Genomic DNA, 57,265 nt, shown 5'->3' with positions numbered 1-57,265 from the left:
TTCTTTTAACCATTCCTCGTTTTTTATTGGAAATCTCACAAAAACATAATCATGGGTTTCGAAGACGGATGAATTAAGTGGTGCAGAATTTGGCTGTTGATTTGTTCCGGGTGCTGCGGCATTAAAGCCTTTCATAAAATCCGGTGCTCCAGTCATTCCCTGCATATTCTGAGGAAACATTTGACCCATGATATTTTTAATATATTTATCAATTTCCTCCGGTTTCATTTGGCTGGGAGGATTCTTCATATCTTTATTAAATGGAAAAAGATTCCACGGAAACATCCTTCTCATCCTTTCCTTGCTAAACTGCCGCAACGGCTGATGATTCAATACTATGCCATATATTCTATGCAGATAAATGCCTATCTGTTAATAAAGGATTCTTTTGCTAGTACTGCTGCATCATGGGCGAAAGCTTCTTATTATTTGCATTAATACACTGTAATTACTACTATATTGGTATCGATGTATACAAAATAATTAAATACTAAGGGGTAATTTTGTGAGAAATAAAGCAGCTTTAATCACGGGAGGGGCAACAGGGATCGGGAAAAGAACAGCGAATATGCTTGCCGCTAAAGGCATCGATCTGGTGATCAATTACCGTAGCAGTCAAGAGGAAGCTGTCTCATTGTGCAGGGAACTGACCGAAAAATTCGGCACTAAAAATATTGCTTTGCAGGGAGATATTTCTTTACCGGCGGACTGTGTAAAGATGTCCGAAAAAGCTCTTAATGAATTTCAAATCATCGATATAGTCATACATAATGCCGGTCCTTATGTGCACGAAAGAAAAGAGATGCTGGATTATTCTTTTGAACAATGGAATTACCTTATTAATGGCAACTTAAATGCGGTCTTTTATTTATCCAAGTTGTTTATACCGAAAATGAGGGAAAATGGATGGGGAAGAATTATCACGATAGGCTTTGATCGTGTAGAATCAGCATCTGGGTGGATATACCGTTCTGCATTCGCGGCTGCAAAAACGGGGGCAGCGTCTTTAACGAAATCCATTGCAATTGAAGAGGCCGGTAACGGAATTACCGCAAATATGGTTTGTCCGGGAGATATTATCGGTGAATGGAAGGAAAGAAATATTGAAGAAGCTGCGAAGGTTCATGATCATGCATCACCAGTCGGAAGGCCGGGTACAGGTGAGGATATTGCCCGTGTAATCAGTTTTTTGACCGATGAAAAATCCGATTTTATTACAGGAAGCATAATCCCGGTTACTGGCGGAAAAGACGTCCTGGGGAAAATTTATCAGGAATGAAAGCAAAAGGCAGAAGAACCGTATTCTTCTGCCTTTTTATCGCAGTCTAACGGGCAGTAAGACCCCCACTTCAAGACTCAGAGGAATCAAAGGAGGATAAGTGGGGGTCAAACTGCCCAATTTAGCTGCGGCTCCTAGGGGCTCGAGGTCATAAGCCAATCAGCTGGTGGGAAGAAAGGCACTTCCCTCCAGCTGCTCGTCTTATGCTTGTCACCCCTGGGCAAGTCGCCTCGCTTTATAATGTAAAGGCCCGATTGGTGAGATACAGTGAAACTTGCCGACGCGCAGGCAGAGGCTTAGTTGAACCAATCGGGTTCGTAGTGTCGATTGATCGAAGCGCTAGCGGAGATCTTAGCGACACTAGAACGCGACTAACAATCAGTGGGGGATAAGGAAAACCCCCACTGATTGAAGTTTCACTTTATAAAAGGAGGAACAATAATGACGGCACCTGTAAAAGCACTATCCGAACTGAAAGAAGTAATCAGGAAGAATGTTGATGATAACAAGGAACTTTACCTTTCCGCAAGCCACCAGATCCATGCAAACCCGGAAATAGGGAATGAGGAGTTTTTTGCCTCGGGCTTGCTTTCAGGCATTCTTGAGCAGGAAGGATTTGATGTAGAGCGGGCAGTGGCCGGTCATGAAACAGCTTTCCTGGCCCGGAAAAAATCCGCTAAACCGGGGCCGTCCATTGCTTTTCTTGCAGAATACGATGCCCTTCCCGGGCTGGGCCATGGATGCGGCCATAATATTATCGGCACGACAAGTGTGGCAGCAGCCATTGCATTGAGCAAGGTTATTGATGAGACCGGAGGAGAAGCAGTAGTATTGGGGACCCCGGCGGAAGAAGGCGGGCCAAATGGAAGTGCAAAAGGAAGCTTTGTGAAGCATGGATTGCTTGAAGGCATTGATGCCGCCCTTATGGTTCATCCATCAAACCATACCCGCCTGACCAGTTCATCACTGGCAGTTGATCCGCTTGACTTCGAATTTATCGGAAAGCCTGCCCATGCAGCAGCTTCACCGGAGGAAGGAATCAATGCTCTGGATGCAGTCATTCAGCTGTTCAACGGAATAAATGCTCTCCGTCAGCAATTGAAGGATGATGTGCGAATCCATGGAATTATTACACATGGCGGGGATGCACCAAATATTATCCCTGAGTATGCAAAAGCCAGATTCTTCATCCGTGCTTCAACCAGAACAGGTTTAAATGAGGTAACAAGGAAGGTTAAAGCTGTCGCAGAAGGCGCAGCACTGGCAACAGGAGCCAAGCTGAATGTGATTGCTTTTCAAAACGAAGTAGATAACCTGCTGTTAAACAAGACATATGACCAGGTGTTTAAAGAAGTGATTGAAGACTTGGGAGAAATCGTAGTGGAAGGGGACCGGGATGGAATCGGTTCGACGGATGCCGGCAACATCAGCCAGGTGGTGCCAGCCATTCACCCTTATATTAAAATTGGTGCGGATGATCTTGTTGCCCATACAGTTCCGTTCCGGGAAGCCGCCGCATCTGAAAAAGGTGATGAAGCGCTGATAACAGGAGCAAAGGGGCTGGCTCTCACAGCATTCAAGCTGGTAACGGACCCGGAACTGCTTAAATCCATTCAACAGGAATTTTTAGAGCGAAAAGCTGCTGAATAAGAACAAAAGCTATCTTTTGCGGATAGCTTTTCCTCTTTTTTGTGAGTGTTTTCCTCATATTTGAGGGGTGTTTCCCTAGTTTGCTGAGTCTTTTCCTCAAATCAAGTGTTCGTTTCCCGAATTTCAACATCCTTTTCCCGAATTTCACATTAGCCTACTTTTCCTTCATCCGTTCCTGTGCCATCCGGATAAGTTCCTTCACCATGCTGCCGCCAATCTTTCCGCCAACAGTTCCTGCCTGTTTGGATGTAAGCCGGCCATTGTAACCTTGCTTCAAAGGCACACCTGCCTCCTCAGCAATTTCATATTTCACTGCGTCAGGATTTTCTCTGTCAACATGATATCCCTGGTTTGCCATTACCTGATTTTTCAGCTGGTCCAATCCACCTCTTGATTCCGGTACTAGCGGGCGTCTTTTTCTTCTGGCCATGATGCATTCCTCCATAATAAGTTCTTTTTCTTATTATGTGAAAGAACGTTTGGATTAACACTGAAAAAACTTGTACATCCTCCGGTGAAAAGCTATTCTAATGGTAGAAACCTTGAATTTTTGTGAAAAATCAAAAGAAGGTGTTTTAAATGGCATTAAAATACTTGTCAGCTCTTCTGCTTCCTGGACTGCTGGTATTGTTTCTTACGAGAGTCAGCTATAATCGTGTGATCGGGCTGGTGCTGACGGTGGGGCTTATTGCTGCTTCTGTATATAAAGGCTACACCAATTCATTTGCCTTAATCGTTTTAGACGCACTTTCACTGACTGTCGGGTTTTGGTATGCCCAAAAATTGAAGCCGAAAATCAAGCCAAGTGCGGAATGAATTTTGCAGAGCCTGTCGAACAAACCTATCGACAGGTTTTTTATTTAATGAGTTAAAACTGTAATTAGGCATACGTCATATAAGCTTATAATGAAGTTCAATCAAACGTTTGATTAAACTCAAGGCAATCAATCAAACGTTTGATTAACCTTTCTTCGACAACCCTCTCAATAATTCGGCATATTTCCCAAGCAATATTTTCTTAGTAAAAACAAAAAAACGAATATCCGTTCGCATATTATTGGTTTGTTTTAGGCTCTTTGTGGTAGAATGATGATATGAGTTTTGAGTAAAAAACTGACAAATCAGCGGTGCATCCCGGATCTTAAATTATTTCAAGGCTGGTTTGTGATTAATAAATAGATAAAAGTAATTAGAACGGGAGGCTTTTAGGTGAAGGATCAATTTGAATTAGTCTCAAAATATTCCCCACAGGGCGACCAGCCGGGGGCAATAAAAGAAATAGTGAAGGGAATCAATTCCGGCAAGAAACACCAGACACTTCTGGGTGCGACAGGAACGGGTAAGACCTTCACGATTTCGAATGTAATAAAAGAAGTAAATAAGCCAACGCTTGTTATTGCCCATAATAAAACACTCGCAGGACAGCTATACAGTGAATTTAAGGACTTTTTTCCAAACAATGCGGTTGAGTATTTTGTCAGCTATTATGACTACTATCAGCCTGAGGCGTATGTGCCTTCTACAGATACTTTTATTGAAAAAGATGCGAGCATCAATGATGAAATAGATAAGCTTCGCCACTCAGCGACTTCCTCCCTGTTTGAGCGGAATGATGTCATTATTATTGCCAGTGTCTCCTGCATATATGGTTTGGGTTCACCTGAAGAATACCGTGAAATGGTGCTGTCCCTCAGAACCGGAATGGAAATTGAGAGGAACCAGCTTCTTCACAGGCTCGTTGACATCCAGTACGAGCGCAATGATATCGACTTCCAGCGCGGTACCTTCCGTGTACGCGGAGATGTAGTCGAGATTTTCCCGGCATCACGGGATGAGCATTGTATCCGTGTGGAATTTTTCGGAGACGAGATAGACCGGATCCGTGAAGTGGATGCCCTTACAGGTGAAATAATGGGTGAACGTGAACATGTTGCGATTTTCCCGGCATCCCACTTCGTAACGCGTGAAGAAAAAATGCGGATTGCCATCCAGAACATTGAAAAAGAGCTGGAAGTGCGCCTTGCTGAATTAAGAGAAAACGATAAGCTTCTTGAAGCACAGCGCCTCGAGCAGCGGACCCGCTATGACCTTGAAATGATGAGGGAGATGGGTTTTTGTTCCGGAATCGAAAACTACTCACGTCATCTTACGTTAAGACCCCCTGGTTCAACACCTTATACCCTTCTTGATTACTTTCCGGAAGACTTTTTGATTGTGATTGATGAATCGCACGTAACTCTGCCGCAAATCCGGGGTATGTTTAATGGTGACCAAGCAAGAAAATCTGTGCTTGTGGACCATGGTTTCCGTTTGCCTTCAGCGATGGATAACAGGCCGCTCACGTTTACCGAATTCGAAAAGCATGTGAAGCAGGCTGTTTTTGTTTCGGCAACACCCGGCCCTTATGAGCTTGAGCATACACCTGAAATGATTGAGCAAATTATCCGTCCAACCGGTCTGCTTGATCCTACAATTGATGTCCGTCCAATCGAAGGTCAAATTGATGATCTCATTGGCGAAATCCAGGATCGTGTTGAGAAAAACGAACGTGTTCTTGTTACCACTTTAACGAAGAAAATGTCTGAGGATTTAACAGACTATTTAAAGGAAATCGGCATTAAAGTCCAGTACCTGCACTCAGAGGTAAAAACGCTTGAGCGGATTGAGATTATCCGGGAGCTTCGCCTTGGCAAGTACGATGTGCTGGTCGGGATCAACCTTCTGCGGGAGGGACTGGATATTCCTGAAGTATCCCTTGTTACCATACTGGACGCTGATAAAGAAGGCTTCCTCCGTTCAGAACGTTCACTCATCCAGACGATTGGGCGTGCAGCGCGTAATGCAAACGGCCATGTCATCATGTATGCAGACCGGATTACGGACAGCATGGAAAAAGCCATCAGTGAAACAAAGCGCCGCCGTTCCATTCAGGAGGAGTACAATGAGAAGCATGGCATCACGCCAATGACTATCCAGAAGGATATTCGCGATTCGATCCGTGCAACCCATGCGGCAGAAGAGCAGGAAGAATACCAGCCGTCAGCAAAGCTCGGCAAGCTGAACAAGAAAGAGCGCGAGAAGCTGATAGGCGATATGGAAAAAGAAATGAAGGAAGCGGCAAAATCCCTCAATTTCGAAAGGGCTGCCGAGCTTCGTGATTTAATATTAGAGCTGAAAGCGGAAGGATGACGAAAAAATGGCGATGGATAAACTGATTGTAAAGGGTGCCAGAGCCCATAATCTGAAAAATATAGATGTCACCATTCCAAGAGATAAGCTTGTCGTCCTGACCGGACTTTCAGGTTCAGGAAAGTCCTCTCTGGCCTTTGATACAATTTACGCAGAAGGTCAGCGCCGCTATGTGGAATCATTATCTGCTTACGCACGGCAATTCCTCGGTCAGATGGATAAGCCTGATGTGGACGCGATCGAAGGACTGTCTCCGGCAATCTCGATTGACCAAAAGACAACAAGCCGAAATCCTCGTTCCACAGTGGGAACAGTGACAGAAATTTATGATTATCTGCGATTATTATTTGCACGGGTGGGGCGTCCCACCTGTCCGATTCACAATATCGAAATCTCTTCACAGACCATTGAACAAATGGTTGACCGGATTATGGAATACCCCGAGAGAACAAAGCTCCAGGTTATGGCTCCCCTTGTTTCCGGCCGAAAAGGGACACATGTAAAAGTGTTCGAGGATGTGAAAAAGCAGGGATTCGTCCGTGTCCGTGTCGACGGAGAAATGATGGATCTCGGTGAAGAGATTGAGCTGGAAAAAAACAAAAAGCATTCAATAGAAGTAGTAATCGACCGCATTGTCGTAAAAGAAGGCGTAGCGCCAAGGCTTGCAGATTCATTGGAAACTGCTTTGAATCTGGGCAATGGCAAGGTGCTTGTGGACGTAATTGGGGAAGAAGAACTGCTGTTCAGCGAGAACCATGCCTGCCCCCAATGCGGGTTTTCAATCGGTGAGCTTGAACCAAGAATGTTCTCATTTAATAGTCCATTTGGTGCCTGTTCGGAATGTGATGGATTGGGCTCTAAGCTTGAGGTTGATGTTGATCTGGTAATACCTAATAAAGATCTTTCATTAAAGCAGAATGCCATTGCGCCATGGGAACCGACAAGCTCTCAATATTATCCTCAGCTGCTTGAGGCCGTCTGCAATCATTATGGGATTGATATGGATGTGCCGGTTAAGGATATCCCTGAACACTTGCTTGAGAAAGTTTTATATGGATCCGCCAAGGACAGTGTCTATTTCCGATATGAAAACGACTTTGGCCAGGTAAGGGAGAATTATATTCGTTTTGAAGGTGTCATCCGCAATGTGGAGCGCCGCTATAAAGAAACAAGCTCTGATTATATCCGGGAGCAAATGGAGAAATACATGGCCCAGCATCCATGTCCTACCTGCAAAGGCTACCGCCTGAAGCCGGAAACACTTGCTGTCCTTGTATCCGGAAAGCATATTGGCCATGTAACAGAATATTCGATTGAGGAAGCATTCAGCTTCTTTGAGAATCTGACATTGTCTGAAAAAGAAATGAAGATTGCCAATCTTATTTTCCGTGAGATTAAGGAAAGGCTTGGGTTCCTCATCAATGTCGGGCTTGATTACCTGACATTAAGCAGGGCAGCGGGAACTTTATCAGGTGGTGAAGCCCAGCGTATTCGCCTGGCTACACAAATTGGCTCGCGCCTGACGGGTGTACTCTACATTCTGGACGAGCCTTCCATTGGTCTCCATCAGCGTGATAATGACCGGTTGATTGATACGCTCAAAAATATGCGTGATATCGGCAACACCCTGATCGTGGTGGAACACGATGAAGATACAATGGTGGCAGCCGACTATTTAATTGATGTGGGCCCGGGAGCGGGAGTTCATGGAGGACAAATCGTCTCAGCGGGTACGCCTCAGGAGGTAATGGACGATCCAAACTCCCTGACAGGGCAATATCTGTCAGGCAAGAAGTTCATTCCGCTTCCAATTGAGCGCCGCAAGAACGACGGACGCTTTATCGAAATTAAAGGGGCTAAAGAAAACAATCTTAAAAATGTGAATGTTAAGTTCCCGCTCGGCACCTTTATTTCTGTTACGGGTGTTTCCGGTTCAGGAAAAAGTACGTTAATCAATGAAATTCTTCATAAAGGGCTTGCCCAGAAGCTTCATAGAGCCAAAGCTAAGCCGGGTGAGCATAAGGAGATAAAAGGTATTGATCACCTGGATAAAGTCATTGATATTGACCAGTCTCCAATCGGGCGGACACCCCGTTCCAACCCGGCAACCTATACAGGAGTGTTTGATGATATTCGCGATGTATTTGCTTCAACCAATGAAGCAAAAGTTCGGGGCTATAAAAAGGGGCGCTTCAGCTTCAATGTAAAAGGCGGACGATGTGAAGCATGCCGCGGAGACGGAATCATTAAGATTGAAATGCACTTCCTCCCTGATGTGTATGTGCCATGTGAAGTCTGTCATGGCAAGCGCTATAACAGGGAAACACTTGAAGTTAAATATAAAGGGAAAAATATATCGGAGATTCTCGATATGACGGTGGAAGATGCACTGGAGTTTTTCGAAAATATTCCTAAGATCCGCCGCAAGCTGCAGACGATTTATGATGTTGGCCTGGGCTACATCACATTAGGGCAGCCTGCGACAACATTGTCAGGCGGTGAAGCGCAGCGTGTGAAGCTCGCTTCCGAATTGCACCGCCGTTCAACGGGCCGCTCCTTATATATTCTTGATGAACCGACAACAGGTCTTCATGTGGATGATATCTCAAGACTGCTAGTGGTCCTTCAGCGTCTGGTTGAAAATGGAGATACCGTACTGGTTATCGAGCATAATCTCGATGTCATCAAGGCCGCTGATTATATCGTCGACCTTGGGCCTGAGGGTGGAGATAAGGGCGGCACCATTTTAGCCGCAGGTACGCCGGAAAAAATTGCGGAAGTTCCGGAATCCTATACAGGCAAATATCTTAAGCCGATTTTGGAAAGAGACCGTCAGAGAATGAAACAGCAAATAAAAGAAAAAGAGGGCGTGACAAACGCTTAATTACAGGAGCAGTACCGTTTTGGTACTGCTTCTTTTAATAATAAGGAAGTATAATTTTAACTTTGAGTATTGTCTAGCTCCAGCGCCTACCCCCTCGAGTTGTCGGGGGTGGGCAAGGCGCTTGCGCTTTTCTTTTGGAAATGAGATTAAACAACTGGGATGCGGGGTAAAGAACATGCGTCTGCAGCAGCCATCACTTATCTCAACCAAGAAAGGAACATACACTATGAAAAATAAAATTTACCTTTTAGCAGGCATTATCCTGTTAGGGATCGGCATCTATCTTTCCATCACATTCCTTGGAGATGAGAAAAAAGCGGAAAGCAGCCAAATGATTGTTGCTTTTGGGGATTCCCTTACCTATGGATATGGAGATGAAACAGAAGAGGGCTATATTGGGAGGCTGCAGAGCAAGCTGGATAAGGAATATCAGGATAAGAATTACCGAATAACAAATCATGGAGTGTATGGCTATAAATCGTCTGATGTTCTCCAGCAAATGCTCAAACCGAAAGTGGCAGATGATATCAAAAATGCAGATATGTTCATTGTATATATTGGCACAAACGATTTGCTGAAAAGCAACGGCGGGGATCTGTATCCGCTCCATCACGAAAATCTTGTTGAAGCTAAGGACATATATGAAGATAAACTGAATGGGATCCTGGAAACACTCGAAACCGCCAACAGTGATGCACCTGTTATCCTGATTGGACTATACAATCCTTATCCTGACGGCGACCGGATTGAAAAGTATATTGACCATTGGAACAAATCCATCAGAAAAAAAGCGGCAGAAGATAAACATATCACCTACATTTCCACCAATGAACTGTTCAAGGGAAAAAACAAAAAACAATACTTCGCTGATTCCCTTCATCCAAACGGAAAGGGTTATGAGCTGATTGCTGAAAAAATTATAGATAATTACTCATTTTAAGTTCTTGGTTATGTCTTATAAAAATTGCTTCTGCGTAGACTCTGTTTTCTTATATGCTGTGAAAACGCTAATATGATATTTTTGTGTGTTGATTGGAGCGGAAGGTGCGAGATCCTCGAAAATGCTGCCGCATTTTCTTCGTGCGGTGATTATTCGTGGATGCTTATTCAAAGTCCTGCGGGAGTAGCGGGACAGGTGAGGCCCCGCAGACGCAGAGCGTCGAGGAGGCTCACCACCTGCCCCGCGGGTTTGCTGAGTGCAGGCAGCGGAAATCAACACTCCCACATTAACAGACAATATTTCCTCCTTTTAATTGATAACACAATGTAATGTTCCAGCAAAATCTGTGTAACCAAGCAGCGTTATACTCCTATATAAGGGAAACTATTGTCTGGAAACAGAAGGGGAGGTCATTATGGAGGATTATTTAGCGAAGTCACTGGAAGAATGGAAAGAAGATATTTCTGAAGTTTTGGACCAGATTAATAATGAATACGAGGATGTTAAAAAAGAGCTGAAAGTATATTCCTACAAATACGGAATTACAAAGCAGGTTATCCAATCTACTGTGAACGAAGAGATCATTGATAATATCCGTGAAATGTATCATAAGCCTTTTGAAGAGAAGTATAACGAATTGAAAGAGTACATACGTGATTTGGATGAAAAACGAAAGGTTTTCCAGATGTTTGTCAATAAGATCGACGAAGTGAAAAAGAAGGAAGCGCCGCGCACCGACCTGGCAGCTGCCTATAAATAGCCAATAAACCGTCTTTGAATAAAAGGCGGTTTTTTTATCGCAGTCTAACGGGCAGTAAGACCCCCACTTCAAGACTTAAAGGAATCAAAGGAGGATAAGTGGGGGTCAAACTGCCCGTAAAGGCCCGATTGGTTCAACTAACAATCAGTGGGGGATAAGGAACCCCCCCACTGATTAAGTTTCACTTTATAGAAAAGGCTATGAGACTTGAGGCCATGGAGCCCATCAGCCTGCAGATGTATTTTTAAGAATATGGAGGAAAATGCTCCGTTGATTTTCTATAATGAAGAGGAAGCTGAAACTTTTACCGCGCCAGTTCCGTATTACACAGATAAAGGAGCTGAGAACATTGGAAACAAGAAAGGTTCTATCTGCTTTAAGTTATTTTAGCATTATGTTCGCAGGATTTATTTTTCCGCTTATTGTATTTTTTGCTTCAGAAGACAGGGAAGTGAAGCGGCATGCAAAGAGTGCATTCTTATCACATTTGATCCCGCTGGTTCCTGTTCCATTCATTGTTTTTGCAGCGGTAACTCAGTTTACAGTATATGATCAGGAAATTCCGGTATTTTTTCTTGCAGCTGTCGGCATCACAATCATTCTGCTATTAATTGTATTTATATGGAATATCATTAAAGGGGTAAAAGTCCTGATACAGGAATAGAACTAATAGAGGAGGGCCAGAAAATGAAAGAGGAACGTAAACGTATTTTGAAAATGGTCGAGGATGGAAAGCTTACAGTTGATGAAGCTTTAACTCTGCTGGAACAGCTTGAGCAAACAAATCAGACGATGGAACAGAAGCAGGAAGACTTAATTAAGGAGCTATCTGCTGAGGTTAAGTTTGAAGAAGCTAAAAAAGGTGAGCCATATAGCTCAAAGCATCAAAGTGCCAAGGAGAAAATCATTGATTTTGTAGATTCAGCATTTAAGAAAGTGAAGGATCTGGATCTTGATTTTAATTTTGGGAAAAGTGTTGAAATCTCTCATATATTTCAGCATGCAGACGCATACTTAAAAGATCTGGACATTGATGTTGCCAATGGAACAGTTAAGGTAATTCCGTGGGAGCAAAGTGATGTGCGTGTTGAATGCAAGGCCAAGGTCTATCGTGTGGATAATCAGGATGAAGCCCGCAGGAATTTTCTGAAGGATGTTATTTTTGCCATTGAAGGGCAGAGGCTGAGATTTTCGACTCAGCAAAAATGGATGAAGCTTGAAGCAGTCATCTATATTCCAAAGTCTGAATATGAAAATGTGAAAATCCGCATGTTTAATGGGCCGATTGAAAGCCAAAACTTATCAGTGGAAAACTTTAAAGCGAAAACGGCTAATGGAAAAATAACGGTTAGTGATTTGAACAGCCGTAATGTGGAGGCTGAGACAGCCAACGGGCAGATTACCATTCAAAAAAGCCGGATCGATCATGTGGAAGCCGAAACATTAAATGGCGCCATTCTGGCTGATGGAGACTTCAAAAAAGCTGAACTGCAATCCTTTAATGGAAATGTAACGTGCAGGGCAGAAAATGAGCGCTGCGAATGGATCGAAGCGAAGGCAGCGACGGGCAGCATCGATCTGTTTGTTCCGGATTTCGCTGCTGTCAGCGGAGAGCTTCGCACCAATCTGGGCAGTTTCCATCCTGACATTGAGGGTATTGAAGTAATAGAAGAAAAGAGCGAAGTGATTCAGAAAATGATGCGTTTTAAATCTGTAAAAGAAAGCGGCAGCGGACTTAAGCTGCGGGCTGACTCAAAGACAGGTGCCATCACAATCAAGCGGTCAACTGCCTGGTAAAATGTAGTGGAAAGGGCGCCTTCCGCTTTTCTTGATAGAATGTATCATTTCGGAAGTTAGATTACTGTCTAGCTCCAGGCACCATCGGCTCGAGGTCATAAGCTTGTCTTGTTTCAGCTCCTAGGGACTCGAGGTCATAAGACGTTCCCTTCCAGAAGGAAAAAACACCTTCTTACAGGGACCGTCTTATGCTGGTCGTCCCTGGGCAGTCGCCTCAACATTTCTTTCAATCCGGCCAAAATGTTAAAGAACAACCTTTCAGCCGGCTTATCTTATGCTTGAGGCCCGCAGGACAAGGAAGGCCTCGTCAGCGTAAACATCGCACGACCAAAAGCGACAGCTTTTGGGAGGATGCGGGTCATGCAGACGTTGCCACAGGACGTGGCGGTTTTAGTCTGCGTTCCTTTATAAGCGGGCGCCTTCCGCTTTTCTTGATAGGAGGGATTTTTAATGAATAAATTAATTCGCTCACGCAGCAACCGGAAATTAGCGGGAGTATTGGGCGGCTTATCAAAATCGATCGGAATAGACGCTACCATACTCAGGGTGATTTTCATTGTTTTATTATTTACAACTGGCGTTTTTCCAATGACACTCGTTTATGCTCTGCTTGTGTTTGTGCTTCCGAATGAAGAGGTGCTGTAGGAAATGAGATGGATCCTGGGAATATTGATAAATGCGGTCCTGTTTGTAGCGATCGCAGGTTTTTTCAAGGATTCGTTTTATTTGTCGGGATTTGGGGCTGCCGTTGGTGCCAGCTTCATGCTTTCTATCCTGAACATTCTTGTGAAGCCAATCCTTATTATTTTAACTCTTCCCGTAACTGTTTTAACGCTCGGTTTGTTCCTGTTCGTCATCAATGCTGTCACGCTTATGATAACGGATGGATTTATGGGTGATTCTTTTGAAATTGCCGGGTTTGGCACAGCGATTCTGGTATCGGTGATTATGTCTATCGTTAACCTGATCATTCAAAAAGCAATCCTGGAACCGGCGAGGGAAAAATAAATGCGTTAAAAAGCCAGCATCCATAATGCTGGCTTTTTCCTATTCAATAATCGTCGCATTAAAGCCATCCTTCTGCAGATTTCCGGCAAGCTTCTCGGCGAGCTGCTTTTCGGAAAAGGCAACTTGAACTTTGTATTGTTTGATTCTATCATGCTTTCTTAAGCAGTATTGTTCGGCAATTGCTTTTGCAATAGCCTGTGCACAGCGTTTTCGGTAAATGGGGGTCCGGAGAAGGGAGGCTTCCTCTTTATTGGTCATAAACCCGCATTCCACAAGAACTGCAGTCATTTTTGTCTCACGCAGCACATGGAAATCAGCTGTTTTAACTCCCCGGTCCCGCAAGCCTGTAGAACTGATTAAGTTTCGCTGGATCTTTTGGGCTAATGCCAATGCTTCTCTAGGCTTGGAAGGGTAGACATATGTTTCAATACCGCCTGCGCTGTTCCATTCGCCTGTTCCGTACGCATTGGCATGGATGGACACATAGCAGTCAGCGTTTTGAGTATTTGCCAGAGAGGTTCTTTCGACAAGCGGCACGTCCTGTTCATCGGAGTGGGCAAAGAAAACTTCTGTATTCTGATACTTTCCCAGCATCTCCTTTGCAAGGCTGGCGACTGCACGGTTGAATTCATATTCTCTTATTCCATCAGGGCCACGTTTGCCTGGGGTGCTATATCCATGTCCGGCATCCAATATGATCTTCATCTGATCGCTCCTTTCTGATAAAAATATCTTCATCTATATAATATGGACAAACCTTCCAAAAGGACATGGTAAAATGAAAATAGGAGAAACCCTAAGGGCTTTCTCCTATTTTGCAGCGCGCTGCATCGTATGAACAAATTTGTAGCGGTCTGCACGGTATGCTGATTTTACAAGCTCAAAAGGCGTGCCGTCCTCTAAAAAGGAAGTGCGGGCGATAAGCAGTACAGGAGATCCAGGGTCTACCTGCAGGTGGTTTACCTCCGTTTCCTTAGCGATTGAGGCTTCAATCTGCTGGGTGGCTTCCCTGATGGTAAGGGATAATTTTTCTTCGATATACTGATAAAGTGACTTGTTGATGATTTCTTCCGTAAGCCCTTTAACGAGATTGGCAGGCAAGTAGGTGGTTTCCAGCGCCATGGGCAGGCTGTCTGCCATCCGCACCCGTTTGATTTCATATACCGGTGTGTTTTCTTTTATATCAAGCTTTCTCGCCAGCTGAGGCTCGGCCGGAATGATTTCAAATGATATTAGGCGGCTGCTCGGCACCATGCCGCGCTCTTTCATATCTTCCGTAAAGCTGGTTAATCCCTGAAGCTTTTGTTCGACCTTCTGCTTGTTGACAAAAGTTCCGCGCCCTTTTTGCCTGTATAAATAGCCATCGTTGACAAGGTTATTTAATGCCTGTCTGACTGTCATTCGGCTAATCTGATATTGCTCCGAATACTCGCGCTCAGAAGGAATGGCTTCATCAGGCTTTAACTTGCCGTTTTCTATTAATTGTTTAATATACTCTTCCAATTGGTGATATATCGGGATGGGTGATTGCTTATCGATCATGGAAATTCTCCTATCACTATTAGTACTGATCATCAATCCTGACTGACGAGGCTAAGTGCTTCTTCATCAGCGATGATGGTTACATTCGGATGATGCTTCAAGGCTGACGCGGGAAACTGTTCATCAGGCTCTCCGTTAACCAATTGTCTGATGGCTTCTGCCTTGGCTGAACCTGATGCGAGCAGGATGATTTCCCGGCTATCAAGAATCGAAGCGATTCCCATTGTAATGGCTTGGGCTGGAACGTCTTCTATAGAACTGAAAAATCTTGCGTTAGCCTTACGCGTGCTTTCCGCAAGGTCCACGACATGCGTACGGCTGTTAAAGGCAGTGCCCGGTTCATTGAATCCGATATGTCCGTTGCGTCCGATTCCCAGCACCTGGAGATCAATGTCCACCAGATCCTTGATCAGCTGTTCATACCGTTCGCATTCCCTGGACATATCTTCTGCGGCTCCATTGGGAAGATGCGTGTTTTCGAGCTTGATGTCCAGATGATCAAATAGTTCGCTATTCATGAAATGCCTGTAGCTATTAGGATCAGTTGGGGGCAGGCCGATATATTCGTCCAAATTAATCGTCGTGGCTTTTGCATAAGAAGTGCCATTTTCCTGATGATCTTTAATCAGTTCGGCATAAACTCCTTTTGGTGTACTGCCGGTTGCAAGCCCTAATGTCATATCAGGCTGCCGGCGGACTTTATCAATCACCAGCCTGGCAGCTTTTCGGCTCATATCGTGATAATCGGCTGTTCGAATGATTTTCAATTCCCTTTCACCTCACGTTCGAAGGCTTTGACGCCTCGGCAGAAGGTCATGGCAACTTCAAGGTTCTCATCGAGTACAACCAGGTCCGCATCCTTGCCTTCTGAAATGCTGCCTTTCCGGTCGAAAATATTGAGCTGTCTGGCCGGGTTGCTGCTCGCAAGCCGGACAGCTTCATGCAGCTGTATATCTGTAAAGTCAATCATATTTTTTATGGAGTCTTTCATTTTTAAGATGCTTCCAGCCAATGTGCCGTCAGCAAGCAGTGCCTGGCCATTTTCGACCTTTACATCCTGTCCGCCAAGATCATAATGGCCATTTTTCAGGCATTTGGCTCTCATCGAATCGGTTATCAGGATCATACCATCAGCGCCTTTGGCGTTTAGTGCAAGCTTGATCATCTCTGGCCGGACATGGATGCCGTCAGCGATCATTTCAACGATCAATTCCTTAAATAAAAGCGAAGCGCCGGCAACACCAGGTTCACGGTGATGCATGCCTCTCATTCCGTTAAACAGGTGGGTCACCTGTTTAGCTCCAGCCTGAACAGCCTTTTCCATTTCGGTAAAAATGGCATCACTATGGCCGATTGAAGGGACAACGCCATTTTCACTTAAATAGCGGATAAATTCATAGCCATTAGCTTTTTCTGGTGCCAGTGTGATCAGTTTGATCGTTCCGTCCGCTGCTTCCTGCCAGCGCTTAAAGAGTTCAATATCAGGCTCCAGGATATGATCCTTCGGCTGGGCTCCTCCTCTTGCTTCGTTAATAAACGGTCCCTCCAGGTGAATTCCGATTACTTCCGCCTTGCCGGGAGTATTTTGTTCTTTTTGAAAGTGAGCCGCATTGATCAGTGCAGCTTCTATTTTCTCTTTTTCCTGTGTGATGGTTGTGGCCAGGAAGCTTGTAGTCCCTTCTTCAGGCAAAACGCCGGCCACTGTGTTCAGCGCTTCAAATGTAGCATCCATCGTATCGGCACCGCCAGCGCCATGTATGTGGACATCAATAAACCCCGGACTGATTGTGTGCTCAGGGGAAAGTTCTATAATTTCTGTATCCTGGCCGATGGCAGGAAGCTCCTCCAAGGTTCCAGTCTTCAGGATATGCTCATTTTCTATTAAAATAAAACCTTTATCAATCGTGCTGTTTTCCAGAAGGATTCTGGCATTTTTCAGTAATATACGGCTCATTTCAGTTCATCTCCGTTTGAATGATACTTTTATTATAAAAGGTTTGTGCTGAGATGTCTATACCAGTTCAAGGATTTAACTTTCTAACACTTTTTGGTCTATACAACTAAAAATAGGATAGAAGGCGATCGGACGCTTCCTATCCTATTTATTTGAGATTTAGGAGAAATACATACCAAAAAATGATTAATTTGTATCCGCAGCTGCTTCCCGTAAGTAGCCATTATGCTTTTTCAGAAGCTCGGCGGCTGCTTCACCTTTTAATCCTGTTAAAATCTGAAGAATGGCGGCCTTCGTATGATAGTTCTGTTCTTTAAGTGCAGCCCGGGCTTCTTCATCAGATGCACCTGTAGCCATTTTAACGATATTCTCAGCACGCTTAAACAGCTTTTCATTTGTCATCTGCACATCTACCATTAAATTGCCGTACACTTTTCCCAGCTTGATCATGGATGCTGTCGTTAGCATGTTCAGGACGAGCTTTTGTGCAGTGCCTGCTTTCATTCTTGTAGAGCCTGTAACCACTTCCGGACCTGTGATAGGTGCAATCGTATATTTAGAGATTTTCCCCATTTCGGAATCTTTGGTGCAGGCAACTGAAACAGTAATAGCACCGACTTCGTTTCCGTATTGAAGAGCTCCGATCGTGTATGGCGTACGGCCGCTCGCCGCAATGCCGACAAGCACGTCCTTGTCTGATAATTGAATATCGGCGACATCCTGGCGTCCCTGTTCACTGTCATCCTCAGCACCTTCAACCGCCTCGGTCATGGCTTCCTTGCCCCCGGCGATAATGCCGACAACCATTTCAGGGTCTGTTCCATATGTCGGCGGACATTCTGAAGCATCGATAATGCCAAGACGTCCTGAGGTGCCGGCTCCAACGTAAATCAAGCGGCCTCCTTTTTTAAAGCTCTCCGTAATTTCATCCACCACTTTTACAATGTGAGGGATTTCTCTTGCGATGGCATTAGGAACAATTGTATCCTCCTGATTTATGATTGTAATAATTTCTTCTGTTGTCATTAAATCTATTTCCATTGTTTTTGGGTTTCGCTGCTCTGTATTCAGCTTTGTAATATTCATTATTTATCCCTCACTATTAATTGAAATTTAGTTCCTGCCTTAATCTGATTCAGCAGGGGCATATCTTCTTCTATTACTCTGGCGATTACATTCACGCGTTCATCATGAGGGAGATCTGCTAATATAATTTGCATCTCTCCTGCGTAGCGGCCGTATAGAATATTATCAACTGTGACACTGCCTTTTTTACGTTCCAGCTGGTTTACAGGTTCCCATTTATTTGATCCCTGCCCGGCATAGGATCTTGATTCAACCGACCTGACAACATCCCGGGCAGGATCCATCCGATTTGTATGAGGTTTGTTAAGAAGATCCTCATAGATTTGTTCGCCGATCAGCTCGATCCGGAGAGGCACGGCACCTTCCGCAATTTTCGCCAGCTGTGCAAGAGTCCTATCTTTTACAGAATGATCACCTATCAATACCTTGTCTGTCCAGCAGCTGTTCAGCAGTTCAGCCGCAGCAGCAGCAGGTGACGAGCCCCGGTGTTTTTCAAGAGTAGGCAAACCGGCAAAAAGGGGCCCGCGAAACTCCCCGTCTCCAGGTACAAATGCCATGGTAGTTATCCCCATGCCTTTTAGGAGCTTATTTCGCTCTATTAAAAAGTCTTTATTCAAACCGGTTTCCGGCCGCGGGTAAAAGTTATGCCAGGCTTCTATATTATTGGTTTTTAATCCCAGTTCCATCCACTCATGCAATTCTTCAGCAGAGATCGTACTGGCATTGATACCAAGTTTCATTTTTTTTGAGAGTTCAACAATCTGTTCAGAAGTGAAGCCATAATCAGCCCGGATTCCGGTAAGGCCCCATTCGAGAAGTGTATCAATCGAATCCCAGTCCAATCCTAAATGGTCCAATGATTGGGGAGAAACATCTGCGAGGAGTTCCATATGATGCTGCTTTGCCAAAGCCCCAAGATTCTGAAGTAAATGTTTATAAGTGCTGTGGTCATCTTCGGGAATATGGAGGGATGTGAAAATGGAAGTGAGGCCGTGAGAAGCCGCCCTTTCTATCCATTCCGCATTTTGATACTGACGCTCTTCTGATAAGTAAACTGATATTCCAAGCATCCTGGTCACCTCTTTAAATCTGAATTTTGTAAAAACGGGGACTCATAAGTAAAGAAGGAGGAATGGCTCCTCCTTCTCCTAAATTAGAAAATATAAAATCTTGAGTATGGATAACTGTCTAGCTCCACAAGGAACGCTTCGACAGCATCATCATCCACGACTAAAAGCGTTAGCTTTTAGGAGGAGCGCCTAGCCCCTCGAGGTGTCGGGGTGGACAAGGCGCTTCCGCTTTTATATATTTTTAGCCATTTCCTCTTTGAATCCGAACAGCCATGTGAACAGGAAGCCAAAAGCATAGGCAATTAATAGGCCAATCAGATACAGTATGATTTGATTGGTGTGAACGAGGAAGGCAAGCGGTATGCCGGAAACCCCGATGGCTACTGTAGCAATTTTGAAGAACGCCTGGAAAGCACCGCCGACAGCAGCTCCAAGACATGCTGTCAGGAATGGGCGTCCCAGCGGCAAGGTAACCCCGAAAATAAGCGGTTCGCCGATTCCAAGCATTCCAACCGGAAGTCCGCCTTTAATGACTCTCTTCAGACGGGCATTTTTTGTCTTGAAATAAATGGCGAATGCCGCACCTACCTGGCCTGCACCGCCCATTGCAAGAATCGGCAGCAGCGGGTCATCGCCGATTGAGTTAATCAATTCCATGTGAACTGGTGTTAAACCTTGATGCAAACCAGTTACAACTAAAGGAAGGAATGTTCCGGCAAGTACTAATCCAGCCAGAATGCCGCCGACATCAAGTATGCCAAGCAGGCCTTTAGTAATGATATCTGACAGGAATCCGCCAACAGGCTGCAGGATGAAGAAGGTTGCAAAGCCTGTAATTAATAATGCAAGTGTCGGTGTTACGATTATATCAACAGCTGAAGGAACGACTCTGCGGATTCTTTTTTCCAAAAAGGCCACCAATGCAGCAGCGAGCATGACTCCGATAAGCCCTCCGCGGCCCGGCACCAGCGCTTCACCGAACAAAGTGATATTGGCAAGGCCTGGATTAATTAATAGAATACCGGCCGCACCGCCCAGAGCAGGAGATCCTCCAAACTCCTTTGCTGTGTTAATACCAACAAATACCCCCAGGTAACCGAATAAACCCCAGCCAATCAGATCAAGCATTTGCACAAGAGTAGATTCCGGATCTCCGCCTGATTTGATAATTACATTATTGATCCCTGCTATCAAACCGGAAGCAACGATAGCCGGGATCAGCGGGATGAAGATACTTGCAATTTTTCGTAAAAACAGCTTGAACGGTGTAGCGTTTTTCTCATTGAGTCCGGCTTTCGTCCGGGCTGCCAGTCCCTCCAATGAAGTGTCAATCTCTTCTTCATCATCAACGGAAGAAACATTTTTGCCTGTCATTCTGGAAACTTCGTCAGCTACTTTGGTGACGATTCCTGGTCCCAGTATGATTTGGAGTGTTTCTGCTTCCACAACACCCATAACGCCGTCAATATCCTTGATGCCATTCAGATTGACTTTGCTTTCATCGACCGGCTTCACGCGAAGACGGGTCATGCAGGAGGCCAGTTCCGCAATATTGCCTGTGCCGCCCAACTGCTCCGTAATCTCTTTCGCCAAACGTTCTTCTTTCCGCATGAGCTTTTCCCCCTCTTTTTTTAAAATGAATAAACGTAATAAGAGCTAAAAAAATAAATGAATTCGCTTACATCCCCATCTTAACAAGGTTCAGTATAGTTGTCTATACCATTTATATATTTTTATATGGGCATGTCATCATATTTATACGCATAACAATCCTGAAAATTGTCCTTTTTAAAGAGGATTAAGCAAATGGGCCTAGTGTTAATTTTAAAAAATTCGATTTCAGAAATTTGGTTCTGGGTTAAAAAGTGCTAAAATAGAGTGAAACTTCATGAACTTAAAGAATTAAAGAGTTACATATAAAGAGATCATCCGGCAGTGCCAGCATTAAAGGAGGAACTTATTTTGGTAAAAGTGCGCACGAAAGATATTATAGAAAAATTTGGGCTTGAATTGATTGCCGGAGAGGAGGGCATAAACCGGCCGATTACAACGAGTGATATTTCACGTCCGGGCTTGGAGATGGCAGGTTATTTTGATTATTATCCGGCTGAACGCGTTCAATTGATCGGAAAAACGGAACTGTCTTTCGTTGAAACGTTAACAAATTCTGAGCGGGAAATCCGGCTTGAACGCCTCTGTACAGATATTACGCCCGGCATAATCGTGACGAGAGGACTTGATATCCCTGAAGAACTGATTGAAGCAGCCGAGAGAGAATCGGTTCCGCTGCTTCGCTCCAAGCAAAAAACGACCCGTTTTTCCAGTTTGCTGACAAATTTTCTGGAAAGCAAGCTTGCTCCAACGACAGCTGTTCACGGCGTCCTTGTTGATATTTATGGGGTAGGGGTGCTGATAACAGGTAAAAGCGGAGTAGGTAAAAGCGAGACGGCACTCGAATTAGTAAAACGCGGACACCGCCTTGTTGCGGATGACTGTGTGGAGATCAGGCAGGAAGATGAAGATTACCTGGTGGGAAATTCACCCGAATTGATTGAACATCTGCTTGAAATCCGCGGTCTCGGCATTATCAATGTTATGACACTGTTCGGTGCTGGAGCTGTCCGCAGCTATAAAAAAATCTCTGTGGTTATGAATTTGGAGCTGTGGGACCCGAAAAAACAGTACGATCGTCTCGGCCTTGATGAAGAAAAAATGAAAATCATTGATACGGAGATTACGAAACTGACCATTCCGGTTAGACCCGGACGAAATCTCGCTGTCATCATTGAGGTGGCTGCCATGAACTTCCGCTTAAAGAGAATGGGAATGAATGCAGCGGAACAGTTCACGAACCGCCTCTCAGATGTAATTGAAGACGGAGACCATGATGATCGTTAATCTGTGAAAACAGGTCAACCATTTTTCAATCAAACGTTTGATTGAAAGCTGTAAAACCTCATCAGGCTTCAAAAAAGAATAGATAAAGGGCGCCTTGCGCTTTTCGAAAGGAGAAGTGATCATGGAAAACAATATTCAGCCGTTAGATCCGATTGCCATTTCCCTTGGGCCGATTCAGGTCCACTGGTATGGTCTGATTATCGGCCTCGGCATTGCACTGGCTCTCATTATCGCGATGAGGGAAGGGGAAAGAAGGGGACTCCCTAAGGACATCTTTGCCGATTTAATGCTGTGGGCCATTCCCATTGCGATTATTTCCGCAAGGATCTATTATGTTATATTTCAATGGGATTTTTACTCGCAGAACCCGGGTGAAATCATCAAAATATGGAATGGCGGAATTGCCATTCATGGAGCTTTAATTGGTTCTGTCATCACCGCTTATGTTTTCGCAAAGAAAAAGCAAATCTCGTTCTGGAAGCTTGCTGATATTGCAGCGCCAAGCATCATTTTGGGGCAGGCAATCGGCCGCTGGGGCAACTTCATGAATCAGGAGGCGCACGGGAGGGAAGTCAGCCGGGCGTTTCTGGAGAACATGCATCTGCCTGAATTTATCATTAACCAGATGTATATTAACGGAGCTTATTATCATCCGACGTTTTTATATGAATCCATCTGGAATATCATTGGATTTATCATCCTTATTTTATTAAGAAGAGCAAACTTAAGGCGCGGAGAGCTTTTCCTTTCGTATGTTATCTGGTACTCGATCGGACGTTTCTTCGTAGAAGGCCTCCGTACCGACAGCCTGATGCTTACTGAGAATTTAAGAATTGCTCAGACAATATCTATCGTTCTTATTATTGTAGCGCTGGTTCTGATTTTTTATAGAAGAGCAGAAGGTCTTGCCAAAGCTCGTTATTTGGATAAAGCCGAGGGGAAATAACACACATAGGGGAGAGTATTAGAGATGCTGGTTGAATCATCCAAAAAGGGGCTGATGGCCGGCTTAAAAACAACATGGACACTCGGGAAAGTCATATTCCCGGTCACACTGATTGTGGCACTGCTGCAGCATACGCCGGTGCTTCCATGGGTTATCAAGCTGATCACACCCCTTATGAATCTTATCGGGCTGTCAGGAGATGCAGCCATACCGCTTGTTTTGGGGAACTTCTTGAATTTGTATGCCGGAATTGGAGCTATCCTTACGCTCGATTTAACGGTTAAAGAAGTGTTTATTATTGCCGTCATGCTGTCGTTTTCACATAATATGCTGATTGAAACGGGAGTCGCTTTGAAGGTTGGCGTTAAGCTTTGGGTCGTTCTTACCGTCCGTTTCGGATTGGCGCTGTTGAGTGCCATTGTTATCAACCTTGTTTGGCAGGGCGGATCCGAAACGGCTAAGTACGGATTTATTCCGGCAAAAGAAGAGCAGATGTCGGGGGCATTGCCAATCCTGCTGGATGCACTGCAGACTGCTTTGCTCGGCATTCTCCAGCTTGCCATCATCGTCATTCCGCTGATGATCATTATTCAGATCTTAAAAGATAAGCAATGGCTTGCTGTCTTTTCAAGATGGATGGCGCCTGTGACAAGGGGACTTGGAATGAAAGAAAATACGTCTACAACCCTTGCAGCCGGATTGCTGATTGGCCTTGCTTATGGGGCGGGTGTCATGATCCAGGCTGTAGAGGAAGATGGCGTCAGCAAAAAAGATGTAACGATTGCATTTATTTTCCTTGTAGCCTGTCATGCGGTCGTTGAAGATACACTGATTTTCGTGCCGCTTGGCATTCCGGTCTTGCCGCTTCTGCTGATCCGCCTGGGTGTGGCGATCATTCTGACACTGGTGGTGGCGATGATTTGGAACCGTGCTGATCTGGCAAAAAGAAAGGAAGCAACATATGAGCATTAACACACTATTGTTTGATCTAGATGGAACACTAATTGATACAAATGAATTGATTATTTCCTCGTTTTTGCATACGCTCGGAAAATATTATCCTGACCGCTATCAGCGGGAAGATGTACTTCCGTTCATGGGGCCGACCCTGCATGAAACATTTGAGACCATCAACCCGGAAAAAGTGGAGGAAATGATCTCGGTTTACCGGGAGTACAATATTAAGAACCATGACGTGCTGGTGAAGGAGTTTGACGGCGTGTTTGAAACGGTTCGGGCTTTAAAAGAATCAGGCTATAAATTGGGCATTGTTACGACGAAAGTTTCCAATGTAGTTGAAAAGGGCTTAAAGCTGACTAATCTTGATCAGTTTTTCGATGTGGTTGTCACGCTTGATCATGTGGATAAGCCAAAGCCGGATCCGGAGCCAATCTTGAAGGCGTTGAGCCTGCTGGATGCGAAGCCGGAGGAAGCCATTATGGTCGGCGATAATTCACACGATATCGATGGCGGAAAAAACGCCGGCACGAAAACGGCTGGTGTTGCCTGGACAGCGAAAGGCCGCGAATTCCTTGCGCGCTTTGAACCGGATTATATGCTGGACAATATGGCTGACCTGCTCGATATCCTTGAGGCAGAAAATCAATGAGAAAAACGGAGCGTTTTCCGGTAGAGGGAGGCAATTCTCTCTGGCATGTGTATAAAACGGTTCCGTTCCTGAAGGTGGTCAAAAACTTTATTGTGATTCAGCTTGCGCGCTATACGCCATTTCTGGGAATGAAAAATTGGCTCTACCGTAATTTTCTGAGAATGAAGGTGGGGGACCAGACATCATTTGCACTAATGGTGATGCTGGATGTCATGTTCCCGGAAAAAATAAGCGTCGGCCGCAACACGGTCATCGGCTACAACACGACAATCCTTGCTCATGAATATCTGATTAAGGAATACCGCCTCGGCCGGGTTGAAATTGGCAGTGGAGTCATGATTGGCGCTAACTCAACTATACTGCCGGGTGTCACAATCGGTGATGGTGCCATTATTTCAGCCGGAACGCTTGTCCATAAGGATGTCCCGTCCGGTGCGTTCGTTGGCGGCAATCCGATGCGTGTCATCTATACAAAGGAAGAGCTTGGCGCTCGCTGGGCGGACGATCCCATATATGGTACAGATAAAAAGAAAACTCCGCTTGCTTAGGCTGGCGGAGTTTTTCTAATCAATAACTTCAAATAACCTGTCGAAAAAAGAACAAACTATATAAGTAAGCTCCTTTTTAAAAAAGGAGTCTTTTTTTATTTTTTCAGTCTCTTTTGGTTGACGGCGTGGTGAATGCGCGTTAAACTACATATAACTTCAATCTACTACCATATTAGCGAACTAAAGGATTCGGAATTTTTAAGTCATAGAGGTGAATGGTTTGAGCCGATTATTTATGTTTGAAAAGCCGTTAGGCATGAGAGATACATTACCTGATCTATACGAAAGAAAAGCTGCAGTCCGTACATCCATCCAGGAGGAAATGAAACGCTGGGGCTATCAGTTTATCGAAACGCCTGCACTTGAATACTACGAAACAGTAGGGGCGGCTTCAGCGATATTGGATCAGCAGCTGTTCAAGCTGCTTGATCAGCAGGGCCATACCCTGGTTCTCCGGCCGGATATGACAGCGCCGATTGCAAGGGTGGCAGCATCCCGTCTCTTAAAAGACGAGCTGCCGATCAGGCTTGCGTATTCGGCCAATGTATACCGCGCACAGCAGCGGGAGGGAGGCAGGCCGGCTGAGTTTGAGCAAATCGGTGTTGAATGCATTGGGGATCATACGATCAGTGCGGATGGCGAAGGAATGGCGCTCATGATCTCTGCTCTAAAAGAAGCAGGGCTTCGGAACTTTCAGCTTTCAGCAGGCCACATCGGCTTTGTCCGTGACTTCTTCCAGCAGATTTTAGGAACGGAAGAACGAGTGGAAAACTTGACAAGATTTTTATATGAGAAAAATTATGTAGGATACAGGGAACATGTAAAGAGTCTGGCACTTTCGTCCATTGATAAACAAAGGCTTCTGGATTTCCTTAAATTAAGGGGCGGTGAAGAAGTCATTGAGATTGCCTATGGCCTTCTGGAAAACGGCACAGGAAAAAAGGCATTGGCTGAGCTTGAACAGCTTTGGAGCATTATGCGGGACTACGGCCAGGAAGGCACAGTTAAATTTGATTTAACGCTTGTCAGCCATATGAGCTACTATACGGGCATTCTATTTGAAGTATATGCAGGAAATGTTGGTTTCCCGATCGGAAATGGCGGCCGCTACGATCTGCTGCTTCAAAAGTTCGGAAAAGATACGGGAGCAACCGGCTTTGCCATCAGATTGGACCGCCTGCTTGAAGCGCTGGAAGACAGCAATGAGGCTGAACCTGTTTACTGCATTTTATACAGTCCGGAACGCCGCAAAGAGGCATTCGATTTTGCGAAGGAAGAACGTTCTGCCGGAAAGAAAGTGGTCCTGCAGGATATTAGCGGTGTTAAGGACATAGATGCCTGCACCAGCCAGTACGAGGACATTACCTTTTTAGTCGGAAAAGCTGGAAAGGAGAGCATAAAATGAGTGATGTTTTAACGATTGCGATGCCAAAGGGCCGCATTTTTGAAGAAGCAGCTGAATTGCTCCGCCGTGCAGGCTTTCAATTGCCGCCGGAATTTGATGATTCACGTAAATTGATAATCGATGTGCCGGAAGAGAATTTCCGCTTTATCCTGGCAAAGCCGATGGATGTGCCAACGTATGTGGAGCATGGTGTAGCAGACCTTGGGATTGCCGGAAAGGACGTAATGCTTGAAGAAGAGCGGGATGTCTACGAGCTTCTTGATTTGAAAATTAGTGCCTGTTATCTCGCTGTTGCGGGACTGCCAAACACCAGGCTGAATGATGTGGCTCCTAAAATTGCTACAAAGTATCCGCAGATTGCGGCAGCGTATTTCCGTGAACAGGGGGAGCAGGTGGAGATCATTAAATTGAACGGCTCCATAGAACTGGCCCCGATGATCGGGCTGGCGGACCGGATCGTGGATATTGTATCAACCGGCCGGACACTGAAAGAAAACGGGCTCGTTGAATACGAAACCATTGTCGGAATCACCTCAAGATTGATCGTCAATCCAGTCAGCTACCGCATTAAGGATGAACGAATCAGCGAGCTGGTTGGCCGGCTGACAGAAGTTATTTCAGGAGAAGAAATAAGCTCTTAAAAGGATGTAGAACCCCTATGAAAATTTTAAAAATTGATGACCAGATTTCAATTAAACGGTCTGTTGATAACGGAACAGAAGAACAGCGGGCGATTGTAAAAAATATTATTGAAACAGTCCGCCAAAACGGCGATCAAGCTTTAAAAGAGTACACAGAAAAATTTGATGGCATCTCTCTGGATGAATTAAAGGTACCACAGGCTGAAATAGGAGAAGCGTTGAGTCAAGTGGATGGGAAAATCCTTGAGATCATTAAAGAAGCTGCCGAAAATATCCGGTCTTTTCATGAAAAACAGCTTCGTCCTTCCTGGATGACAACAGAAGAGAACGGCACAGTCCTTGGCCAAAAGATTACACCGCTTGATTCAGTTGGCCTGTATGTTCCGGGCGGAACGGCGGCATACCCGTCATCCGTACTCATGAATGTGATTCCGGCAAAGGTTGCGGGGGTCAAGAGAATCGTGATTACTTCTCCTCCTGATAAAAAGACTGGAAAGCTGCCTCCGGCCGTTCTGGCAGCAGCACACATCGCCGGTGCGGAAGAAATCTATAAAGTCGGCGGAGCCCAGGCGATTGCTGCATTGGCATATGGAACCGAATCGATCCGGCCTGTCGACAAGATCACAGGTCCGGGGAACATCTACGTTGCCCTCGCAAAACGCGAAGTTTTTGGGGATGTTGATATAGATATGATCGCAGGTCCGAGTGAAATTGCGATTCTTGCAGATGAAACGGCACAGCCAGATGATGCGGCGGCCGATCTGCTATCACAGGCTGAGCATGATCCTATGGCGTGCGCTGTGCTCGTGACACCATCTTCTGCTTTGGCAGAAGCGGTGTCAGCAGAAGTGGAACGCCAGCTTGCCGAGCTGCCCCGCCAGGAAATTGCCGCTGGGTCCATCAGGAATTACGGAGCTATTTATGTGACGGAAAGCATGGATGAAGCTGTTGAAACAGTGAACAGCCTGGCTCCTGAACATCTGGAGATTTTAACAGAAAATCCGATGGAGCTTCTTGGACGGATTCGTCACGCGGGAGCGATCTTCCTCGGAAGATTCAGCCCTGAACCGGTTGGCGATTATTTTGCCGGTCCAAACCACGTCCTGCCGACAAACGGGACAGCCCGTTTTTCAAGCCCGCTTAATGTGGAGGATTTTCAAAAGAAATCAAGCATTCTTTTATACAGCGAAAAAGCATTAAAAGATAACGCCGAGAAAATTGCGGCCTTTGCGCGTCTGGAAGGCCTTGAAGCCCATGCCAGATCCATTGAAACAAGACTAAGAAAATAAGCTGGAGGAATAATCATGGCCAGAACTGCTGAAATTTCACGTAGAACCAATGAAACGAATATCACTCTATCCTTAAATATAGACGGAGAAGGCAAAAGCGATCTGGAAACAGGCGTGCCTTTTATGACACATATGCTGGACCTGTTTGCCAAGCACGGACAATTTGACTTGAATATCGTTGCAAATGGCGACACCGATGTGGATGATCACCATACTACAGAGGACATTGGCATCTGCTTAGGCCAGGTGCTGAAGGATGCTTTAGGAGATAAAAATGGCATCAAGCGCTATGGGAATGCTTTTGTTCCAATGGACGAAGCACTGGCTCAAGTGGTAGTTGACCTCAGTAACCGCCCTCACCTTGAGATGCGTGCCGAGTTCCCAAGCCAAAAGGTGGGGACATTTGATACAGAGCTAGTGCATGAATTTCTCTGGAAACTCGCGCTTGAAGCGAGAATGAACCTGCATGTCATTGTTCACTATGGACAGAATACACACCACATCATTGAGGCGATTTTCAAAGCGCTAGCTCGTGCGCTGGATGAAGCATCGACGATTGATCCGCGGATTAAGGGAGTTCCCTCAACGAAAGGGCTGTTGTAAATGATCGGCATCATCGATTACGGGATGGGGAATTTGTTCAGTGTCAGTAAAGCACTTGAACGGCTGGAGGTTGCTTATTTCCTTTCTGAAAATAAAGACGAGCTTCTGAGAGCGGATGCCCTGATTTTGCCGGGTGTCGGTTCTTTCAAGGATGCAATGAATATCTTAAATTCTACTGGCCTGGCAGATTTGGTTAAGGAGTTTGCTGATACAGGCAAGCCGCTCCTTGGCATTTGCCTTGGCATGCAGCTTTTATTTGAAAGCAGTGAAGAGAATGGACTGACAGAAGGATTGCAGCTTCTGCCTGGCCATGTGAGGCGGTTTCCCGGTGCAACAGCAGAAGGTGAAACGTACAAAGTTCCGCATATGGGCTGGAACCGTCTTGAATTCCTGCAGGGTTCGCCGATTTTAAAAGGGCTTGATGAAGATTATGTCTATTTCGTCCACTCTTATTTTGTAGATACAGATGATAAAAAGGTAGTTATCAGCAGGAGTTTGTATGATGTAGAAGTGCCGGCAGTGGTCGGCAGGGGCAATGTGTTCGGCATGCAGTTCCACCCTGAAAAAAGCAGTTCGCTCGGCATGGCGCTTTTACGCAATTTTACCGAGCTGGTTGAAGAAAGGATGTCTGTGAAATGAGTTTTACCATCTATCCGGCAATCGATATGAGAGGCGGCAAGTGCGTCCGGCTCCTGCAGGGGGATTATGATAAGGAAACGGTGTATGGAGACTCTCCGTTTGATATGGCCAAAAAGTTTGCTGATGAAGGAGCAGACTGGATTCATATGGTCGATCTTGACGGGGCAAAGGATGGGAAGCGGGTTAATGATCAGTATGTCATCCAGGCTGCCCGCGAACTTGGGGCCTCTGTCCAGATCGGCGGGGGAATCCGTACAGAAGAAGACATCCTTCATTACCTTGATAACGGTGTAACACGCGTAATCATTGGAAGCATCGCCGTCTCCAATCCGGAGTTTGCTATTGACATGATCCGCAAATATGGCAAAGCCATAGCGGTAGGACTTGATGCGAAAAATGGCTATGTGGCCACTCACGGCTGGCTGGAGACATCTGAAGTAAAGGCAGTTGACTTGGGTAAGCGATTCGCCGACGCCGGTGCGGAAACATTTATTTTTACAGATATCGCAACAGATGGAATGCTTTCTGGACCTAACGTTGAAGCCGTTCGCCTGCTTGCGCGGGAAACTGGCAAAAGTGTAATTGCATCCGGCGGGGTCAGCCAGCTGGCTGATTTGGCGGAACTTCAGGAATACACATCTGAAGGTGTTGCCGGGGCCATCGTTGGAAAGGCAATATATGAAGGCCGGTTTACCGTTGCGGAAGCTTTGAAAGAGGTGAAGGCATAATGCTGACGAAACGCATTGTTCCCTGTCTGGATGTAAAGGACGGCCGTGTGGTAAAAGGGGTGCAATTTGTGCAGCTGCGTGATGCCGGTGATCCGGTTGAGCTTGCCCGATTTTATGATGGGCAGGGAGCTGACGAGCTGGTTTTCCTTGATATCTCCGCTTCTCATGAAGGCCGGAAAACAATGGTTGAAGTTGTGAAGGCTGTTGCGTCGGAGCTGGCCATTCCCTTTACAGTCGGCGGAGGGATAAACGCGCTTGAAGATATGAAGCGAATTTTACGGGCGGGGGCTGATAAGGTTTCTCTTAATACAGCTGCCGTAAACAATCCTGACTTAATTACAGAAGGGGCAAATTTTTTCGGATCACAGTGCATCGTTGTGGCGATTGATGCTAAATACGATGAACAGCTCGGTTCCTGGCGGGTGTACACACATGGCGGACGCACGCCGACTGATCTGGAGGTTATCTCCTGGGCCCGTGAAGCGGCAGAGCGCGGTGCCGGAGAAATTTTACTGACAAGCATGGACTCAGACGGTGAGAAAAAGGGCTTCGACATTAAGCTGACAAAAGCAGTAAGCGAGGCCGTTTCGATTCCGGTTATTGCTTCTGGCGGGGCAGGAAACGCCGATCACTTTGCAGAAGCATTTATTGATGGGAAAGCGGATGCCGCGTTGGCAGCATCTATTTTTCACTATAAAGAAACATCTGTGGCAGAAGTGAAAGCTTTTATTAAGGAAAAAGGGGTGGTAGTCCGATGAATATCGATGGTGTAAAGTTTGACGAAAAGGGACTGATCCCTGCCGTTGTGCAAGATGCGAACACAAAAGAGGTATTAACATTAGCTTATATGAATCGGGAATCCCTTTTAAAATCAGCGGAAACAGGGGAGACCTGGTTTTTCAGCCGTTCCCGCAATGAGCTCTGGCACAAAGGGGCAACAAGCGGAAACACGCAGAGAATTGTAGAAATGAAGATTGACTGTGACCAGGATGCCATTGTGGTATTGGCTGAACCAGCGGGACCTGCCTGCCACAAGGGAACAGTCAGCTGCTTTGAGGAAAGAGTATATGGGGAAGAGTCAGGCGGTTTATCTGACTACGAAATCCTTAATACACTTGAAAAAGTCATTGAAGAACGCGAAAAGACACGACCGGAAGGAGCCTACACAACCTATCTTTTTGAAAAAGGCGTAGATAAAATCCTGAAGAAGGTCGGCGAAGAATCCGCAGAAGTTATCATCGCTGCGAAAAATCGTGATAAGGACGAACTGAAATGGGAAGCTGCAGACCTGATTTATCATTTGATGGTGCTGCTGCGGGAGCAGGAACTGCCTTTTAGCGAAGTCTTGAAAGTGCTTAATAAACGGCATGAAAAGAAAGAACCGGCCTCCGAATAGGGAGGGCGGTTTTTTTTATGAAAATTTGCTTTTGGATGATTATCATTTCATCCTATCTCCTGTAAAGAATCCTGTTCTTTCCCATAAAGATCGTCCCAAAGTTCATAGACTTTCCTCCGGCCGTTTGCAATTTCAGGGTTGAATTGGATGGCAGCGTTTTGACGGACTGTATGAACGTTTCTCAGTGCCTGTTCAAGCTTCTGGGTGATGTCAGTGCTGCCTTTTCCAGCATATTTAGCAATCGAAATCCCTGCTGTTGTTCCCTGGGCCATAGCGATTTTTCCGCTTTCAATGCCAGTGATATTCCCGGCAACAAATAATCCTTCGAGCGGAGTTTCCATTTTTTCAGAATGAAGTGGAACATGTCCCCCAAGTTCTGGTACGTATTGGAATGGGCAGCCGGCAACTGCTGTAAGCTCTGCTAACGGATACAAGCCGCCTGCGATACACACGAAATCTGCTTCGTATATTTTTTCCGTACCTTTGATCACGTTTCCATTCGCATCAATATCCGCAGTGAGGACGCCTTCCACATGATCCTTCCCAAGAATTTCCAGTGATGCTTTTCTAAGCTGCAATGGGGTTCCATTCACCTTAACGCCGCTTTTAGGGTAAAATTTCATTCCTAACTTGCGGAATCCTCTATTTTTCATAAAGCGGCTGCCGAAACGCAAGATTGGTGACGGGGCAAGATGTGCTGCATTTAGGAGTGACTTCAGGACTTCCTCTGGTTTCCCGGCATTTTGGCTAAGCGGACTCTTTTCTGGCAGCACAATATGTTCCACATTGATTCCGGCTAATTGGAGCTCGTTTAAAATGGCAAATGCCAGAATGTTTGCACCAATGATGATCCCTTTTTTGCCAACCTCGACCCGATGAACATTCGTCATGACCTGTGCAGCTCCGATGGACATAACACCTGGAAGAGTCCAGCCTGGCACAGGAATTGGGAACTCAGCAGCACCAGTTGCCACCAGCACATAAGGAGCTATCAGTGTTCCTGTATTCGTATGAACATTCCAGCAATCCTTATCTTTTTCAAGGTTATATACAGAAACGCCGCAGCGGATATCTACTGATAGTTTCTGTGCTTCGTTATGCAGACGAGTTGATTCTTTTATTCCATTCCACCATTCTCCGGACGGTTCCTGGTGCAATTGGCCGATTAATCTGCCGCCTGGCCTGACAAATTCATCAATGACGGTTACTTTCAAGCCATACTCAGCACAGGCTATGGCACCAGCTAAACCTGCTGGCCCAGCTCCAATTACGATTACATCTATCATTGGTTCTCCACCATCCTTTTAACTATATTAGGATGATGTTTTCCTCTTTCAACAGCCATATTTTCCTTCACAGCCGTTAAACAGGCTCTTATATTGGCCTGCCCATTAACATAGACACGGCATTCCATACAGTGGCCGATATTGCAATAAAACCCTCTTGGTGTTCCGCTCTCCTCATGAACTCGCAGTGTTCTCACACCGTTTGCCAGCAGAGCTGCAGCGATTGTTTCAGTTTCATATGCTTCATATTCTTTTCCATCAAATGTGAATGGAATCTTTTTTCTATCATCTAATTTGCCTAAAACCGGATGATCTATAATTCTAGCCATTATTATCACCTGCCGTTCCAAAAGTTACAGGGCGAATTGGAGGCTGATATTTTAAGGGAATTTCACCTTCGCCTGTATTAGGGACGATACTTTCAATAATCCGATCGACCATGACCCTGCAAGTGCGTCCTCCACAAAATCCCATTCCAGCTCTTGTTCTAAGCTTCAATTCCCTGGATGTACACTGATGTTCTTTTGCAGTTGCGAAAACCTGCCCATAGGTAACCTCTTCACAGCGGCAGATCACAAGTGCCTCTTTGTTACTCATTTGGAAATCCTCCTCTTCAGGTATATGCAAAAATACAATGCAAAAATCGTACCAACTTTGAAGTCTGGATATTAAATCAGCTTAATCCAAGACGTTTGAGACGATTGTAGAGAGTCGCTCGGGTGATTCCCAGTTTTTTCGAACATTCTAATTTGTTGCCGCCGGTTAATGCCAATGCTTTTTCGAGCACTTGCTTTTCATGCCGATCCATTTCTTCCTGAAGCGGCACAATGCCCGTTTTTATTTCTATGCTGTTTTCCTGAAGATCCATATCAGATGCATCTGGATAGCTCATTGCTGAGTGGAATGGCAAATATTCTTTTCGAATGACTCCATCTGTTGCAAAGACAACCAGACGTTCAACCACATTACGCAGTTCCCGAACATTGCCTGGCCAATCATATTGAAGCATTTCCTGCATAACTTCCTGGGAAAAATGATGGATCGGCCGCTGATACCGCAGTGAAAAATCATTTAAAAAGTAATGAATGAGTTCAACGATATCCTCACAGCGTTCTTTTAAAGGAGGGATTTTTAAACTGACAACATTTAGCCGATAATATAAATCCTCCCGAAATAGGCCTTCGTTTATTAATTCTTTTAAATCCCTATTGGTTGCAGCAATTACCCGGAAATTTGCTTCAATCTCTTTTTCACCGCCAACCTTGTAATATTTTCTTTCTTGAAGCACACGAAGCATCTTGACCTGCATTTCCAAAGGCATTTCGCCAATTTCATCCAGGAAAAGAGTTCCCCCTCTGGCAAGCTCAATTTTTCCTTTTTTTCCTCTATGATCTGCACCCGAAAAGGCCCCGCGTTCATAGCCAAATAATTCGCTTTCAAATAATGAAGCTGGAATAGCACCGCAATTAATTGATATAAATGGTGCTTCAGGTCCTTCAGTTGCCTCATGAATGGATTTGGCAAAGACCTCCTTGCCGACTCCGCTCTCTCCTAAAATCAATACAGTTGACCGGACAGAGCACACCTTTTTCGCCATTTCTACAGTCTTTTCCATCACCGCGCTTTTCCCTTTAATGTATCTAAAGGGATCTGAAGGCCTGTATTTCGCCATCTCCTGTTCTAAACGGTGAACCTCAGTCGACATATTAAATAATTTCTCATTAAGAACCACCTGGCTTGTCACATCAGTTTCCGATACAACAGCCCCGATAATTCGTCCATTAAAGTGAACGGGGTTTGAATTTATTAGAACAAAAAGATCAGATCTTGGCTGGTGATGCTTTCCCCGGATTCTTTTTCCTTTGTACAAGGATTCCAGAATTTGCAGATTCTGATGTTCAAAGAATTCTATTATTGGCTTGCCAACAATCTCATCTTTTTTTACAGAGAAGATTTTTTCGGCTCCCTCTGTCCATGTGCGGACACGTTCATCAGCATCAATCACTGTGACTGAAGCGTCCGATGTATGGATGACAGCTTCATAGAAAGCCTTTAATTGGTTGTAGGAATCATGCAAAAAATCAATGATTTGTTCATTTGTGATGCAGCCTAGTTCTTGACCGCTTGAATTTACAACGGCAACGGCTGCATGACGCCTGCAGGCATCAGCTAATGAAGAAAACGTATCATCTAAATAAACACTGACTAAGGCACTTTCATTGTTTGTGTTAAGACAGATGAAATTCTTTTCAATTATTTCTTTGACTGAAGGTAATTCAAACATGACAGCCTCCTGGTATGTAAATTTTTTTATACACTGTTTAATATTTTATACACTATTTTATCAAATTTTTTGACAATTAAGAAACAAAAAAATCTCTGTTTGCCCTAGAAGGATAATTATTAGAAGGTTCTTATTTCTGATAAGGTTATAAAAAGTTGGCATGTTATTTGCATAATAAAATGATGTAACAAGACGAAGGGAAGTTGGTTTTGTGAGAAATCATTGTGACGTTCTGGTTATAGGCGGGGGAATCATAGGCTGTGCAATTGCCTATTTTACTTCTAAATCTGGAAGAAATGTAACAGTTATTGAAAAAGGTGAATTTGTCAGTGGCACGTCATCCCGCTGTGACGGAAATATTTTAGCTATCGATAAAGATCCTGGCTTTGATAGTCAAATGTCACTTGTCAGTCAGAAGTTAGTAGATGAATTAAGCAGAGAATTGAAGCAGCCTTTTGAATATCGTGCTCCTGGAAGCATCCTTGTCTGTGAGACAGAAGAAGAAATGGAAGCCGCACAAAAGTGGGTTGCCCGGCAAAAGAAGGCCGGCTTGCCGTTCAGGATGCTGGACAGACAGGACATTCGCCAGGATTCAAAGTATTTTGCTGATGATTTATTAGGCGGGTTAGAATGTGCAACAGATTCAACCGTTAATCCATACCTTCTTGCCTTTAACCTTCTTGAGGGGGCAAAGGAGATGGGAGCTAAGGCCCATAAACAAACTGAGGTTACTGGAATGAGAAGGGAGCCGGACGGTACATTTACCGTTGAAACATCTAATGGCACTTTCACCGCGAACTATGTCATTAATGCTGCAGGTGTATGGGCTCCATATATCGGAGAGATGCTGGACTTGTCTATTCCAATTAAACCAAGAAAAGGCCACATCATTGTCGCATCACGCCAGGAATTTGTAGGACCGAGAAAAGTGATGGAATTTGGCTACTTAATATCAAAATTTGGCGGCAGGCGTCAGGTTGATCCGATTACTGAAAAATACGGAGTAGCCCTTGTTTTTGAACCAACTGAAAGTCAAAACTTCCTGATTGGAAGCAGCCGGGAATTTGTTGGATTTAATACAAAGATCAACAATGAAATTATTAAATGCATTGCCAATCGGGCCATTCGGTTTTATCCAAAAATGGCTGACATGATGGTCATACGTTCCTATGCCGGTTTGCGGCCCTGGACGGAGGATCACTTGCCAATTGTGTCAGAAGTAGAGGGAATTCCAAACTATTATATTGCAGCCGGTCATGAGGGAGACGGAATTAGCCTTGCAGCTGTTACTGGAAAAGTAATAGAGGAAATGCTTAATGAAAAGGAGACTTGCATCCCGATTGAACCGCTGAGATTTTCTCGATTTAAGGAAAGGGTGAGTACCTGATGAAAGCAAATCGAGTTTTTACGACCATTGATACGCACACGGGCGGAAACCCGACAAGGACATTGATTAGTGGACTCCCAGAGCTAAAAGGAGCGACAATGTCCGAAAAAATGCTTCATATGCAAAAGGAATATGACTGGATCCGCAAGCTCCTGATGAATGAACCAAGAGGACATGACGTCATGTCAGGAGTACTTTTGACAGATCCATGTCATCCGGAAGCAGATATCGGTGTTATATATATCGAAACCGGCGGATATTTGCCAATGTGCGGACATGACACAATCGGTGTTTGTACAGCATTAGTTGAAGCGGGGTTAATACCTGTTCAAGAACCAGTTACTTCGATAAAACTGGATACTCCAGCCGGCCTTGTTAAGGCAGAGATTAAGGTAGAGAACGGAAAAGCAAAAGAGGTTTCCTTCTGCAATGTTCCGGCCTTCCTGCTAAAGAGTGTCTCTGTCGATGTTGAGGGAATTGGAATTGTTGAGGCAGATATTGCTTATGGAGGAAACTTCTATGGAATCATTGATGCCCAATCTGTTGGATTAGAACTGACACCGGAGAATGCGTCAAAAATCATAGAAAAGGCTATCAAAATTAGAAATACAATTAACGAAAAAATGGATGTCGTTCATCCGCAATATCCATTTATTCGCAGCCTGACCCATATTGAGTTTTTCACTGAGCCAACCCATGAAGAAGCAGATGTGAAAAATACGGTTGTTGTGCCTCCAGGCGGGATTGATCGTTCCCCATGCGGTACAGGCACTTCGGCTAAATTATCTGTCCTCTATTCCAAAAAGGAGATAGGGATCAAAGAAGAATTTGTACATGAGAGTATAGTTGGCTCTTTATTCCGCGGAGAAATACTTGAAATAGCAGATGTTCAGGGTGTAGAGGCTGTTATTACAAGAATCACAGGTTCAGCCTGGCTAATGGGAATGCACCGGTTCTTTTATAACGAGGAAGACCCGCTTAAAGAGGGCTTTTTACTTATTCCCCCAATGGAACATGAAATGGAGGATGTGAAATGAAAATTCAAAAGTCTTACACAGCAACTGATGTACACGTAGCAGGTGAGGCATATCGAATTATTAAGGATGGCCCACTTATTCATTATACAAGTATACAGGAGCTGAATGAGCAATTTTCGCTTGCCTATGAGGAGGAAATTAATTTTCTTTTAAATGAGCCCCGCGGATTTGCTGGACTAATGGGTTGTCTGGTCGTTCCGCCTTTTAAAAGCGAAGCTGATGCAGCTGTTATTTTTTTCGACCATAACGGAACCGTTCCGCTGCAATATGGCGGAATCGCTGCTGTCATAACCGCATTATTAGAGTGTGGCCAACTAAAGGCCAAGTCTTCAGGTGAATACATACTTGAAACAATCAGCGGTGTTATTGGTGTCACTGCAACGATGAAAGATGATGAAGTGAAATTAGTTAAATTAAAAAACAAGCCATGCCAGGTTGTGCAAAACAATGTGCCAGTGTCTTATTTAGATTTACAGACAGAAGTATCTCTAGTCCAAGCCGATCATCTTTATGCGATTTTTGATAAAGCAGAGCTGCCTTTTGAGATTGAGATGGAGGACCTTCCAGTCATAAATCAATGGGGGCAGAAGGCGATTGAAGCCTTAGAAGGCAAACATGCCTTCAGCAGAGTGATCTTGATGGATCATTCGCAAAAAAATGAAGGCAAAATCAAAACGGTAACCTTCCGTCCGGATTGTTATATTGTGCGTTCTCCAGGATTTGGAACTCTAGCTGCCTGTTGCAGCTATTTAATAGAAAATGGGGATATACCTCCTGATAGCCCAATTGAAAATGAAAGCATTTTCAATGGCAAATTGACAGCCGAGCTTTCAGCTCAATTTGAAGCAGGTTACGAGTTTAGGTTTTCAGCCCGCGGATTTATTACGGGTATGCAGACATATGTATTAGACCCGGCAGATCCATTATTCGCAGGGTTTTTATTAAAATAAGAAACTATTAAAAATAGGGAGGAAAATTAAAATGAATGCAATTAGAGGAGCTTATCCAGTATTAATTACACCAATGACACAGGAGCAGGAAATTGATTGGGGCGGAGTAAAGAATAATGTCAATTACTTTGTCGATCAAGGTGTGGCAGGTATCGTCATCAATGGGAGTACTGGTGAATTTGTCAGTCTGTCAAGAGAAGAAAAATACCAGATGGTAGAAACGGTTATGAAGGAAGCCGGCGGCCGCATCCCTGTTATCGTGGGTACTGCTGCGGAAACAACAAGGGAAACAATTGAGTATACAAAGCAAGCTCAAGTACATGGAGCTGATGCTGCTTTAATCATTAACCCTTTTTACATGAAGCCAAAGGAAAATGAAATTTACCATCATTTCAAAGAGGTATCCAGCAGTGTCAATCTTCCAATCATGCTTTATAACAACCCATTTACTTCTGGCGTTAATATGAGCGCAGATTTAATGCTTCAGATTGGCAAGGATTGTGAAAATGTGACACACATTAAGGAATCAAGCGGTGAAATTGGCAAGGTAAGAGATCTTGCAAGAAAAGGAAAAGGAGATTTTGAAGTATTCTGCGGTGCTGAAGAGCTTGTAATGGAGTCCTACTTAGTTGGAGCAACTGGGTGGATTTCTGTTGCAGGAAATATCGTGCCGAAGCTGGTTACAGATATGTATAACCACTTCCAAAAAGGTGAGTTTGAAGAAGCTTGGTCCATCAATGATCGTATTTTACCACTGTGCGCGTTCCTTGAAGGATCTGGAAAGTATGTGCAAATTGTGAAGAGAGCCATGGAATTGACTGGCCAGGCTGGCGGGCCAGCGCGGTACCCTCGTTTAGGTCTATCACCGGAGGAAGATCAAAAGCTAAAAGACCTGCTTGCAAGTTTAGAGACAGTAAAAAACTAAAATAGTGAAGGAGTGAGAACATGCAAGCGACAAATTACAATCTGAAACCAAAAGTTCAAGAATTCCTGGAAGGTGTGAAAGGATTATACATTAACGGTAACTATGTACCGGCGCTTAGTGGTAAAACCTTTCCCGTCGTTAATCCTGCAAACGAAGAGGTCATTACAGAAGTAAGTGAAGCGCAAGAGGAGGATATTAACGCTGCGGTAGCTGCTGCAAGGAAAGCATTTGATGAAGGCGAATGGACAAAGATGGATGCCGCTGAACGATCTCATCTAATCTATAAATTTGCGGATCTCTTGGAAGAAAATCGGGAAGAACTCGCTCAACTGGAATCATTGGATAATGGAAAGCCCTGCAGGGTCGCTTTGGCAGATGATGTTGACGGAACAATCCGGCATTTTAGATATTACGCAGGCTGGGCCACAAAAATATTTGGCAAGACAACTCAGGTTTCAAAGAATTATGTAACCTATACGGTACACGAACCGGTTGGGGTTGTAGGTCAAATTATTCCATGGAACTTCCCGCTCGCCATGGCTGCCTGGAAGCTCGGAGCTGCACTTGCAGTCGGATGTACGGTTGTAATAAAACCGGCAACTGAGACACCATTATCTCTTCTCTACGCAGGCAAGCTATTCAAAGAAGCAGGGTTCCCGGATGGTGTTGTGAATATTGTGCCGGGAACGGGCAGGATTGCGGGAGAAGCGATTACTGCACATAAAGATGTAGATAAGATAGCATTCACAGGATCAACGGCTGTCGGAAAAGAAGTAATGAAAAAAGCTGCAGATCAAATTAAAGGTGTTACGCTGGAGCTTGGCGGAAAATCGCCAGCCATTGTTTTAGAAGATGCTAATCTTGAGGAAGCAATTGAAGGGGTATTTAACGGAACGATGTACAATCATGGGCAAAACTGCAGTGCCTGTACACGTGTATTTGTCCAGAGAAACATATATGATCATGTAGTAAAAGCCTTAGCAGAACGGGCGGAAGCAATGAAGCTGGGGAATGGAATGAACCCTGAAACGGAAATGGGCCCGCTTGTGTCAGCGAAACAGCATCGAACTGTTCTTAATTATATAGAACAAGGGAAGGAAGAAGGGGCGCGACTCGTGACAGGCGGGAATAAAGGATTTGAAAAAGGATATTTTGTACAGCCAACCATTTTTGCAGATGTACAAGATCATATGGTTATTGCACGTGAAGAAATATTTGGTCCAGTCATGTCCATTTTCGTTTTCGATACGATTGATGAGGTCATTAAACGGGCGAACGATAGTGACTATGGTTTAGCTGCAAGTGTCTGGACAGAAAGTATGAAAAAGGGGCATTACATTGCAAGCAAGCTGCAATCAGGTACAGTCTGGATTAATGATTTTGGACTTGAATGGGAAACAATGCCTTTCGGCGGCTACAAACAATCAGGAATCGGCCGCGAGATGGGTGGAGAGTATGGCCTGCAAAACTATACGGAAGTGAAAAGTGTATTTGTTAACATCAAGCATGATGAGTTTTTATAAGGACCAATGGGACAAACTGTGCACGGATTGATGGGAGTGGGACAGCGTTTTGTCCCATTCTGCCTGTATTTATCTGAATATTACTAATATTACAGATTGAAAGAGATGGAACTATCTACTTAAAGTATAAAAAGGTGGGATAAGATGGAAGAATTAGTGAATAAAGCGTCGGGGATGGTTTGGAGTCTTGGATTGGTAGCTTTCGCGCTTGGAGCTGGATTGTTTTTTTCCATTATGACACGCTTTGTGCAATTTAGATATTTTAAGGAAATGATTAAACTTCTTTTAGAAAAAGGTGACCCAGAATCCGGTGTGTCCTCTTTCCAGGCGTTTTCAATGGCTTTAGCCGGCCGTGTCGGTATTGGAAATATCGCCGGGGTTGCTACTGCAATTGCCTTTGGCGGTCCGGGAGCGGTTTTCTGGATGTGGATCATGGCTTTATTAGGAGGAGCAAGTGCCTTTATTGAATCCACTCTTGCTCAAATCTATAAAGTAAAAGATGGTAATCAATACCGGGGCGGAACTCCTTATTTTATTGAAAAAGGTTTAAATATGAAATGGTTCGCAGTGTTTGTGGCGATTGTTGTTACCCTCTGCTACGGAATTTTAGTTCCAGGTATTCAGGCCAATACAATTGCTGTTGGATTTGAAAATACCATTGGTCTCAATAAAAGCATCACTGGAATCATTCTTGTTGTATTACTTGGCATCATTATTTTTGGCGGCGTTAAGCGAATTGCCAATGTTGCGGAAAAAGTTGTCCCTTTTATGGCCTTAGGATATGTGGTTATCACCTTCGTTCTTTTATTTGCAAATGCAGCAGAAATCCCAGCAATGCTTTGGCTGATTATTTCGAGTGCATTTGGTGCAAACGAAATGTTCGGCGGTATTATCGGTGCAGCGATTGCATGGGGCGTTAAGAGAGCCGTATTCTCTAACGTTGCTGGTGTAGGGGAAGGAACTTATAGTTCAGCCGCAGCAGACGTATCCCATCCGGCAAAACAAGGTCTTGTTCAAGCGTTCTCTGTTTATATTGATACCATCATTGTTTGTACAGCTACTGCACTTATGATTTTAATTACCGGCATGTACAGCGTTACACCAGAAGGAAAGCAGCCGATTGTTGAAAATATTCAGGGTGTAGAAGCTGGACCAATGTGGACACAGGCGGCCGTTGAGAGCGTTATCCCTGGATTTGGCGGTTTGTTTGTTGCAATTGCTATCTTCTTCTTTGCCTTTACAACTCTGATGGCTTACTACTATATTTCTGAAACAACCCTTGTTTACCTTGGCAGAAAGAGAAGGCTAAAAGGGCTTAAAGCAGGCTTGATGATTGTTTTCTTAGGAATGATCTACTTGGGAAGTGTCGAAAATGCATCCCTATTATGGGCGCTTGGAGACTTTGGCTTCGGAAGCATGGCCTGGCTTAACTTAGTCGCTATTCTATTCCTGACTAAAACTGCCTTAAAAGTATTTAAAGATTATGAAGAACAGAAGAAAGCAGGCATTGAACCAGTCTTCGATCCTGTTAAACTTGGCATTAAAGGTGCAGATTTCTGGGAGGAGAAAGCGAAAGAAAGGAATTCAAAAGGCAAGAAGGCAATATAAAAGAAATACAGCCGGAAACAGAGAACACATTCCATTTTAAATTCTTATTGCACATGGTGGCAGCCTCACTGCTGACTGCTGGAGCCCAAGTTGGGAAAAGTCAGTCCTCCAGGCTGTCACCATGTTTATTTCAGCAGCTGGATTCCCAATCCTCACTTACTAAAGATGATACATAAAATAATTTTCAAGAAAGCTGACATCTTATGCTTCTATAAAATATCAAAAGAGGTCTCCTCATTATATCCAGACGATTAATAGATTCCCTCAGCCAAACTGCCGCTTAATCTCCGAATTAAACACCATCCCGGCTAAATCAACGCAATAACCCTTTAAAACATAACTGTGATAAGATTTCCAATAAAAAATCCCGCATAAAAATAGTATTGTCATTTCTTCCCTTCTCCATAGGCTTGTTCGTGTGATATACTACTTTAGTTACTAACATTTATGGAGGATTTCATGAGTAAAGACTCTAAAGCTAGACACCAAAAGGGAAAGTTACTGTCATTTATCCCGAATGGTGAGTACTATTTTTCCAAAGGGATTAAGGCGTACCACCGCAGGGATTTTCATAAAGCGAAGAAATATTTAATGCGGGCTATGCAGCTTGAGCCGGGTGAACCGATGATTGTCTGCCAGCTTGCGATTGTTCATTCAGAAATGGGTGAGTATCAGGAGTCGAATCAGCTGCTTCATATGATATTGGAAGAACTTGATGAGGATATGTCGGAATGCCATTATTTCCTTGCCAACAACTATGCTCATATGGGCCTTTTTAAAGATGCTTATACACATGCCAATACGTATCTGGATTTAGATCAGGATGGAGAGTTTACGGAAGATACAGAGGATCTGCTGGAGCTTCTTACGCTTGAAGCGGATGATCTGGATGACGAGCTGTACGAGCAGGATGATTTGATTACGAAGCAGGAACATGCACGGGAATTACTGGAGTCCGGCCATTTTCCAAAAGCGGTTGAGATTCTGAACTCTGTTATTGATGAGTATCCTGAGTATTGGTCCGCATACAATAATTTGGCCCTGGCGTATTTTTACCTGGGAGAAGTGCAAAAGGCGTCAGATATTTTAGAGAAGGTACTGGAAGAAAATCCGGGTAATCTTCATGCGCTTTGCAACAAGCTGGTCTTTGCTTTTTACGAGCGGGATTTCCGGCAGGTGCGCTTGTTAAAAGAGGCTCTGAAAAAGATTAAGCCGCTTTCGGTTGAACATCAGTTCAAACTGGGTGCGACTTTCGCTCTGACCGGCGAGTATGAGGCTTCCTTTGCATGGCTTCGCAAGCTTCAGAAGAAGGGCTTTGAAGGGGATGGACCATTTTATTACTGGCTATCCTATTCCGCCTATTTCACAGGGCGTGAAGAGCTGGCGAAATCAGCATGGAAGAAGGCAATTGAAATTAATCCGGAAAAAGAAGGCTTCGAGCCCTGGAATGATGAAAAAGTAACCAGCAGCGGCTTTGAAGACCATTACTCTTCCATATTGAAAAAGCTGGAAAGCGACTATATTGAAGAGCGGTTATTCGGCCTCTTCCTAACATCCGTATCCAGCAGAAGAGATGAAATTCTCACCTCTGAAGCTATTTTACAAAACAATAAGTTTTCAGCTGTTGAGAAGGAGTACCTTTCTTTCGTTAAAACTGAGCAGGAAGCGCCTGCCCAGGTTCAGGCTGCGCACGAAACAGCCCAGCTGTTTTATGAAAACTTCCACCCGATCGGCACGGTGGAAGCCGGACTGTATTTAATGTGGTTTACTATTTTTGCAGAATTGACAAATAACCGGCAAAATATTAAAAACAAAAATGCCTGGGCTGCAGCCATTGAGTATGTCTGGCATAAGCTTCGGAACGAAAAGGTTTCCCAGTCAAAGATTGCAGGAAGATACGGCATTTCCGCTTCGACGATGGGCAAATATGTAAAATCGGTGAATGACCGCCTTCAGTGAGCAGATATTTGGACGGAACACGTGCCAATTTTATAGGATAACAGTAAGAAGGTCATACTATAATATGCGTACTTATAAAGTGTTTGATTAATTACTGGATTTCTGATTACTGAAGGAGTGAATCGCTGTGACTGAAGAAAAAATTTATGATGTCATTATCGCTGGCGCAGGACCGGCAGGGATGACTGCTGCTGTATATACATCTCGTGCAAATTTATCTACTCTAATGATCGAACGCGGTGTTCCGGGCGGACAAATGGCCAATACAGAAGAAGTGGAAAACTATCCTGGTTTTGGCCATATTTTAGGGCCGGATTTATCCACGAAAATGTTCGATCATGCGAAGAAGTTTGGCGCTGAATATGCGTATGGAGATATTAAAGAAATCATTGACGGCGAAGAATACAAAACGGTTGTTGCCGGATCGAAACAATATAAAACACGCTCAGTCATTATTTCTACTGGTGCCGAGTACAAAAAGCTTGGTATTCCTGGTGAGAAAGCGCTTGGCGGACGCGGCGTATCCTATTGTGCAGTCTGTGATGGAGCATTCTTTAAAGGCAAAGAGCTTGTGGTTGTCGGCGGCGGTGACTCTGCTGTTGAGGAAGGCGTATATTTGACGCGTTTCGCCTCTAAAGTGACTATCGTTCATAGACGGGACCAGCTTCGTGCGCAGGCGATCCTGCAGCAGCGTGCGTTCGACAATGACAAAATTGACTTCATCTGGAACACGACAGTGAAGGAAGTTAACGATAAGGACGGAAAAGTGGGAAGCGTAACACTTGTTTCTGCTGAAACCGGCGAAGAAAGAGAATTCAAGGCAGATGGTGTATTCATCTATATCGGCATGGTTCCGCTTTCCAAGCCATTTGAAAGCCTTGGCATCACGAACAGCAATGGCTATATCGAAACAAACGAAAGAATGGAAACAAAGGTGGAAGGCATTTTTGCAGCAGGAGATATCCGCGAAAAATCTCTTCGCCAAATCGTTACAGCTACAGGTGATGGAAGCATCGCTGCCCAAAGCGCCCAGCACTATGTGGAAGAATTAATGGAAAGCCTGAAAGAGAAGAGATAATTTTTAGAAAAAATAGCCACTGGTTGAAAAGTTTTACAAAAAGTCATGCGGTTTTAATTCTCCTGTAACCTTGATGAAATAAAAATCGGGTAGTATAGGAATAGAAATTGACCCCCTTTTAAAGATATAATCCTTTTTAAAGCACAGGCCCATGCCTGTGCTCTTTTTTTGCGTAAATACAGTATGTTTTGAATAAGTTTTTTAGAAATCTGTATTCATTGTGGCTCTAAGACAAAAATAGTATAATGAAAAGAATAAGAAAAGTACGTTAGCCAGCCTTTGCTTTTATGAAAAAGGCAGCAGCGGTATGATTTTGGAAATTAGAGGTGAAATGTGTTGCAGCGAGTCACGAACTGTGTGTTACTGAAAGACGATAAAGTATTGCTTTTGCAAAAGCCTAGAAGAGGCTGGTGGGTGGCCCCGGGCGGAAAGATGGAGCCGGGTGAATCAGTGAGGGACTCGTGCATCCGTGAGTTCAGGGAAGAAACAGGCATTTATCTGCGCAATCCGAATATTAAGGGCATTTTTACGTTCATCATGAAGGATGGCGAAAAGGTTGTACAGGAGTGGATGATGTTTACTTTTCTGGCTACAGCTTCTGATGGGCTGAACCTGGATGAATCAGAGGAAGGCAAGCTTCGCTGGCATCCGTTTTCAGAGATAAAGAATCTGCCGATGGCTGCCGGTGATTCGCATATTCTGGAGTATATGATTCATGGCCAGGGAATGATTTATGGAACATTTACGTATACGCCGGATTTTGAATTACTTAGTTACAGGCTGGATCCAAGCTGAATTTGACAGATACAGGGGGAAACAAAAATGAGTACGGGTGCAGTTAATGATACTCAAATGGTGATTATTACGGGAATGTCAGGGGCAGGGAAAACAGTAGCCATCCAAAGCTTTGAAGATCTTGGCTTCTTCTGTGTAGACAATTTGCCGCCGACGCTGCTTCCTAAATTCCTTGAACTTATGAAGGAATCCGGGAATAAAATGAATAAGGTGGCATTGGTGATGGATTTGCGCGGCCGTGAGTTTTTTGACCACCTGTTTAAGGCGCTCGATGAATTGTCCGAAACATCCTGGGTCACTCCGCAGATTTTATATCTTGATGCGGATGATTCGACACTCGTCAGAAGATATAAAGAAACAAGAAGATTTCATCCCCTTGCACCATCAGGATTGCCTCTTGAAGGCATCAAGCTTGAGCGGGAGCTGCTCGAAGAATTAAAAGGCAGGGCCCGGCTGATTTATAATACGTCACAAATGAAACCGAGGGAATTGCGCGAGAAAATTCTTACGGAATTCTCATTGAATAAAAAAACCATATTTACGGTTAACGTCATGTCTTTTGGCTTTAAGCATGGAATTCCAATTGATGCCGACCTGGTATTCGATGTCCGGTTCCTTCCGAATCCCCATTATATTGAACATATGAGGCCGAAGACAGGATTAGATGAAGAGGTATCGGGCTATGTGCTGAAATGGACGGAAACCAGTAAATTTCTTGAGAAGGTTACGGAGCTGCTGAGCTTTATGCTTCCGCATTATAAGCGGGAAGGGAAGGCTCAATTGGTGGTGGCAATTGGATGTACGGGAGGCCAGCACCGTTCGGTAGCGCTGACGGAATATATTGCAGACTACTTCAGCAAGGATTACAATACTGCAATCACCCACCGTGACATCGACAGGAGAAAGGAAAACATCAAATGAACCGACAGCCAAGAATCGTCATCATCGGCGGAGGAACGGGACTGCCTGTCCTCTTAAGGGGACTGAAGCAGTACCCTGTTGATATTACTGCCATTGTGACAGTAGCCGATGATGGCGGCAGCTCAGGAAGATTGCGAAATGATCTTCATATCCCGCCGCCCGGTGACATCCGCAATGTGCTGGCCGCTCTTTCAGACGTAGAGCCGCTCATTGAGGAGATGTTCCAGCACCGCTTTGCGACATCCAATGAATTGTCCGGGCACTCGCTTGGCAATTTAATTCTCGCGGCAATGACCTCGATTACAGGAAATTTTGTTCATGCGATTCAGGAAATGAGCAAGGTGTTAAATGTAAGGGGAAAGGTGCTGCCGGCTGCGAACCAGAGTGTGGTCCTTCACGCTGAAATGGAAGACGGGACTATCGTATCGGGAGAATCAAAGATTCCTTATTCCGGCAAAAAAATCAAGCGGGTATTTTTAACTCCTAAAAATATTAAAGCCCTGCCTGAATCACTGCAGGCAATCAGACAGGCTGACATGATCATCATTGGCCCTGGAAGCTTATATACAAGTATTCTTCCAAACTTGCTTGTTCCCAGGCTCGGACGTGAGGTCTGTCAATCGAAAGCAAAAAAAGTCTATATATGCAATTTAATGACACAGGCAGGCGAGACGCTCGATTATACAGCAAGTGACCATGTAAAAGCACTTTATAATCATATGAGCTGTGCTTTTATCAATACCATCCTGGTAAACAATGAAGAAATTCCTGCCCATATTCAGGAGCGGTACAGCGAGGAAATGGCGAGGCCTGTTGTGTATGATACAGGTGCTCTTGCCGAATTGGGCCTTGATATTATGCACGGTGAAATTGTCAGCCACGAAGGCGGGATCATACGCCATGATACAAAAGAGGTTGCCCAAATGCTTTATAATTTAATTTTACATGAAACCAATAGGCGTTTTAACGCGTAATATAAAGGTGTAAAAGGGCTTTTGCCAGTAAAAAAATAAACTGTGCATACGTTTGCTCAGTGAAGAATATCTTTTTATATGTCTCTGGCTAAGCACTTTTACGGATAGGGGGTGAAGGGATGTCTTTCGCTTCGGAAACGAAAAAAGAATTGACTAACCTGGAATTAAAAGACTGCTGCGGCAAAGCGGAATTGTCCGCCTTGATCCGGATGAATGGTTCACTTTCTTTTTCCAGCCGGAAATTGATCGTTGATATTCAGACGGAGAATGCAGCCATTGCAAGAAGGATTTACACGCTGATTAAAAGGAATTACAGCGTTCAGGTCGAGCTCCTGGTCCGGAAAAAAATGCGGCTGAAAAAGAACAATGTATATATTGTCAGGCTGTCGGAACAGGCAAGCATGATTCTTGATGACCTGAAAATTTTAAGTGAGGGATTCGTATTTACACACGATATCTCCAAAGAGCTCATAAAAAAGAAATGCTGTAAGCGTTCTTATCTGCGCGGTGCATTCCTTGCCGGGGGATCGGTTAATAATCCGGAAACCTCCTCCTATCATCTGGAGATCGCTTCACTTTACAAGGAGCATAACGACTCCCTTTGTGAACTGATGAATACGTTCGGGCTGAACAGCAAAACGCTTGAACGGAAAAAAGGCTATATCACGTATTTAAAGGAAGCTGAAAAAATAACGGAATTCCTGAATATTGTCGGGGCACATGCATCTCTGCTCCGGTTTGAAGACATCCGGATTGTCCGCGATATGAGAAACTCGGTCAATCGGCTCGTGAATTGTGAAACAGCGAACTTAAACAAAACCATCGGGGCGGCCTTGCGGCAAGTGGAGAATATCCGGTTTATTGACCAGACGGTTGGACTTCAGGTTTTGCCCGACAAACTGAGGGAAATAGCCGAATTGCGTGTAGCATACCAGGATGTCACCTTAAAAGAGCTTGGGGAAATGGTCTCAGGCGGAAATATCAGCAAATCAGGCATTAATCACCGATTAAGAAAAATAGATGAAATCGCTGAAAAACTCAGAGCAGGCAGCACCATAGATGCTCACTAATGGAGGCATCAGCAGGGAGGAGATATACAATGGCAGAAAAACAGGTAGAAGTTAAGCTGAAGACAGGATTGCAGGCCCGTCCGGCAGCATTGTTCGTACAAGAGGCCAATCGGTTTTCATCGGACATTTTCCTGGAGAAGGATGGAAAGAAGGTAAATGCGAAAAGCATCATGGGGCTAATGAGCCTGGCTGTAAGTTCAGGATCAGTCATTACCCTGAAGGCTGAGGGGAACGACGAAAACGAAGCTCTCGAAGCACTGGCAAACTATATTCAGAAGGAAAACTAAAACAACTCGCATCGGGAAGATGCGAGTTGTTTTTTATGTCTTTTAATTATCCTTCTTCTCATCTAGAGAGTTTCTTGAAATGATTTGGTCAACTAAACCATATTCAAGAGCTCGTTCAGCTGTCATAAAGTTATCGCGGTCTGTGTCTTTTGCAATGACTTCAAGCGGCTGTCCAGTACGCTCTGAAAGGATCGTGTTTAATTTTTCGCGCAGGAAAAGAATGCGCTTTGCAGCGATTTCAATTTCAGTCGCCTGTCCCTGTGCACCGCCAAGTGGCTGGTGAATCATAACCTCAGCGTTTGGAAGAGCAAAACGCTTTCCTTTTTCACCCGCTGCAAGAAGGAATGCACCCATGGATGCAGCCATACCGATACAAATAGTTTGTACCTTTGGCTTGATGAATTGCATCGTATCATAAATAGCCATACCAGCTGTAATGCTTCCGCCAGGGCTATTAATGTAAATGGAAATGTCCTTTTCAGGGTTTTCTGCTTCAAGGAATAACAGCTGGGCAACAATGGAGTTTGCCACATTATCATCAATTCCGCTTCCGAGCATAATGATGCGGTCTTTTAAAAGGCGGGAGTAAATATCATAAGCACGCTCCCCGCGATTTGTTTGTTCAATAACTGTAGGGATTAAGTTCATTTTCCAATTCCTCCTTCAAGATAAGGTCAACATACAAGATGAACAAGCATGTTCTTCCAAGTAAAGAAAATTTTTTAACTCCTATGTATTATCATGATACACTGATGGTCAATTAAGGTCAAACGAATCGCATGGAAATAGCCCCTGATTCGTTCGACACTTTTTTCTGTGATGTTCTATCTCATTCCATGATACCCATTGTTCCGATTTTTAAAACTAAAAGGAGGCTTGCAAAGTGATTAAACATAGCATATAATTAGTTATCGTAGCGGCTGAGCGCTTGGTCAGCCAATTAATAAAATCAATGCCCTCGTGGTGCAACGGATAGCACGTGAGATTCCGGTTCTTAAGATGTGGGTTCGATTCCTGCCGAGGGCGCTAGCAAAACTCCTTGTCTGATATGGACAGGGAGTTTTTACTTTTTATGCTCTCCGCTAATGAATCCAGCCGATCCGTATATAAAAAGGTTTATCCGCAAGTAAATGGGCATCCGCAAATAAAATTCCTCTATCTGCAAATAAATCTAATAAACTTCCTAAATAGAAGACTTAATTTCAAAAAAATCAATAAAATCCGCAGGTTTCACCATAAAGAATGAATATTCCCCACTCAGCCATGCATATTGTGAAGTATTCAGAAAGAAGTGCCGGTGCCATTGGGGATTGCCAGGATATTTCCATACAACATTTTCTGTGAATATTGTAAAATGGGGACAGGGGGAATGTACGATGAATTTGAAAGCTGGGTTATGGCAGCAGCAGACAATGAAATTAACAATGACACAGGAGCTGACGCAGGCTATTGCCCTTCTGCAATACAGCACACAGGAGCTTTCTGCTTTCCTGGAAAGCAAGGCGCTTGAAAATCCCCTTTTAAAAGTAGAGTCCGGTCATGTCCAGACGATGGATCCCCGTTATGACCGTGTCAAACCGACAAGGATAAAAGCCGAAAAAGATAAAATAAATTGGATTGAGCAGATTGGCTGCGGAAAGACCATGCTGCTTGATGAATATTTGAAATCGCAGCTTCATTTGAAATTAAACAGGGATGACCAAAAAGTGATTGAGCATCTTATTGATAGCCTTGATGAAAACGGTTACTTCCGGGCGGATCTAAAGGCGTCAGCTGATGCTCTTAAGATGCCCCTTGAGAAAGTGGAGCAGATGCTTGAAGAGCTTCAGGAACTCGAGCCTGCTGGCGTTGGCGCAAGGAATCTTCAGGAGTGCCTGTCCCTGCAGATCAAGAGATTGCCGGAAGTAAATGAACTGGCTGAAATCATTATAGATGAATACTTTACCCTTTTTGCCGAGAAGAAATGGAAGGAAATCGCAAAACAGCTCGGTGTGGAGCTTAAAGACATTCAGGCAGTATTCGATCTTGTTCAGACCCTGAATCCAAGGCCGGCTTCATCCTTCCAAAGTGAAAAATCCGCTTATATAACACCGGACGTGATTATTCAGTGGGATGGCAGCTCTTTTTCCGTCAGCGTGTTTGATGAAGTGCTTCCTAAAATTAGTTTTAATGAACCTTATTTTAAAAAGTTTTCGGCAAGTGGTGATCGAAATGTCAGCCGCTTCCTGCAGGAAAAGCAGCAGGATTATCAATGGATTATAAGAAGCATTGAGCAGAGGAAAGAGACACTTGCAAATGTGACTCTTAAAATCGTTGAAAAGCAGCAGGACTTTTTCATTAAAGGGCCTGCATATCTGAAGCCGATGACAATGAAGGAAATATCAGATGAACTCGACATTCATGAATCAACAGTAAGCAGGGCTGTCAGGGAAAAATATGCGCAAACGCCATTTGGGACATATGAGCTGAGATCGTTCTTCTCCAGTACGATCAAAACAACTTCTGATGAAAATACGTCTTCACAGCAGGTCAAGACGATTATTGGTAAAATGATAGAAAAAGAAAATAAACAAAAGCCTTTATCCGATCAGGAGCTTGTGAAGCTGTTGAAGGAAAAAGAGGGGATGGTTGTCAGCAGAAGGACGATTGCGAAATATCGGGATCAGCTGGGCATCCCGTCATCATCCAAACGGAAAAGGTATGACTGACAAAGGAGATTTGCTGATTGAAACAGCCTGAGCTAGTGTTTTATTCGCGCAGCAGATGCCCGCTGTGTGATAAAGCTAAGAGTGTCTTAATGGATTTAAAGAAAGAATATGAATTTAAGTTAATTGAGAAAGATATTGATGAGAGCGATGACCTGACTGAGAAGTACGGACTCATGATTCCGGTTGTTGAAATTAATGGGCGTGAAGTGCAATTCGGGCATATTGACCCCATTACCGTAAGTGAAGCGCTTACAGAAAAAAACTGAGTTTTATCAGTTGATTTCAATACTCACTCTTGCTATTATTGAGGAGAAGCAAGGGTGATTTTTTTTTGCGGTAAGTGGGACATAATATGTCTATGCGGGACAAAAAATGACCACATATGATGAAGGAGCTTTCCGGATGTACTCACTAATTGATATTCAAAAAAGATTATTGCCTGATATGCTTGCAGTTATGCAGAAGCGCTATGGGATCCTTCATTACATAGGGCTGATGGAGCCGGTTGGAAGAAGAAGCCTTGCAGTCAGTATGGGTTTGACTGAAAGAGTGCTGAGAAGTGAGGTTGAATTTCTAAAAGACCAGAACCTGATTCGCATTTCAAGTACAGGAATGAGTCTCTCTTCCGATGGTACTGAATTACTCGAAGCTCTTGAAGGAATAATGAGAGATATTTCGGGTATAGCCGTAATGGAGCAGGAATTATCCCGAAAGCTTGGCATTCGCCAGGCGATCATTGTTTCCGGAAACAGCGATGAATCTCCATGGGTGAAGCAGGAGCTTGGCAGAGCCGCAGCAATGTGTATGAAATCAAGGCTCAAAGGAAAAAATATCATCGCAGTTACCGGCGGGTCCACAATGGCTGCCGTAGCGGAGATGCTTACTCCTGATCTTGCTGAACGCGATTGGCTGTTTGTGCCGGCACGTGGCGGAATAGGCGAGGATGTTAAAAACCAGGCTAACACCATATGTGCCAAAATGGCTGACCATACAGATTCCAGGCACCGCGTCCTGTATGTGCCGGACCAGGTAAGCAGGGAGATGTATGAAAGCATTATTAAAGAACCCAATATTAAAGAAGTAATCACCCAGATCAAATCGGCAAGCATGGTTTTGCACGGGATTGGGGACGCTATTACAATGGCGGAACGCCGCAAAACCAGTGAAGAAGATTTGGTTAAAATCAAGCAAGCCAAAGCAGTCGGTGAATCATTTGGCTATTACTTCAACGAAGGCGGCGAGGTTGTACATAAGGTTCAGACCATCGGCCTTCAGCTGGATGACCTATCACAAATTGAACATGTCATTGCAGTGGCAGGCGGCTCCACAAAGTCTAAAGCCATCGCTGCATACATGAAACGTGCACCATCTTCTACCATACTAGTGACAGATGAAGGTGCAGCAAAACAGTTGATAAAAGGGTAATCCCTTTTCAAATATAAAATTACCTTTTCAAGGAGGAAATAATCATGGCAGTTAAAGTTGGTATTAACGGATTTGGAAGAATCGGGCGCGTTGTTTTCCGTGCAGCTCTTAATAACCCTAACGTAGAGGTTGTAGCAGTAAATGACCTTACAGATGCAAACATGCTTGCACACCTTTTGAAATATGATTCCGTACACGGAACTCTAAATGAAGAAGTAACTGTTGACGGCGATTATCTTGTTGTTGGCGGCCATAAAGTAAAAGTTATTGCAGAGCGCGATCCTGCTCAATTAGGATGGGGAGATCTTGGTGTAGAAGTAGTAGTAGAATCTACTGGACGCTTCACAAAGCGTGCTGACGCTGCGAAACATCTTGAAGCTGGTGCTAAGAAAGTAATCATCTCAGCTCCTGCATCTGACGAAGATATCACAGTTGTCATGGGTGTTAACCATGAGAAATATGATGCTGCAAACCATCATGTAATCTCTAACGCTTCTTGTACAACAAACTGCTTGGCTCCATTTGCAAAAGTATTGAACGACAGCTTCGGAATCAAACGCGGTATGATGACAACTGTTCACTCATACACAAATGACCAGCAAATCCTTGACTTGCCTCACAAGGACTACCGCCGTGCACGTGCAGCAGCGGAAAACATCATTCCTACAACTACTGGAGCTGCAAAAGCAGTATCTCTAGTATTGCCTGAACTAAAAGGCAAATTGAACGGTGGGGCTATGCGTGTTCCAACTCCAAACGTTTCTCTTGTTGACCTTGTTGCTGAGCTTGACAAAGACGTAACTGCTGAAGATGTAAACAATGCTCTAAAAGCTGCTTCTGAAGGCGACCTGAAAGGCATCCTTGCCTACAGCGAAGAGCCATTAGTATCTGGCGACTACAACGGAAACCCTGCATCTTCTACAATCGATGCACTTTCTACAATGGTTATGGAAGGCAACATGGTAAAAGTAATCTCTTGGTATGACAACGAAACTGGTTATTCTAACCGTGTAGTTGACCTAGTTGACTACATCGCTCAAAAGGGACTTTAATCAAAAATATTCGTTTTGCGAAGCATTCACAAGCTGAATTTTTTCTCTGAAAAAACACCTCATCTTGTTGGATATTCAAATCGCTAACGTCTATAATGGATAAGGGTAAAAGGGGAGCAGGGAAACATTCCCTCTCCCTTTTGTTTTAAGTAAAACTATTTAACCGGGATGGTGCTTAGCTCCGTAACCTGGAGGCTTTTAGTCTATGAGCCATCAGGCAAGGCGCTTCCGCTTTTCTGGTAAGGAGGTCCTTTTGCTATGAACAAAAAAAGCGTTAAAGATGTGGAGTTAAAGGGTAAGCGTGTTTTCTGCCGGGTTGATTTCAACGTTCCGATGAAAGAGGGACAAGTAACAGATGAAACTCGCATCAAAGCAGCTCTTCCAACGATTGAATACTTGATGAACCAGGGTGCTAAAGTGATCTTAGCGAGCCATTTGGGCCGTCCGAAGGGTTCAATTGTTGAAGAATTGCGTTTAACACCAGTAGCGAAGCGTTTGTCCGAGCTTCTTGGCAAAGAAGTGAAGAAGGCCGATGAAGCATATGGAGATTCTGTAAAAGCAATGGTTGACACGTTAGGTGAAGGAGATGTTCTCCTTCTTGAAAACGTACGCTTTTATCCTGGCGAGGAAAAGAATGATTCTGAACTTGCAAAGGCATTTGCTGAGCTTGCTGATGTGTATGTGAACGATGCTTTTGGAGCAGCACACCGTGCACATGCTTCAACGGAAGGAATTGCTCAGCATCTTCCTGCTGTATCAGGACTCTTAATGGAAAAAGAACTTGATGTACTTGGAAAAGCTCTTTCAAATCCTGAACGCCCATTTACAGCTATTATTGGCGGTGCAAAGGTAAAAGATAAGATTGGCGTAATCGAAAATCTTCTTGAAAAGGTAGACAACCTGATCATTGGCGGAGGGCTGGCTTATACATTTGTAAAAGCAAACGGCCATGAAGTAGGAAAGTCACTATTAGAAGAAGATAAAATTGACCTTGCCAAATCGTTTATGGAAAAAGCGAAAGAAAAAGGCGTGAACTTCTACATGCCTGTTGATGTCGTGGTAGCAGACGATTTTTCTGAAGAGGCCAATATTAAAACTGTAGCAATCGAAGAAATTCCTTCTGATTGGGAAGCACTTGATATCGGACCTAAAACGCGCGATATTTACAGCGATGTAATTCAGAATTCAAAGCTTGTCATCTGGAACGGACCAATGGGTGTATTCGAATTAAATAAATTTGCAGGCGGCACAAGAGCAGTGGCTGAGGCTTTAGCAGAAGCAAACGATACATATTCAGTCATTGGCGGCGGTGATTCTGCAGCTGCAGTTGAAAAATTCCACCTTGCTGACCGCATGAGCCATATCTCAACAGGCGGCGGCGCTTCCCTTGAGTTTATGGAAGGAAAAGCCCTGCCTGGCGTAGTTGCTTTAAACGATAAATAATTTTGGTGACAGGCACCACCCGAAATCTGTCGAATATATGACACTAATAAAAATGCATGAAAGGACGTGCAACATGCGTAAACCAATTATTGCAGGAAACTGGAAAATGCATAAAACACTTCCGGAAGCGAAAGTCTTTCTTGAAGAAATCAACGGCTTAGTTCCTGGGAAAGAGCAGGTAGATACAGTTGTATGTGCTCCTGCCTTATTCCTTGAGCGCCTGGTTGAAAACTCAAAGGATTCAGATGTTGAAATCGGCGCACAGAATATGCACTTTGAAGAAAACGGCGCTTTTACAGGCGAAATCAGCCCTGTGGCACTTGAAGATCTTGGCGTGAAATACGTAATTCTTGGTCATTCAGAACGCCGTGAGATGTTCAATGAGACAGATGAGGCTGTTAATAAAAAGACCTTGGCTGCATTCAAATACAACTTAACTCCAATCGTTTGTGTCGGTGAATCGCTGGAACAGCGGGAAAACGGCGAAACAATGGATCTTGTAGGCTCACAGGTTGAGAAGGCCCTAAATGGCTTAACTGAAGAGCAGGTAAAGCAGACTGTTATTGCGTATGAGCCAATCTGGGCAATCGGAACTGGCAAATCTTCAACATCTGCAGATGCGAATGAGGTATGTGCACATATCCGTTCAGTCTTGGCTAAGCAATTTTCACAGGCTGCGGCAGATGCAGTCC

General features: G+C 44.3%; 57 protein-coding genes and 1 tRNA gene (2 of these 58 cut by a window edge). 44 read left to right on the top strand and 14 right to left on the bottom strand.

The window, feature by feature from the left end:
- Positions 1 to 285, bottom strand: the 5' portion of a protein-coding gene (locus tag AC3WTL_RS16770) for a spore coat protein (RefSeq protein ID WP_048009350.1). It extends 198 nt beyond the left edge of the window; only the first 285 of its 483 coding nucleotides appear in the window; the start codon lies at positions 283 to 285; the stop codon falls past the left edge of the window.
- Between the two features lie 220 nt (positions 286 to 505).
- On the opposite strand from AC3WTL_RS16770, the gene AC3WTL_RS16765 reads away from it, so the two are divergent.
- Together AC3WTL_RS16765 and AC3WTL_RS16760 are read left to right on the top strand one after the other, a co-directional pair.
- Positions 506 to 1,279, top strand: coding sequence for an SDR family oxidoreductase (locus AC3WTL_RS16765; RefSeq protein WP_248348643.1), 774 nt, complete (start codon positions 506 to 508; stop codon positions 1,277 to 1,279).
- Positions 1,280 to 1,720: 441 nt separating this feature from the next.
- Positions 1,721 to 2,929 carry a M20 family metallopeptidase gene (locus tag AC3WTL_RS16760; protein ID WP_492369760.1) on the top strand — a complete coding sequence of 403 codons (1,209 nt, stop codon included), beginning with the start codon at positions 1,721 to 1,723 and terminating at the stop codon, positions 2,927 to 2,929.
- 154 nt (positions 2,930 to 3,083) lie between these two features.
- Here the strand turns inward: AC3WTL_RS16760 and AC3WTL_RS16755 are convergent, their stop codons facing one another.
- Positions 3,084 to 3,359, bottom strand: a complete 276-nt coding sequence (locus AC3WTL_RS16755) for an alpha/beta-type small acid-soluble spore protein (protein WP_492369759.1) — start codon at positions 3,357 to 3,359, stop codon at positions 3,084 to 3,086.
- Positions 3,360 to 3,508: 149 nt separating this feature from the next.
- Between AC3WTL_RS16755 and AC3WTL_RS16750 the strand changes: the two genes are divergently transcribed.
- From AC3WTL_RS16750 to AC3WTL_RS16710, 9 genes are all read left to right on the top strand, one after another.
- Positions 3,509 to 3,745: a DUF2198 family protein gene (locus AC3WTL_RS16750; protein ID WP_492369758.1), complete on the top strand. Its 237-nt coding sequence runs from the start codon at positions 3,509 to 3,511 to the stop codon at positions 3,743 to 3,745.
- A 393-nt stretch (positions 3,746 to 4,138) separates the two neighbouring features.
- Entirely contained in the window at positions 4,139 to 6,118 is a 1,980-nt protein-coding gene (gene uvrB / locus AC3WTL_RS16745) for an excinuclease ABC subunit UvrB (RefSeq protein WP_048009341.1), read from the top strand.
- Positions 6,119 to 6,125: 7 nt separating this feature from the next.
- Positions 6,126 to 9,002 carry an excinuclease ABC subunit UvrA gene (uvrA, locus tag AC3WTL_RS16740; protein ID WP_492369757.1) on the top strand — a complete coding sequence of 959 codons (2,877 nt, stop codon included), beginning with the start codon at positions 6,126 to 6,128 and terminating at the stop codon, positions 9,000 to 9,002.
- A 121-nt stretch (positions 9,003 to 9,123) separates the two neighbouring features.
- Entirely contained in the window at positions 9,124 to 9,942 is an 819-nt protein-coding gene (locus AC3WTL_RS16735; RefSeq protein ID WP_492369756.1) for a DUF459 domain-containing protein, read from the top strand.
- Between the two features lie 415 nt (positions 9,943 to 10,357).
- Positions 10,358 to 10,702, top strand: a complete 345-nt coding sequence (locus AC3WTL_RS16730) for a hypothetical protein (RefSeq protein WP_035329260.1) — start codon at positions 10,358 to 10,360, stop codon at positions 10,700 to 10,702.
- Between the two features lie 349 nt (positions 10,703 to 11,051).
- Entirely contained in the window at positions 11,052 to 11,366 is a 315-nt protein-coding gene (locus AC3WTL_RS16725) for a magnetosome magnetite crystal formation protein family (protein ID WP_163142209.1), read from the top strand.
- A gap of 23 nt (positions 11,367 to 11,389) precedes the next feature.
- A complete protein-coding gene (locus tag AC3WTL_RS16720) occupies positions 11,390 to 12,499 on the top strand; it encodes a DUF4097 family beta strand repeat-containing protein (protein ID WP_048009338.1) in 1,110 nt (369 codons plus the stop codon).
- A 450-nt stretch (positions 12,500 to 12,949) separates the two neighbouring features.
- The gene (locus tag AC3WTL_RS16715; protein ID WP_197205134.1) at positions 12,950 to 13,144 is read left to right on the top strand and encodes a PspC domain-containing protein; all 195 of its coding nucleotides are present in this window, start codon (positions 12,950 to 12,952) and stop codon (positions 13,142 to 13,144) included.
- A 3-nt stretch (positions 13,145 to 13,147) separates the two neighbouring features.
- Positions 13,148 to 13,507 (top strand): phage holin family protein, encoded by a 360-nt coding sequence (locus AC3WTL_RS16710; RefSeq protein ID WP_048009336.1) that lies wholly within the window; start codon positions 13,148 to 13,150, stop codon positions 13,505 to 13,507.
- A gap of 39 nt (positions 13,508 to 13,546) precedes the next feature.
- On the opposite strand, the gene AC3WTL_RS16705 is transcribed toward AC3WTL_RS16710, so the two are convergent.
- The 7 genes from AC3WTL_RS16705 to AC3WTL_RS16675 form a co-directional block, all read right to left on the bottom strand.
- Positions 13,547 to 14,212: an N-acetylmuramoyl-L-alanine amidase gene (locus AC3WTL_RS16705; RefSeq protein ID WP_248349554.1), complete on the bottom strand. Its 666-nt coding sequence runs from the start codon at positions 14,210 to 14,212 to the stop codon at positions 13,547 to 13,549.
- Between the two features lie 105 nt (positions 14,213 to 14,317).
- Positions 14,318 to 15,049: a GntR family transcriptional regulator gene (locus AC3WTL_RS16700; protein ID WP_248349553.1), complete on the bottom strand. Its 732-nt coding sequence runs from the start codon at positions 15,047 to 15,049 to the stop codon at positions 14,318 to 14,320.
- Positions 15,050 to 15,081: 32 nt separating this feature from the next.
- Positions 15,082 to 15,816, bottom strand: coding sequence for a glucosamine-6-phosphate deaminase (nagB, locus tag AC3WTL_RS16695; RefSeq protein ID WP_248349552.1), 735 nt, complete (start codon positions 15,814 to 15,816; stop codon positions 15,082 to 15,084).
- Complete coding sequence (nagA, locus tag AC3WTL_RS16690) at positions 15,813 to 17,003, bottom strand: N-acetylglucosamine-6-phosphate deacetylase (protein ID WP_248349551.1); 1,191 nt, start codon at positions 17,001 to 17,003, stop codon at positions 15,813 to 15,815. Before nagA ends, nagB begins: the two co-directional genes overlap by 4 nt.
- 186 nt (positions 17,004 to 17,189) lie before the next feature.
- Positions 17,190 to 18,089, bottom strand: a complete 900-nt coding sequence (murQ, locus tag AC3WTL_RS16685) for an N-acetylmuramic acid 6-phosphate etherase (protein ID WP_248349550.1) — start codon at positions 18,087 to 18,089, stop codon at positions 17,190 to 17,192.
- The gene (locus tag AC3WTL_RS16680; RefSeq protein WP_492369755.1) at positions 18,089 to 19,159 is read right to left on the bottom strand and encodes a DUF871 domain-containing protein; all 1,071 of its coding nucleotides are present in this window, start codon (positions 19,157 to 19,159) and stop codon (positions 18,089 to 18,091) included. The genes murQ and AC3WTL_RS16680 overlap by 1 nt, the downstream gene beginning before the upstream one ends.
- 231 nt (positions 19,160 to 19,390) lie before the next feature.
- Entirely contained in the window at positions 19,391 to 20,770 is a 1,380-nt protein-coding gene (locus AC3WTL_RS16675; protein ID WP_163142224.1) for a PTS transporter subunit EIIC, read from the bottom strand.
- 351 nt (positions 20,771 to 21,121) lie between these two features.
- Between AC3WTL_RS16675 and hprK the strand changes: the two genes are divergently transcribed.
- The 13 genes from hprK (at position 21,122) to hisIE (ending at position 31,861) form a co-directional block, all read left to right on the top strand.
- Positions 21,122 to 22,057 (top strand): HPr(Ser) kinase/phosphatase, encoded by a 936-nt coding sequence (gene hprK / locus AC3WTL_RS16670; protein ID WP_061793405.1) that lies wholly within the window; start codon positions 21,122 to 21,124, stop codon positions 22,055 to 22,057.
- A gap of 121 nt (positions 22,058 to 22,178) precedes the next feature.
- Positions 22,179 to 23,003: a prolipoprotein diacylglyceryl transferase gene (gene lgt / locus AC3WTL_RS16665; RefSeq protein WP_206701282.1), complete on the top strand. Its 825-nt coding sequence runs from the start codon at positions 22,179 to 22,181 to the stop codon at positions 23,001 to 23,003.
- A 24-nt stretch (positions 23,004 to 23,027) separates the two neighbouring features.
- Entirely contained in the window at positions 23,028 to 23,975 is a 948-nt protein-coding gene (locus AC3WTL_RS16660) for a nucleoside recognition domain-containing protein (RefSeq protein ID WP_163142230.1), read from the top strand.
- The gene (gene ppaX, locus AC3WTL_RS16655) at positions 23,965 to 24,612 is read left to right on the top strand and encodes a pyrophosphatase PpaX (protein ID WP_135147905.1); all 648 of its coding nucleotides are present in this window, start codon (positions 23,965 to 23,967) and stop codon (positions 24,610 to 24,612) included. Before AC3WTL_RS16660 ends, ppaX begins: the two co-directional genes overlap by 11 nt.
- Positions 24,609 to 25,160 (top strand): acyltransferase, encoded by a 552-nt coding sequence (locus tag AC3WTL_RS16650; RefSeq protein WP_222498984.1) that lies wholly within the window; start codon positions 24,609 to 24,611, stop codon positions 25,158 to 25,160. Before ppaX ends, AC3WTL_RS16650 begins: the two co-directional genes overlap by 4 nt.
- 220 nt (positions 25,161 to 25,380) lie before the next feature.
- On the top strand, positions 25,381 to 26,565 hold the full coding sequence (locus AC3WTL_RS16645; RefSeq protein ID WP_163142462.1) for an ATP phosphoribosyltransferase regulatory subunit: 1,185 nt from the start codon (positions 25,381 to 25,383) through the stop codon (positions 26,563 to 26,565).
- Positions 26,562 to 27,206, top strand: a complete 645-nt coding sequence (gene hisG, locus AC3WTL_RS16640) for an ATP phosphoribosyltransferase (protein WP_035329276.1) — start codon at positions 26,562 to 26,564, stop codon at positions 27,204 to 27,206. The genes AC3WTL_RS16645 and hisG overlap by 4 nt, the downstream gene beginning before the upstream one ends.
- 17 nt (positions 27,207 to 27,223) lie before the next feature.
- Complete coding sequence (hisD, locus tag AC3WTL_RS16635; RefSeq protein ID WP_252219815.1) at positions 27,224 to 28,495, top strand: histidinol dehydrogenase; 1,272 nt, start codon at positions 27,224 to 27,226, stop codon at positions 28,493 to 28,495.
- A 15-nt stretch (positions 28,496 to 28,510) separates the two neighbouring features.
- Positions 28,511 to 29,098 (top strand): imidazoleglycerol-phosphate dehydratase HisB, encoded by a 588-nt coding sequence (gene hisB, locus AC3WTL_RS16630; protein WP_252219811.1) that lies wholly within the window; start codon positions 28,511 to 28,513, stop codon positions 29,096 to 29,098.
- Entirely contained in the window at positions 29,099 to 29,737 is a 639-nt protein-coding gene (gene hisH / locus AC3WTL_RS16625; RefSeq protein ID WP_248349544.1) for an imidazole glycerol phosphate synthase subunit HisH, read from the top strand.
- Positions 29,734 to 30,465 carry a 1-(5-phosphoribosyl)-5-[(5-phosphoribosylamino)methylideneamino]imidazole-4-carboxamide isomerase gene (gene hisA / locus AC3WTL_RS16620; RefSeq protein ID WP_222498990.1) on the top strand — a complete coding sequence of 244 codons (732 nt, stop codon included), beginning with the start codon at positions 29,734 to 29,736 and terminating at the stop codon, positions 30,463 to 30,465. Before hisH ends, hisA begins: the two co-directional genes overlap by 4 nt.
- The gene (gene hisF / locus AC3WTL_RS16615) at positions 30,465 to 31,223 is read left to right on the top strand and encodes an imidazole glycerol phosphate synthase subunit HisF (protein ID WP_222498992.1); all 759 of its coding nucleotides are present in this window, start codon (positions 30,465 to 30,467) and stop codon (positions 31,221 to 31,223) included. The genes hisA and hisF overlap by 1 nt, the downstream gene beginning before the upstream one ends.
- Complete coding sequence (gene hisIE, locus AC3WTL_RS16610) at positions 31,220 to 31,861, top strand: bifunctional phosphoribosyl-AMP cyclohydrolase/phosphoribosyl-ATP diphosphatase HisIE (protein ID WP_248349543.1); 642 nt, start codon at positions 31,220 to 31,222, stop codon at positions 31,859 to 31,861. The genes hisF and hisIE overlap by 4 nt, the downstream gene beginning before the upstream one ends.
- 47 nt (positions 31,862 to 31,908) lie before the next feature.
- On the opposite strand, the gene AC3WTL_RS16605 is transcribed toward hisIE, so the two are convergent.
- From AC3WTL_RS16605 to AC3WTL_RS16590, 4 genes are all read right to left on the bottom strand, one after another.
- Entirely contained in the window at positions 31,909 to 33,147 is a 1,239-nt protein-coding gene (locus AC3WTL_RS16605) for an FAD-dependent oxidoreductase (RefSeq protein WP_248349542.1), read from the bottom strand.
- Positions 33,144 to 33,476 carry a (2Fe-2S)-binding protein gene (locus AC3WTL_RS16600; protein WP_048008401.1) on the bottom strand — a complete coding sequence of 111 codons (333 nt, stop codon included), beginning with the start codon at positions 33,474 to 33,476 and terminating at the stop codon, positions 33,144 to 33,146. Before AC3WTL_RS16600 ends, AC3WTL_RS16605 begins: the two co-directional genes overlap by 4 nt.
- Entirely contained in the window at positions 33,469 to 33,744 is a 276-nt protein-coding gene (locus AC3WTL_RS16595; RefSeq protein ID WP_048008402.1) for a (2Fe-2S)-binding protein, read from the bottom strand. Before AC3WTL_RS16595 ends, AC3WTL_RS16600 begins: the two co-directional genes overlap by 8 nt.
- A 76-nt stretch (positions 33,745 to 33,820) precedes the next feature.
- Positions 33,821 to 35,431: a sigma 54-interacting transcriptional regulator gene (locus tag AC3WTL_RS16590; RefSeq protein ID WP_248349541.1), complete on the bottom strand. Its 1,611-nt coding sequence runs from the start codon at positions 35,429 to 35,431 to the stop codon at positions 33,821 to 33,823.
- A 211-nt stretch (positions 35,432 to 35,642) separates the two neighbouring features.
- On the opposite strand from AC3WTL_RS16590, the gene AC3WTL_RS16585 reads away from it, so the two are divergent.
- The 13 genes from AC3WTL_RS16585 (at position 35,643) to AC3WTL_RS16525 (ending at position 49,945) form a co-directional block, all read left to right on the top strand.
- On the top strand, positions 35,643 to 36,818 hold the full coding sequence (locus tag AC3WTL_RS16585) for an NAD(P)/FAD-dependent oxidoreductase (protein WP_248349540.1): 1,176 nt from the start codon (positions 35,643 to 35,645) through the stop codon (positions 36,816 to 36,818).
- Positions 36,818 to 37,855, top strand: coding sequence for a proline racemase family protein (locus AC3WTL_RS16580; RefSeq protein ID WP_248349539.1), 1,038 nt, complete (start codon positions 36,818 to 36,820; stop codon positions 37,853 to 37,855). Before AC3WTL_RS16585 ends, AC3WTL_RS16580 begins: the two co-directional genes overlap by 1 nt.
- Complete coding sequence (locus AC3WTL_RS16575) at positions 37,852 to 38,805, top strand: proline racemase family protein (protein WP_248349538.1); 954 nt, start codon at positions 37,852 to 37,854, stop codon at positions 38,803 to 38,805. Before AC3WTL_RS16580 ends, AC3WTL_RS16575 begins: the two co-directional genes overlap by 4 nt.
- A 31-nt stretch (positions 38,806 to 38,836) precedes the next feature.
- Positions 38,837 to 39,730 (top strand): 4-hydroxy-tetrahydrodipicolinate synthase, encoded by an 894-nt coding sequence (gene dapA / locus AC3WTL_RS16570; RefSeq protein WP_248349537.1) that lies wholly within the window; start codon positions 38,837 to 38,839, stop codon positions 39,728 to 39,730.
- 20 nt (positions 39,731 to 39,750) lie between these two features.
- The gene (locus AC3WTL_RS16565) at positions 39,751 to 41,253 is read left to right on the top strand and encodes an aldehyde dehydrogenase family protein (protein WP_248349536.1); all 1,503 of its coding nucleotides are present in this window, start codon (positions 39,751 to 39,753) and stop codon (positions 41,251 to 41,253) included.
- A gap of 144 nt (positions 41,254 to 41,397) precedes the next feature.
- Positions 41,398 to 42,861: an alanine/glycine:cation symporter family protein gene (locus tag AC3WTL_RS16560; RefSeq protein WP_492369754.1), complete on the top strand. Its 1,464-nt coding sequence runs from the start codon at positions 41,398 to 41,400 to the stop codon at positions 42,859 to 42,861.
- 459 nt (positions 42,862 to 43,320) lie between these two features.
- Positions 43,321 to 44,820, top strand: a complete 1,500-nt coding sequence (locus AC3WTL_RS16555) for a tetratricopeptide repeat protein (protein WP_226618505.1) — start codon at positions 43,321 to 43,323, stop codon at positions 44,818 to 44,820.
- A gap of 127 nt (positions 44,821 to 44,947) precedes the next feature.
- Entirely contained in the window at positions 44,948 to 45,898 is a 951-nt protein-coding gene (gene trxB, locus AC3WTL_RS16550; RefSeq protein WP_248349534.1) for a thioredoxin-disulfide reductase, read from the top strand.
- A 336-nt stretch (positions 45,899 to 46,234) separates the two neighbouring features.
- Positions 46,235 to 46,693: an 8-oxo-dGTP diphosphatase gene (locus AC3WTL_RS16545; protein WP_035329286.1), complete on the top strand. Its 459-nt coding sequence runs from the start codon at positions 46,235 to 46,237 to the stop codon at positions 46,691 to 46,693.
- 27 nt (positions 46,694 to 46,720) lie between these two features.
- Complete coding sequence (gene rapZ / locus AC3WTL_RS16540; RefSeq protein ID WP_048008412.1) at positions 46,721 to 47,614, top strand: RNase adapter RapZ; 894 nt, start codon at positions 46,721 to 46,723, stop codon at positions 47,612 to 47,614.
- Positions 47,611 to 48,588 carry a gluconeogenesis factor YvcK family protein gene (locus AC3WTL_RS16535; RefSeq protein WP_222499016.1) on the top strand — a complete coding sequence of 326 codons (978 nt, stop codon included), beginning with the start codon at positions 47,611 to 47,613 and terminating at the stop codon, positions 48,586 to 48,588. The genes rapZ and AC3WTL_RS16535 overlap by 4 nt, the downstream gene beginning before the upstream one ends.
- Positions 48,589 to 48,707: 119 nt before the next feature.
- On the top strand, positions 48,708 to 49,658 hold the full coding sequence (gene whiA, locus AC3WTL_RS16530; RefSeq protein WP_048008414.1) for a DNA-binding protein WhiA: 951 nt from the start codon (positions 48,708 to 48,710) through the stop codon (positions 49,656 to 49,658).
- 29 nt (positions 49,659 to 49,687) lie between these two features.
- On the top strand, positions 49,688 to 49,945 hold the full coding sequence (locus tag AC3WTL_RS16525) for an HPr family phosphocarrier protein (protein ID WP_009331822.1): 258 nt from the start codon (positions 49,688 to 49,690) through the stop codon (positions 49,943 to 49,945).
- 42 nt (positions 49,946 to 49,987) lie between these two features.
- Here the strand turns inward: AC3WTL_RS16525 and clpP are convergent, their stop codons facing one another.
- Positions 49,988 to 50,593 carry an ATP-dependent Clp endopeptidase proteolytic subunit ClpP gene (clpP, locus tag AC3WTL_RS16520; protein ID WP_197218472.1) on the bottom strand — a complete coding sequence of 202 codons (606 nt, stop codon included), beginning with the start codon at positions 50,591 to 50,593 and terminating at the stop codon, positions 49,988 to 49,990.
- A gap of 306 nt (positions 50,594 to 50,899) precedes the next feature.
- Here clpP and AC3WTL_RS16515 point away from each other — a divergent pair.
- From AC3WTL_RS16515 to tpiA, 7 genes are all read left to right on the top strand, one after another.
- Positions 50,900 to 50,971 (top strand) — tRNA-Arg (locus AC3WTL_RS16515).
- A gap of 350 nt (positions 50,972 to 51,321) precedes the next feature.
- On the top strand, positions 51,322 to 52,653 hold the full coding sequence (gene rpoN, locus AC3WTL_RS16510) for an RNA polymerase factor sigma-54 (RefSeq protein ID WP_252219783.1): 1,332 nt from the start codon (positions 51,322 to 51,324) through the stop codon (positions 52,651 to 52,653).
- A gap of 17 nt (positions 52,654 to 52,670) precedes the next feature.
- Positions 52,671 to 52,919, top strand: coding sequence for a glutaredoxin family protein (locus AC3WTL_RS16505; protein ID WP_082804478.1), 249 nt, complete (start codon positions 52,671 to 52,673; stop codon positions 52,917 to 52,919).
- A gap of 136 nt (positions 52,920 to 53,055) precedes the next feature.
- Positions 53,056 to 54,078 carry a sugar-binding transcriptional regulator gene (locus AC3WTL_RS16500; RefSeq protein WP_248349531.1) on the top strand — a complete coding sequence of 341 codons (1,023 nt, stop codon included), beginning with the start codon at positions 53,056 to 53,058 and terminating at the stop codon, positions 54,076 to 54,078.
- A gap of 44 nt (positions 54,079 to 54,122) precedes the next feature.
- Positions 54,123 to 55,130, top strand: a complete 1,008-nt coding sequence (gene gap / locus AC3WTL_RS16495) for a type I glyceraldehyde-3-phosphate dehydrogenase (protein WP_048008417.1) — start codon at positions 54,123 to 54,125, stop codon at positions 55,128 to 55,130.
- A gap of 258 nt (positions 55,131 to 55,388) precedes the next feature.
- Positions 55,389 to 56,573: a phosphoglycerate kinase gene (locus tag AC3WTL_RS16490; protein ID WP_248349530.1), complete on the top strand. Its 1,185-nt coding sequence runs from the start codon at positions 55,389 to 55,391 to the stop codon at positions 56,571 to 56,573.
- Positions 56,574 to 56,646: 73 nt separating this feature from the next.
- Positions 56,647 to 57,265: the 5' portion of a triose-phosphate isomerase gene (tpiA, locus tag AC3WTL_RS16485; protein WP_252219780.1), read on the top strand. 143 nt of this gene lie beyond the right edge of the window; 619 of the gene's 762 nt are visible here — the first part of the coding sequence; the start codon lies at positions 56,647 to 56,649; its stop codon lies beyond the right edge, outside the window.

The sequence above is a fragment of the Cytobacillus sp. EB106-05-05-XG126 genome, from assembly GCF_058791715.1.
This window is presented reverse-complemented; position numbering and strand designations above follow the sequence as displayed.

What these genes read in the sequence shown, in the direction of transcription:
- AC3WTL_RS16730 (WP_035329260.1), top strand. Translation starts at nt 10,358, where the DNA reads ATGGAGGATTATTTAGCGAAGTCACTGGAAGAATGGAAAGAAGATATT.
- uvrA (WP_492369757.1), top strand. Translation starts at nt 6,126, where the DNA reads ATGGCGATGGATAAACTGATTGTAAAGGGTGCCAGAGCCCATAATCTG.
- hisB (WP_252219811.1), top strand. Translation starts at nt 28,511, where the DNA reads ATGGCCAGAACTGCTGAAATTTCACGTAGAACCAATGAAACGAATATC.
- AC3WTL_RS16580 (WP_248349539.1), top strand. Translation starts at nt 36,818, where the DNA reads ATGAAAGCAAATCGAGTTTTTACGACCATTGATACGCACACGGGCGGA.
- AC3WTL_RS16605 (WP_248349542.1), bottom strand. Translation starts at nt 33,147, where the DNA reads ATGATAGATGTAATCGTAATTGGAGCTGGGCCAGCAGGTTTAGCTGGT.
- nagA (WP_248349551.1), bottom strand. Translation starts at nt 17,003, where the DNA reads ATGAGCCGTATATTACTGAAAAATGCCAGAATCCTTCTGGAAAACAGC.
- clpP (WP_197218472.1), bottom strand. Translation starts at nt 50,593, where the DNA reads ATGAACTTAATCCCTACAGTTATTGAACAAACAAATCGCGGGGAGCGT.
- AC3WTL_RS16575 (WP_248349538.1), top strand. Translation starts at nt 37,852, where the DNA reads ATGAAAATTCAAAAGTCTTACACAGCAACTGATGTACACGTAGCAGGT.
- AC3WTL_RS16750 (WP_492369758.1), top strand. Translation starts at nt 3,509, where the DNA reads ATGGCATTAAAATACTTGTCAGCTCTTCTGCTTCCTGGACTGCTGGTA.
- AC3WTL_RS16710 (WP_048009336.1), top strand. Translation starts at nt 13,148, where the DNA reads ATGAGATGGATCCTGGGAATATTGATAAATGCGGTCCTGTTTGTAGCG.
- AC3WTL_RS16560 (WP_492369754.1), top strand. Translation starts at nt 41,398, where the DNA reads ATGGAAGAATTAGTGAATAAAGCGTCGGGGATGGTTTGGAGTCTTGGA.
- AC3WTL_RS16590 (WP_248349541.1), bottom strand. Translation starts at nt 35,431, where the DNA reads ATGTTTGAATTACCTTCAGTCAAAGAAATAATTGAAAAGAATTTCATC.
- rpoN (WP_252219783.1), top strand. Translation starts at nt 51,322, where the DNA reads ATGAATTTGAAAGCTGGGTTATGGCAGCAGCAGACAATGAAATTAACA.
- AC3WTL_RS16680 (WP_492369755.1), bottom strand. Translation starts at nt 19,159, where the DNA reads ATGCTTGGAATATCAGTTTACTTATCAGAAGAGCGTCAGTATCAAAAT.
- AC3WTL_RS16500 (WP_248349531.1), top strand. Translation starts at nt 53,056, where the DNA reads ATGTACTCACTAATTGATATTCAAAAAAGATTATTGCCTGATATGCTT.
- AC3WTL_RS16555 (WP_226618505.1), top strand. Translation starts at nt 43,321, where the DNA reads ATGAGTAAAGACTCTAAAGCTAGACACCAAAAGGGAAAGTTACTGTCA.
- hisH (WP_248349544.1), top strand. Translation starts at nt 29,099, where the DNA reads ATGATCGGCATCATCGATTACGGGATGGGGAATTTGTTCAGTGTCAGT.
- AC3WTL_RS16525 (WP_009331822.1), top strand. Translation starts at nt 49,688, where the DNA reads ATGGCAGAAAAACAGGTAGAAGTTAAGCTGAAGACAGGATTGCAGGCC.
- AC3WTL_RS16720 (WP_048009338.1), top strand. Translation starts at nt 11,390, where the DNA reads ATGAAAGAGGAACGTAAACGTATTTTGAAAATGGTCGAGGATGGAAAG.
- gap (WP_048008417.1), top strand. Translation starts at nt 54,123, where the DNA reads ATGGCAGTTAAAGTTGGTATTAACGGATTTGGAAGAATCGGGCGCGTT.
- hisD (WP_252219815.1), top strand. Translation starts at nt 27,224, where the DNA reads ATGAAAATTTTAAAAATTGATGACCAGATTTCAATTAAACGGTCTGTT.
- AC3WTL_RS16660 (WP_163142230.1), top strand. Translation starts at nt 23,028, where the DNA reads ATGCTGGTTGAATCATCCAAAAAGGGGCTGATGGCCGGCTTAAAAACA.
- dapA (WP_248349537.1), top strand. Translation starts at nt 38,837, where the DNA reads ATGAATGCAATTAGAGGAGCTTATCCAGTATTAATTACACCAATGACA.
- AC3WTL_RS16565 (WP_248349536.1), top strand. Translation starts at nt 39,751, where the DNA reads ATGCAAGCGACAAATTACAATCTGAAACCAAAAGTTCAAGAATTCCTG.
- hisG (WP_035329276.1), top strand. Translation starts at nt 26,562, where the DNA reads ATGAGTGATGTTTTAACGATTGCGATGCCAAAGGGCCGCATTTTTGAA.
- AC3WTL_RS16755 (WP_492369759.1), bottom strand. Translation starts at nt 3,359, where the DNA reads ATGGCCAGAAGAAAAAGACGCCCGCTAGTACCGGAATCAAGAGGTGGA.
- AC3WTL_RS16490 (WP_248349530.1), top strand. Translation starts at nt 55,389, where the DNA reads ATGAACAAAAAAAGCGTTAAAGATGTGGAGTTAAAGGGTAAGCGTGTT.
- murQ (WP_248349550.1), bottom strand. Translation starts at nt 18,089, where the DNA reads ATGAATATTACAAAGCTGAATACAGAGCAGCGAAACCCAAAAACAATG.
- hisIE (WP_248349543.1), top strand. Translation starts at nt 31,220, where the DNA reads ATGAATATCGATGGTGTAAAGTTTGACGAAAAGGGACTGATCCCTGCC.
- AC3WTL_RS16715 (WP_197205134.1), top strand. Translation starts at nt 12,950, where the DNA reads ATGAATAAATTAATTCGCTCACGCAGCAACCGGAAATTAGCGGGAGTA.
- lgt (WP_206701282.1), top strand. Translation starts at nt 22,179, where the DNA reads ATGGAAAACAATATTCAGCCGTTAGATCCGATTGCCATTTCCCTTGGG.
- AC3WTL_RS16600 (WP_048008401.1), bottom strand. Translation starts at nt 33,476, where the DNA reads ATGGCTAGAATTATAGATCATCCGGTTTTAGGCAAATTAGATGATAGA.
- rapZ (WP_048008412.1), top strand. Translation starts at nt 46,721, where the DNA reads ATGAGTACGGGTGCAGTTAATGATACTCAAATGGTGATTATTACGGGA.
- hisA (WP_222498990.1), top strand. Translation starts at nt 29,734, where the DNA reads ATGAGTTTTACCATCTATCCGGCAATCGATATGAGAGGCGGCAAGTGC.
- AC3WTL_RS16700 (WP_248349553.1), bottom strand. Translation starts at nt 15,049, where the DNA reads ATGATCGATAAGCAATCACCCATCCCGATATATCACCAATTGGAAGAG.
- whiA (WP_048008414.1), top strand. Translation starts at nt 48,708, where the DNA reads ATGTCTTTCGCTTCGGAAACGAAAAAAGAATTGACTAACCTGGAATTA.
- AC3WTL_RS16760 (WP_492369760.1), top strand. Translation starts at nt 1,721, where the DNA reads ATGACGGCACCTGTAAAAGCACTATCCGAACTGAAAGAAGTAATCAGG.
- AC3WTL_RS16535 (WP_222499016.1), top strand. Translation starts at nt 47,611, where the DNA reads ATGAACCGACAGCCAAGAATCGTCATCATCGGCGGAGGAACGGGACTG.
- AC3WTL_RS16705 (WP_248349554.1), bottom strand. Translation starts at nt 14,212, where the DNA reads ATGAAGATCATATTGGATGCCGGACATGGATATAGCACCCCAGGCAAA.
- AC3WTL_RS16650 (WP_222498984.1), top strand. Translation starts at nt 24,609, where the DNA reads ATGAGAAAAACGGAGCGTTTTCCGGTAGAGGGAGGCAATTCTCTCTGG.
- hisF (WP_222498992.1), top strand. Translation starts at nt 30,465, where the DNA reads ATGCTGACGAAACGCATTGTTCCCTGTCTGGATGTAAAGGACGGCCGT.
- ppaX (WP_135147905.1), top strand. Translation starts at nt 23,965, where the DNA reads ATGAGCATTAACACACTATTGTTTGATCTAGATGGAACACTAATTGAT.
- AC3WTL_RS16675 (WP_163142224.1), bottom strand. Translation starts at nt 20,770, where the DNA reads ATGCGGAAAGAAGAACGTTTGGCGAAAGAGATTACGGAGCAGTTGGGC.
- AC3WTL_RS16595 (WP_048008402.1), bottom strand. Translation starts at nt 33,744, where the DNA reads ATGAGTAACAAAGAGGCACTTGTGATCTGCCGCTGTGAAGAGGTTACC.